At 57.2% G+C, this 57,671-nt stretch carries 54 protein-coding genes and 3 pseudogenes; 33 read left to right on the top strand and 24 right to left on the bottom strand.

Annotation, left to right across the window (positions count from 1 at the left end; all coding sequences use genetic code 11):
• Positions 1-331 precede the first annotated feature (331 nt).
• Positions 332-523 (top strand): CsbD family protein, encoded by a 192-nt coding sequence (locus tag JNB91_RS23470; protein ID WP_220327903.1) that lies wholly within the window; start codon positions 332-334, stop codon positions 521-523.
• Positions 524-592: 69 nt separating this feature from the next.
• On the top strand, positions 593-850 hold the full coding sequence (locus JNB91_RS23465; RefSeq protein WP_220327902.1) for a DUF3253 domain-containing protein: 258 nt from the start codon (positions 593-595) through the stop codon (positions 848-850).
• Positions 851-924: 74 nt separating this feature from the next.
• Here the strand turns inward: JNB91_RS23465 and JNB91_RS23460 are convergent, their stop codons facing one another.
• Positions 925-1,575 carry a DUF2461 family protein gene (locus JNB91_RS23460; RefSeq protein WP_220327901.1) on the bottom strand — a complete coding sequence of 217 codons (651 nt, stop codon included), beginning with the start codon at positions 1,573-1,575 and terminating at the stop codon, positions 925-927.
• A 357-nt stretch (positions 1,576-1,932) separates the two neighbouring features.
• Between JNB91_RS23460 and JNB91_RS23455 the strand changes: the two genes are divergently transcribed.
• The 5 genes from JNB91_RS23455 to JNB91_RS23435 all read left to right on the top strand — a co-directional run bounded on the left by JNB91_RS23455 (position 1,933) and on the right by JNB91_RS23435 (position 4,792).
• Positions 1,933-2,826, top strand: a complete 894-nt coding sequence (locus tag JNB91_RS23455) for an SDR family oxidoreductase (protein ID WP_220327900.1) — start codon at positions 1,933-1,935, stop codon at positions 2,824-2,826.
• Between the two features lie 272 nt (positions 2,827-3,098).
• Complete coding sequence (locus tag JNB91_RS23450) at positions 3,099-3,356, top strand: DUF982 domain-containing protein (protein WP_220327899.1); 258 nt, start codon at positions 3,099-3,101, stop codon at positions 3,354-3,356.
• A gap of 192 nt (positions 3,357-3,548) precedes the next feature.
• Positions 3,549-3,950 carry a DUF2177 family protein gene (locus JNB91_RS23445; RefSeq protein WP_220327898.1) on the top strand — a complete coding sequence of 134 codons (402 nt, stop codon included), beginning with the start codon at positions 3,549-3,551 and terminating at the stop codon, positions 3,948-3,950.
• Positions 3,951-3,956: 6 nt separating this feature from the next.
• Positions 3,957-4,454, top strand: a complete 498-nt coding sequence (locus JNB91_RS23440) for a hydrolase (RefSeq protein WP_220327897.1) — start codon at positions 3,957-3,959, stop codon at positions 4,452-4,454.
• A 110-nt stretch (positions 4,455-4,564) separates the two neighbouring features.
• Complete coding sequence (locus JNB91_RS23435) at positions 4,565-4,792, top strand: hypothetical protein (protein WP_220327896.1); 228 nt, start codon at positions 4,565-4,567, stop codon at positions 4,790-4,792.
• Positions 4,793-4,828: 36 nt separating this feature from the next.
• On the opposite strand, the gene JNB91_RS23430 is transcribed toward JNB91_RS23435, so the two are convergent.
• Complete coding sequence (locus JNB91_RS23430) at positions 4,829-5,038, bottom strand: hypervirulence associated TUDOR domain-containing protein (protein ID WP_220327895.1); 210 nt, start codon at positions 5,036-5,038, stop codon at positions 4,829-4,831.
• A 10-nt stretch (positions 5,039-5,048) separates the two neighbouring features.
• Positions 5,049-5,291 (bottom strand): DUF2934 domain-containing protein, encoded by a 243-nt coding sequence (locus JNB91_RS23425; RefSeq protein ID WP_223218343.1) that lies wholly within the window; start codon positions 5,289-5,291, stop codon positions 5,049-5,051.
• A gap of 261 nt (positions 5,292-5,552) precedes the next feature.
• Here JNB91_RS23425 and JNB91_RS23420 point away from each other — a divergent pair, with 261 nt between their 5' ends.
• On the top strand, positions 5,553-6,017 hold the full coding sequence (locus JNB91_RS23420; protein WP_220327893.1) for a pyridoxamine 5'-phosphate oxidase family protein: 465 nt from the start codon (positions 5,553-5,555) through the stop codon (positions 6,015-6,017).
• Between the two features lie 1,039 nt (positions 6,018-7,056).
• On the opposite strand, the pseudogene JNB91_RS23415 reads toward JNB91_RS23420, so the two are convergent.
• From JNB91_RS23415 to JNB91_RS23385, 5 genes and pseudogenes are all read right to left on the bottom strand, one after another.
• Positions 7,057-8,637: pseudogene (locus JNB91_RS23415) on the bottom strand (TRAP transporter permease).
• Between the two features lie 6 nt (positions 8,638-8,643).
• Positions 8,644-8,931, bottom strand: a complete 288-nt coding sequence (locus JNB91_RS23405) for a hypothetical protein (protein ID WP_220327892.1) — start codon at positions 8,929-8,931, stop codon at positions 8,644-8,646.
• Positions 8,932-9,901: 970 nt separating this feature from the next.
• Positions 9,902-10,369 carry an MgtC/SapB family protein gene (locus tag JNB91_RS23400; protein WP_220327891.1) on the bottom strand — a complete coding sequence of 156 codons (468 nt, stop codon included), beginning with the start codon at positions 10,367-10,369 and terminating at the stop codon, positions 9,902-9,904.
• A 304-nt stretch (positions 10,370-10,673) separates the two neighbouring features.
• Positions 10,674-11,075 (bottom strand): TIGR02588 family protein, encoded by a 402-nt coding sequence (locus tag JNB91_RS31730; protein ID WP_220327889.1) that lies wholly within the window; start codon positions 11,073-11,075, stop codon positions 10,674-10,676.
• 9 nt (positions 11,076-11,084) lie between these two features.
• Positions 11,085-11,966 carry a TIGR02587 family membrane protein gene (locus tag JNB91_RS23385; RefSeq protein ID WP_220327888.1) on the bottom strand — a complete coding sequence of 294 codons (882 nt, stop codon included), beginning with the start codon at positions 11,964-11,966 and terminating at the stop codon, positions 11,085-11,087.
• A 260-nt stretch (positions 11,967-12,226) separates the two neighbouring features.
• Between JNB91_RS23385 and JNB91_RS23380 the strand changes: the two genes are divergently transcribed.
• The gene (locus tag JNB91_RS23380) at positions 12,227-12,457 is read left to right on the top strand and encodes a hypothetical protein (RefSeq protein ID WP_220327887.1); all 231 of its coding nucleotides are present in this window, start codon (positions 12,227-12,229) and stop codon (positions 12,455-12,457) included.
• Between the two features lie 257 nt (positions 12,458-12,714).
• Complete coding sequence (locus tag JNB91_RS23375; RefSeq protein WP_220327886.1) at positions 12,715-12,951, top strand: DUF6894 family protein; 237 nt, start codon at positions 12,715-12,717, stop codon at positions 12,949-12,951.
• Positions 12,952-13,017: 66 nt separating this feature from the next.
• Here the strand turns inward: JNB91_RS23375 and JNB91_RS30855 are convergent, their stop codons facing one another.
• The gene (locus tag JNB91_RS30855; RefSeq protein WP_223218342.1) at positions 13,018-13,377 is read right to left on the bottom strand and encodes an FAD-dependent oxidoreductase; all 360 of its coding nucleotides are present in this window, start codon (positions 13,375-13,377) and stop codon (positions 13,018-13,020) included.
• Positions 13,295-13,504, bottom strand: coding sequence for a hypothetical protein (locus JNB91_RS31235; RefSeq protein ID WP_262928025.1), 210 nt, complete (start codon positions 13,502-13,504; stop codon positions 13,295-13,297). Before JNB91_RS31235 ends, JNB91_RS30855 begins: the two co-directional genes overlap by 83 nt.
• Positions 13,505-13,990: 486 nt before the next feature.
• Between JNB91_RS31235 and JNB91_RS23365 the strand changes: the two genes are divergently transcribed.
• The 3 genes from JNB91_RS23365 (at position 13,991) to JNB91_RS23355 (ending at position 17,752) form a co-directional block, all read left to right on the top strand.
• A complete protein-coding gene (locus JNB91_RS23365) occupies positions 13,991-14,431 on the top strand; it encodes a hypothetical protein (protein WP_220327885.1) in 441 nt (146 codons plus the stop codon).
• Between the two features lie 310 nt (positions 14,432-14,741).
• On the top strand, positions 14,742-15,641 hold the full coding sequence (locus JNB91_RS23360) for a hypothetical protein (RefSeq protein WP_220327884.1): 900 nt from the start codon (positions 14,742-14,744) through the stop codon (positions 15,639-15,641).
• Positions 15,642-15,925: 284 nt separating this feature from the next.
• A complete protein-coding gene (locus tag JNB91_RS23355; protein WP_430736358.1) occupies positions 15,926-17,752 on the top strand; it encodes an ABC transporter ATP-binding protein/permease in 1,827 nt (608 codons plus the stop codon).
• A 25-nt stretch (positions 17,753-17,777) separates the two neighbouring features.
• Here JNB91_RS23355 and JNB91_RS23350 read toward each other — a convergent pair whose 3' ends face one another.
• Together JNB91_RS23350 and JNB91_RS23345 are read right to left on the bottom strand one after the other, a co-directional pair.
• The gene (locus tag JNB91_RS23350; protein WP_220327882.1) at positions 17,778-18,158 is read right to left on the bottom strand and encodes a DUF4174 domain-containing protein; all 381 of its coding nucleotides are present in this window, start codon (positions 18,156-18,158) and stop codon (positions 17,778-17,780) included.
• A gap of 243 nt (positions 18,159-18,401) precedes the next feature.
• Complete coding sequence (locus tag JNB91_RS23345) at positions 18,402-19,508, bottom strand: Fic family protein (RefSeq protein WP_220327881.1); 1,107 nt, start codon at positions 19,506-19,508, stop codon at positions 18,402-18,404.
• A 490-nt stretch (positions 19,509-19,998) separates the two neighbouring features.
• Here JNB91_RS23345 and JNB91_RS23340 point away from each other — a divergent pair, with 490 nt between their 5' ends.
• On the top strand, positions 19,999-22,557 hold the full coding sequence (locus JNB91_RS23340; RefSeq protein ID WP_220327880.1) for an HWE histidine kinase domain-containing protein: 2,559 nt from the start codon (positions 19,999-20,001) through the stop codon (positions 22,555-22,557).
• Between the two features lie 61 nt (positions 22,558-22,618).
• On the opposite strand, the gene JNB91_RS23335 is transcribed toward JNB91_RS23340, so the two are convergent.
• Positions 22,619-23,050, bottom strand: coding sequence for a response regulator (locus JNB91_RS23335; RefSeq protein ID WP_220327879.1), 432 nt, complete (start codon positions 23,048-23,050; stop codon positions 22,619-22,621).
• A gap of 3 nt (positions 23,051-23,053) precedes the next feature.
• The gene (locus tag JNB91_RS23330) at positions 23,054-24,454 is read right to left on the bottom strand and encodes a sensor histidine kinase (RefSeq protein WP_220327878.1); all 1,401 of its coding nucleotides are present in this window, start codon (positions 24,452-24,454) and stop codon (positions 23,054-23,056) included.
• A gap of 245 nt (positions 24,455-24,699) precedes the next feature.
• On the opposite strand from JNB91_RS23330, the gene JNB91_RS23325 reads away from it, so the two are divergent.
• Together JNB91_RS23325 and JNB91_RS23320 are read left to right on the top strand one after the other, a co-directional pair.
• Entirely contained in the window at positions 24,700-24,903 is a 204-nt protein-coding gene (locus tag JNB91_RS23325; RefSeq protein WP_220327877.1) for a cold-shock protein, read from the top strand.
• Positions 24,904-25,286: 383 nt separating this feature from the next.
• Positions 25,287-26,501, top strand: coding sequence for a GGDEF domain-containing protein (locus JNB91_RS23320; RefSeq protein WP_220327876.1), 1,215 nt, complete (start codon positions 25,287-25,289; stop codon positions 26,499-26,501).
• A gap of 72 nt (positions 26,502-26,573) precedes the next feature.
• Here the strand turns inward: JNB91_RS23320 and JNB91_RS23315 are convergent.
• The 5 genes and pseudogenes from JNB91_RS23315 to JNB91_RS23295 form a co-directional block, all read right to left on the bottom strand.
• Positions 26,574-26,868: pseudogene (locus JNB91_RS23315) on the bottom strand (type II toxin-antitoxin system RelE/ParE family toxin).
• Positions 26,865-27,173, bottom strand: a complete 309-nt coding sequence (locus JNB91_RS23310; RefSeq protein WP_220327875.1) for a type II toxin-antitoxin system RelB/DinJ family antitoxin — start codon at positions 27,171-27,173, stop codon at positions 26,865-26,867. The pseudogene JNB91_RS23315 and the gene JNB91_RS23310 overlap by 4 nt, the downstream one beginning before the upstream one ends.
• A gap of 272 nt (positions 27,174-27,445) precedes the next feature.
• Positions 27,446-27,634, bottom strand: a complete 189-nt coding sequence (locus JNB91_RS31725) for a helix-turn-helix domain-containing protein (RefSeq protein ID WP_223218351.1) — start codon at positions 27,632-27,634, stop codon at positions 27,446-27,448.
• A 428-nt stretch (positions 27,635-28,062) separates the two neighbouring features.
• Positions 28,063-29,334, bottom strand: a complete 1,272-nt coding sequence (locus tag JNB91_RS23300; RefSeq protein WP_220327873.1) for a sensor domain-containing diguanylate cyclase — start codon at positions 29,332-29,334, stop codon at positions 28,063-28,065.
• A 616-nt stretch (positions 29,335-29,950) separates the two neighbouring features.
• Positions 29,951-30,172, bottom strand: coding sequence for a hypothetical protein (locus JNB91_RS23295; protein ID WP_220327872.1), 222 nt, complete (start codon positions 30,170-30,172; stop codon positions 29,951-29,953).
• 14 nt (positions 30,173-30,186) lie between these two features.
• Between JNB91_RS23295 and JNB91_RS23290 the strand changes: the two are divergent.
• The 11 genes and pseudogenes from JNB91_RS23290 to cysG all read left to right on the top strand — a co-directional run.
• Positions 30,187-30,369: pseudogene (locus tag JNB91_RS23290) on the top strand (cold-shock protein); the annotation flags it as partial.
• A 282-nt stretch (positions 30,370-30,651) separates the two neighbouring features.
• Positions 30,652-30,957, top strand: a complete 306-nt coding sequence (locus JNB91_RS23285; protein WP_220327870.1) for a hypothetical protein — start codon at positions 30,652-30,654, stop codon at positions 30,955-30,957.
• A 2-nt stretch (positions 30,958-30,959) separates the two neighbouring features.
• Positions 30,960-31,547 carry an ANTAR domain-containing response regulator gene (locus tag JNB91_RS23280; protein WP_220327957.1) on the top strand — a complete coding sequence of 196 codons (588 nt, stop codon included), beginning with the start codon at positions 30,960-30,962 and terminating at the stop codon, positions 31,545-31,547.
• A 33-nt stretch (positions 31,548-31,580) separates the two neighbouring features.
• Positions 31,581-32,849, top strand: a complete 1,269-nt coding sequence (locus JNB91_RS23275) for a CmpA/NrtA family ABC transporter substrate-binding protein (RefSeq protein WP_220327869.1) — start codon at positions 31,581-31,583, stop codon at positions 32,847-32,849.
• A gap of 347 nt (positions 32,850-33,196) precedes the next feature.
• On the top strand, positions 33,197-34,495 hold the full coding sequence (locus tag JNB91_RS23270) for a CmpA/NrtA family ABC transporter substrate-binding protein (protein ID WP_220327868.1): 1,299 nt from the start codon (positions 33,197-33,199) through the stop codon (positions 34,493-34,495).
• A 61-nt stretch (positions 34,496-34,556) separates the two neighbouring features.
• On the top strand, positions 34,557-35,468 hold the full coding sequence (gene ntrB / locus JNB91_RS23265; protein WP_220327867.1) for a nitrate ABC transporter permease: 912 nt from the start codon (positions 34,557-34,559) through the stop codon (positions 35,466-35,468).
• Between the two features lie 12 nt (positions 35,469-35,480).
• Complete coding sequence (locus JNB91_RS23260; RefSeq protein ID WP_220327866.1) at positions 35,481-36,278, top strand: ABC transporter ATP-binding protein; 798 nt, start codon at positions 35,481-35,483, stop codon at positions 36,276-36,278.
• Positions 36,279-36,284: 6 nt separating this feature from the next.
• Entirely contained in the window at positions 36,285-38,735 is a 2,451-nt protein-coding gene (nirB, locus tag JNB91_RS23255) for a nitrite reductase large subunit NirB (protein ID WP_220327865.1), read from the top strand.
• A gap of 10 nt (positions 38,736-38,745) precedes the next feature.
• A complete protein-coding gene (gene nirD / locus JNB91_RS23250) occupies positions 38,746-39,078 on the top strand; it encodes a nitrite reductase small subunit NirD (RefSeq protein WP_220327956.1) in 333 nt (110 codons plus the stop codon).
• A gap of 7 nt (positions 39,079-39,085) precedes the next feature.
• Entirely contained in the window at positions 39,086-41,740 is a 2,655-nt protein-coding gene (locus tag JNB91_RS23245; RefSeq protein ID WP_220327864.1) for a nitrate reductase, read from the top strand.
• Positions 41,712-43,208, top strand: coding sequence for a siroheme synthase CysG (cysG, locus tag JNB91_RS23240; RefSeq protein WP_220327863.1), 1,497 nt, complete (start codon positions 41,712-41,714; stop codon positions 43,206-43,208). Before JNB91_RS23245 ends, cysG begins: the two co-directional genes overlap by 29 nt.
• Before the next feature lie 267 nt (positions 43,209-43,475).
• Here cysG and JNB91_RS23235 read toward each other — a convergent pair whose 3' ends face one another.
• From JNB91_RS23235 to JNB91_RS23220, 4 genes are all read right to left on the bottom strand, one after another.
• Positions 43,476-44,462, bottom strand: a complete 987-nt coding sequence (locus JNB91_RS23235; protein ID WP_223218339.1) for an SMP-30/gluconolactonase/LRE family protein — start codon at positions 44,460-44,462, stop codon at positions 43,476-43,478.
• Positions 44,463-44,545: 83 nt separating this feature from the next.
• Positions 44,546-45,928, bottom strand: coding sequence for a tripartite tricarboxylate transporter permease (locus JNB91_RS23230; protein ID WP_220327861.1), 1,383 nt, complete (start codon positions 45,926-45,928; stop codon positions 44,546-44,548).
• 1 nt (position 45,929) lies between these two features.
• On the bottom strand, positions 45,930-46,388 hold the full coding sequence (locus JNB91_RS23225) for a hypothetical protein (RefSeq protein WP_220327860.1): 459 nt from the start codon (positions 46,386-46,388) through the stop codon (positions 45,930-45,932).
• A 99-nt stretch (positions 46,389-46,487) separates the two neighbouring features.
• Positions 46,488-47,780: a hydroxymethylglutaryl-CoA reductase, degradative gene (locus tag JNB91_RS23220; RefSeq protein ID WP_223218338.1), complete on the bottom strand. Its 1,293-nt coding sequence runs from the start codon at positions 47,778-47,780 to the stop codon at positions 46,488-46,490.
• 94 nt (positions 47,781-47,874) lie between these two features.
• Here JNB91_RS23220 and JNB91_RS23215 point away from each other — a divergent pair, with 94 nt between their 5' ends.
• From JNB91_RS23215 to JNB91_RS23190, 6 genes are all read left to right on the top strand, one after another.
• A complete protein-coding gene (locus tag JNB91_RS23215) occupies positions 47,875-49,305 on the top strand; it encodes an aminotransferase-like domain-containing protein (RefSeq protein ID WP_220327858.1) in 1,431 nt (476 codons plus the stop codon).
• Positions 49,286-50,191, top strand: coding sequence for a hydroxymethylglutaryl-CoA lyase (locus tag JNB91_RS23210; RefSeq protein WP_223218337.1), 906 nt, complete (start codon positions 49,286-49,288; stop codon positions 50,189-50,191). Before JNB91_RS23215 ends, JNB91_RS23210 begins: the two co-directional genes overlap by 20 nt.
• Before the next feature lie 332 nt (positions 50,192-50,523).
• The gene (locus JNB91_RS23205) at positions 50,524-53,256 is read left to right on the top strand and encodes an ABC transporter transmembrane domain-containing protein (RefSeq protein ID WP_220327857.1); all 2,733 of its coding nucleotides are present in this window, start codon (positions 50,524-50,526) and stop codon (positions 53,254-53,256) included.
• Between the two features lie 43 nt (positions 53,257-53,299).
• Positions 53,300-53,755 (top strand): Crp/Fnr family transcriptional regulator, encoded by a 456-nt coding sequence (locus JNB91_RS23200; protein WP_223218336.1) that lies wholly within the window; start codon positions 53,300-53,302, stop codon positions 53,753-53,755.
• 164 nt (positions 53,756-53,919) lie between these two features.
• Positions 53,920-54,498 carry an ankyrin repeat domain-containing protein gene (locus tag JNB91_RS23195; protein ID WP_223218350.1) on the top strand — a complete coding sequence of 193 codons (579 nt, stop codon included), beginning with the start codon at positions 53,920-53,922 and terminating at the stop codon, positions 54,496-54,498.
• Between the two features lie 50 nt (positions 54,499-54,548).
• Positions 54,549-55,028, top strand: a complete 480-nt coding sequence (locus tag JNB91_RS23190) for a YHS domain-containing (seleno)protein (RefSeq protein ID WP_430736357.1) — start codon at positions 54,549-54,551, stop codon at positions 55,026-55,028.
• Between the two features lie 11 nt (positions 55,029-55,039).
• On the opposite strand, the gene JNB91_RS23185 is transcribed toward JNB91_RS23190, so the two are convergent.
• A complete protein-coding gene (locus JNB91_RS23185) occupies positions 55,040-57,262 on the bottom strand; it encodes an adenylate/guanylate cyclase domain-containing protein (RefSeq protein WP_220327854.1) in 2,223 nt (740 codons plus the stop codon).
• Positions 57,263-57,671 lie beyond the last annotated feature (409 nt).

Raw genomic sequence — 57,671 nt, 5'->3', positions numbered from 1 at the left:
AACATGTTTAATAAAATCCGAATGAATTCGGCTTGGGACAGAAAAGCGACGTGGCCACCGCCACAGCTATCAGCAATTGTCGTGAGCAAATAGCTTTCCGATTTCAGGGTGATGCCCGTCGCAAGCGTCGGGGCCGGTCACTGCCAGCCCCGACTTCCTTCGACATTGGGTAGCATGGCCAGAACCGATCGCCGGGGCGAAGGTTCCGTCGAGGTGACGCAAGAGGATCTACCGGCGAGGTTGCTCAATGACCTGACGACACGATGGAACGGGACTGAGTCCTGAGCAGTTTGACCCTTGAACCATAACTGTTCCCGAAAAGGAGTACTTCATGGGCAGCATGTCCGACAAGGTAGCAGGCAAGACCAACGAACTCGCCGGCAAGGCACGTCAGGCCGCCGGTGATGCGACCGACAATCACGAAATGAAGGCCAAGGGAGCTGCGCAGGAAGCCAAGGGCGATGCACAGCAGTTCAAAGGCAAGGCTCACGACGCCGCCAAGGACCTTACAGACCGCGCCTGAGCAAGGCGCGCAAACAAAACAGCCCGCTGTTCTGCGCGCTTTTTGTGTCCTGGAGCTTTGGCGCCGCCAATGATCAAGCAAACTCAATCGACTATCCTAGCTTTTGTTGCAAGTCGCCCTGGCGGCACAACATGCCCGAGCGAAATAGCGCGCAGCCTTGCAAAGGATCAGAACATCCCGCTCCAATGGCGTGATTTCATGCCAGTCGTCCACGAAGCGGTCGATGAATTGCTGGCAAGCGGCGAAATAATCGTCACATGGAAGTCTGTCGTCATGATCGAGCGAGCGGGTCCTTACCAAATAAGCGCTTGCAATCAGATGGATTGATGGTTGATGCCGACAACAGATAGCTAATGAACGAATCGCTTCAGATGGATGAGCATGCCTGTTAACGCCACTGGTTAGCCAGCTTCCGGAAGCCGAGTCGTGGCACGATTAATATAGTCAACCAAGGCGCGGGCAGCTGCAAAGGATTTTATCGTTTCCTCCAACAGACTGGGAGACATCAACATCTCGTCTGAGATACCGCGACATGCGCCAAAGTTTCTGAGGTTGAAGAAATCAAGCGCATCATGATTTTTCACGTAACCCTTGCTACCGTCGTCATGCCCGCCCGTCAGACCATTCGGGAAGTATTTCTGAAACAGCGGACCCTCAACGATACCTCTCCATTTACCGGTATGGCTCGCGATCGTCTGCCGTAAAATTCGAGCAAGACGTGGGGGCGGAAGCAATGCTCCCCCTCCGCTATAAGAACGCGAGGGCGAAATCTGCATGAAATATGTCGCGGCAGCATTTTTCGACAAAGACACGCGCACAGCGAGCAACCCCACACCCTTCGAAATCGGCGCTCTTGCCAAACATTTTCGCGGGTCGGGGTTAGCTTCGACGATACGAGGATCTATCGATCCAGCGCTTGCGATCAGTCGGGATGTGAACTCCATGAGATCGAAGCGAGCGCGATCGATTTGGGCTTTGTTGTCGGTCAGCCACTCCGCATCATGGTCGCTGGAAGCTTCCGATAGAAATTTTATCGTCGACTGATCGATCATATGTCGTTCCCATTGCCCAGCAGATAAGCATTACGCTTCGAGCGCGATCATTAGAACGTAAAGGGAACGAGAATATGTCCGGCTCAAACGATCAAAAGCCCGTAACAGATAATAGTGCGCTCAGCACGGACGCGGCGGAAACGAAAGGTTTCTAGTTCAAATCCGCCGAAGGCTGGACCTAGGTGGCGGTCGTGGCGGTCAGAGACATGTGTCGCGGCGACGCATCCCTCGAGGCCTAGGTGCGGATGGACCACGCAAGGCCGGAGAAGTGGAACGAGCATCCCAGTCGCTCGTTGATCAACCTGAACCGTTTCCACCGCGCACGGCGAATGGGAAACGGCAGCAGGAGGAGTCCAAATGACCGATCGCCTAACCATGCAGGATCCCCGCAACCAGTACCCAAAGCCCCCCTTCCCAGAACAGCCGCAGCCGGTCCCCGGCATTGCAGGCGAGATGGATCCAAGGGCGGACCATGGCGAGACGAGTTACAAAGGCTCCCGCAAGCTCGTCGGCAGGAAGGCGCTGATCACAGGCGGCGACAGCGGGATCGGCCGAGCAGCGGCGATCGCGTATGCCCGCGAAGGTGCCGACGTCGCCATCTCCTATCTTAAGAGCGAGGAGGGTGACGCTCGCGAGGTCATCGATCTCATCGAGGCCGAGGGGCGAAAGGCGGTGGCATTGCCAGGCGATATCACGGATGAGAACTGGTGCAGGAAACTGGTCGAAGAAGCCGTATCCGCGCTGGGTGGCCTGGATATCCTCGTCATCAACGCCGGACGTCAGCAGTTCCGTGAAGACATCTCCAAGGTCACCTCCGAAGATTTTGACAAGACCCTTAAGACGAACCTTTATGCGATGCACTGGATCACGCAAGCGGCGGTTGACCATCTGCCTGCAGGCGCCTCCGTGATCACCACGGCCTCCGTGCAGGGCTACGATCCATCGGCCATCCTTCTCGATTACGCGACAACGAAGGCCGGAATCGTCGCTTATACGAAGGCGCTCGCGGCGCAACTGATCAAAAAGGGCATCCGTGCGAACGTCGTCGCCCCCGGCCCGTTCTGGACTGTGCTTCAGTCTTCCGGTGGCCAGCCACAAGAGAAGGTTACGAAGTTCGGCGAACAGAGCAAGTTCGGACGGCCGGGCCAGCCTGTCGAGATCGCTCCGATCTATGTTCTGCTTGCCAGCCAAGAAGCTAGCTACATCACTGGCGAAGTCTACGGCGTGACCGGTGGAGCCGGGATCGCCTGAGGCTAAAGCGGAGGCGGCGGATGGCCGTCTCCCTCACCGCTTGGCAAGGCGGCAGTATCGCTTTAATTTTTTTGACGGCCCTGGTGCATAAGATCAGGCGACAGTCTTCCGCGCTGCTCAGACAGCTTGGGCTTGTTCAAGCGGCCGCTGAGCATCAAGTAATCATGGCCTAATTGCTCTCTTTCATATCATTTGCCTAATATTCGCGCTTAGACGGGAACTTACCCGGTAGAGCGACGTTTCTTGCGGCGAATCTATAGGGAGTTCAACACATGTCTGGTCCAAACGCACGATGGAATGAACCTGTCGAGCTCACCTCCCCGTCGGGCTCGCTGAAGGTAAGCGGTCCTTTCGAGGCACTCGCGCACATGACGGAGAACTGGCCGGCTCAGCAAGGGCTTGATTTCGTCCGCGCCCGCAGTGCTTGCCGCGGCGCAATTGCGGGTCACAGAACTGTCGATGAGGCGCGTATCGCCTTCGAGGCGGCGGCCAACGAGGCCCGCAAGCAGTTCGATCTCCGCCGACATTAGTCGGCAAAAGAGCATCGGGCCATATAGCTCAATGCCTTACCGTAGCCCAGACTACGTCGAGCATCTAAAGTGTTTCAAGCTAGGGGGTGTCTCATCGAGGCACCTCTCGAGGTTGATCTGCTCTCTATTGCAACACGTTGCAACACTACGATGTTCCTGATCTACAGAGTTCCAGCTGAGGACGCCCGCTCCATGAAGATATTCGGCATCGCCTACGCCGGCACGCTCATCTCATTCTTGCTGGTCGATGCCATCTGGCTCGGGCTTATCGCCAAAAACTTCTACCGAAACCAACTCGGCGACATGATGCTTCCATCTCCAAATTTCGCGGTCGCAACAGTGTTCTATCTCTTCTTTGCCGCGGCGATTGTCGTACTTGCTGTCCGACCCGCTTTGGATTCCGGCTCGGTCTGGACCGCTGTCGGCTACGGCGCCGTCCTAGGTCTGGCCGCCTACGGCACCTATGACATGACGAACCTCTCGACGCTTAAAGGGTGGCCGATCGCTCTGACCCTCGTCGACCTTTTATGGGGTACGGTGTTGACGGCTGCTGCAAGCGCCTGCGGGTATGCAGCGGCTCGATCCTTCGGGTAGACCGTCATGATCTACTTCACGGGCGACACGCATTTCGGCGATACGCGCGTCCTGCGCATCGACCGACGCCCGTTCTCCGACATGGCCGAGCACGACACAGCACTCATCTCCAACTGGAACGATGTTGTGGGAGGGGATGACGACGTTTGGCATCTTGGAGATTTCATGTCAGTCAGGGCTGGACCCTGCGCCGAGCTCCTCGCCAAACTGAACGGGCGCAAACATCTTATCATTGGCAATAACGATCCGGAGGAGACGACCGGCTCAAATGGCTGGGCAAGCGTCCAGCATTATGCAGAACTCCGTGAAGCCGGACATCATCTCATCCTGTGTCACTACGCCTTCCGGACATGGAATCAGATGGGAAAAGGATCGATAAATCTTCACGGCCACTCGCACGGAAGATTGAAACCAATTCCAAGGCAATTCGACGTTGGCGTCGATGCGCAGGGGCCGCGCCCGGTATCACTGGCGCAGGTGCTGTTATCGCGGCGCAAATCATAGCGTCGCGAGTGAACCAAGCCGGCCGGCAAATTGACAGCTGCTGGCAAGTCGCGACCTCCCATGTCATGAAGCGGCGTATGCGAGATAAACTGCGAGACATTGGAAGATGAATGGATAGATTTGCAGAAACGGAAAACGCACTTGTCGCGCGACTACGCGTCCTCAAGGCAACTCCGGACATGTCGATTAACCTTCTCGACGTCCATTCACCCTTGGAAGCGGCCGGCTTCTCTCAAGACGAGGTGACCGCCGTCCTCAACGCTCTTGAGCAGGACAAGATCTTAACCGTCGTTCCGGGCGGGAGGCTGCTTATTTTGAAGGAACTTCCGCAGGTCTGAAGTCACGCTCCGCCTCCGAGGCATTCCCTTAACCGCCTAAGCCTTCTTTAGCGATCCAGGTTTATGAGCCGCTCGCTTTCCGGATTTCTCGCTTTCGACGATCATTTGTGGATCTTCCTCGGATGCCTTGACCTTGTGGCCCTTGATATGCGTGTCCGAGGTTTGCTTTCTGATGACCTTGCCCGTCGTCGTTCCCTGGCTTGTCTCCCACGAGACCTTATCGCCCTTTTTCAGATTGTCGTTCATTGAGCTCTCCTTAGTCCGGGCTGACTGTAGATGGCGGCCTGATGTTCGGCGCCTCAACGGGTTTCGGGTCTTGCTTCGCGAACTCTTCATCGGCTTCCTGGTTGACCTTTGTCACGTCATCGGATGCCTGCTCTGCCAGCTCGTGCTGTTTCTGCGCACGTCTCCAATGGTCCTCGTGCGCTCCCTCTGGGCGACCTTCGTCCTCCCAGATTTTGTAGGCCCGCTCTCGTTGCTGCTGTTCCTTTTCATTCATGACGGTCTCCCTTTGTTGCGGAGAGATAACTTCCGTGCGCCGCTGTTGTTTCCGAAGAGCAGGGAGGAAATCAAGCATACCGCCTGGCCGCCGTCTTATCCGCCCGATGGAGGCGGTTTTTAGCCGTGGCCGAGGCCAAGTTTTACACCGTGACGGACGGGTAAGGACGCCCGCGGCCCTTTCGGCCACGGACCCTCATCGGCGACGAGGAACGAACGCGCTTCCAGAAGGTTTGGGCCAGACCAGTTCTAGGAGGATCCAATGGCTTCGATGACGATGGAAGAGCTTTCGAAAAAGCTGAGCAAAATCGACTTTTGCATGTTCAACACAAATGGTCCCGAAAGCATTGTCAGCAGACCGATGAGCAACAATGGGGACGTGGAATATGACGGCGACTCATGGTTCTTCTCGTACGTCGACACAAAGAAGGTCGCAGATATCAACCGTGACACCGGGGTCACGCTGAGCTTCACCGCTCCACCGAGCATGCTTGGCAAGCCGGGCATTTTCATTGCCGTAAATGGACAAGCGGAGCTGATCCGTGACAAAGCCCAATTTCAAGAGCATTGGACAAAGGATCTTGACCGGTGGTTCCCAGAGGGGACCGACACCCCCGGCATCGTCCTGATCAAGGTCTCGGCTCAAGCAATCGAATACTGGGACGGTGAAGAAAACGGGCGACTGCAACTGGCGATCGTCGATGCGGTCGCGGCGGGTGCAGTATGAGAGGCAGAACGTAAGCGGCGTTTGAGCCCTCCGCGACATTTCAAAATACCTGGCAGAACTACACGAGGCCATAGATATTGCCAGTCGACCGCTGGAGCGACTGAAGGATGCCCAGTCGGAAGGTATCAAGGTCAACTAGGGTGAGACATGCTCAGCTGCGCACCCTAGCTGTCGAAGCCTAGCGGTTACAAAACTCTGTCCTGGCAGCCTTAGATTCGCCTCGTCGAGTGAAGGGGGCCGGAATGCCCGAAAAGCCAGCGTGAAGCTGTTGAGGATCGCTGCACTATTCCTGCTGACGGCATGATTGTCGCGATGCTTGATCTATAAGCCAGTTGGTAAGTTTGCCGCCATCGCGATCCTTTCTTCATGCGGACCAGCACGAAGCCGCCTTTTTGAGGCGGTCGCCGTCTTCACATCGCCTTTCTTAAGGACGCATCGGGAGACATCTGGCTCCCAGCAACCGCGGTTCCGGTCGATTTCAAGGGCAAGAAATGCGATCTCTCTCAAAACCATGTGCGAATATTGAGAACATTGCTCGGTCGCTATCACCTGACAGATCCTAAAAGGACCATCTGATCGAGCATACATCTAAAGCGCTGGCGGATAATCCTGACGTCTTTTTCGATAAGCCCGTCGAAAAGCCTCGCGCCGCGCTATCGAACAACCTGAAACGCCCCCTTAGCGCAAGCGTCAACTGCAAGATGTTCGAAAATCGGTTGGTTTCAGCCCTTCACCCCATCATCGAGCGAAACCGCCAGAATAATAATGATTAGAAGTCAAAACCCAACATGATCAACTCGCTAACTAGAGTGGCTCCTGCGCGTCCGAGCGAGACGCGTGGGAGTACTCCGTAAATATCCGTGAATTCGCGGCGTTTCAGCACTCCCTAGAAAAAGGGGTGTGCGGCTGTTCCGCCGAAATTGAATATACTAGTTGCCGTAACACTCAACCTGCCCATTTCCGTGGCATGGTTCAGAGCGAGATCACCTTACCGATAGACACACGAGGCAAGTCAACCCTGCCGTATGAACCTGCTGAGCTAAAGGAACGCGGCAGACAGGATCGGGAACACTGCGATCAGGAAGAGGCCAATGAGCAGCGCGCCGATATAAGGCCAGATTGCCTTCATCGCCTCATCCGGCGCAACGCCCCCGATCTTGCAGGCGATATAGAAGCCGATGCCGATGCCGATCGGCGGGGCAATCAAACCGATATTCATCGCAGTGACGACAACCATGGAGTAGTGTACGTCGTTGATGCCAAGGGTTTTCGCGATTGGGAACATGATCGGTGCCATCAGCACGATTGCCGGAAGACCTTCCAGCACGCAGCCGAGCACCATAAAGATCAGAACGGTCACGCCCATGAATGTGAGCCAGCCGCCGGGAAGACCCGTAACCGCCTGCGTCAGCTTGAAGGCAAAGCCCATCTGGGTGAGCGCCCACGCCATCGCCGAGGCGCAACCGAGGATGATCAGGATTGCACCGGACAAGGCCGCAGTCTCGACCAGCATGCCGTAGAGTTTCTTGAGACTGATGCCACCGTAAAGTGTCGCGCCGATAATCAGTGCATATAGCACAGCAATGGTTGAGACTTCCGTGGCCGTTGCCACGCCACCGCCGACAGCACTACGGATCAGGAACGGCAAAAGCAGTGCTGGCGCCGCTATGACGACCGCCTTCCAGACCGTTTTGACTGAGGCTCGCCTGACGCCTTCCATCGATTCATGCCTTGACTTCCATCGGGCGAGAACGGCCAGCACCAGCAGCAGAACCATGGCGATCGCAAAGCCGGAGGTGAACAGGCCGGCAATCGAGACACCTGCTGTCGAACCGAGCACGATCAACACGATTGAGGGAGGAACCGTTTCCGCCATCGCGGCGCCGGTTGCCAGCAGAGCGATCATTTCCGGCGGCTTGTGGCCGCGCCGCTTCATCTCCGGAAACAGCGCCGGCGCGACCGTCGCCATATCGGAGACCTTGGATCCGGAAATGCCCGAGACGAGAAACATTGAGCCGAGCAGGACATAGGACATAGGACATAGGACATAGGACATGCCCGCCTTCACATGGCCGAGCAATGAGGCAAGCACTTCAACGATCGCTTTGCCCATGCCGGTCGCATCCAGCACGCAACCAAGCAGGACAAAGATCGGAACAGAAAGAAGGATGATGCTGGACATGCCCTCATCCATGCGCCCGATGATGACGAAGGTCGGCATGGAAGTGGTAAAAGTCAGGAAGGACAGCGCACCGAGACCGAAACAGAAAGCGATCGGCACGCCCATGGCCAATAACAGGCCCACGCCGAAGACGAGGAAGATGACGATATTCCAGTTGCCGAAATAGGCGAACACCGGCTCGAGCGCAAAAAGCGCGCCCCCAGCCACCTCGACGTCCAGCCGCTTGTCGTCGGGGTTGAGTGATGGTCCGCGGGTAACGGCCCATGATTTTAAGACGCCATCAACTTCGAGGCGGCGATCTTAATGGAGCCGTGTCGCATCATGCTTCTGAATGACAAACCGGAGCCGGTTGGACGGCCTGATCTCAACCTCTCCGGATGGTTCTCGGGTTTTCTTGAAATCGCGCTTGGCTTGATAGGCAGGAACCTTGCTGGACATCACAGGTCACCGGCCAGTACCGTTGTCTTCGACCGACTGCATATTCGATTTCATCACAAATCGGTCGACAAGCGCTCTTACCGTCTCTTCTTGTCCCAAGTCATCGATTACGGGGATCGGATCGGATGCAATCGCTTCCAGGACTTCACGCCCGGCTCCCGCTTGGGACGCATCGAGAAGGGCTTCACGCGTCTCCCTCTCGGATTTTAGCTTGAGATAAAGCGCGTGGATTATCTGATCTCGGACGTGGAGATCGGTCTTGCTGTGTTCGGGCTTTTTCGGCGGTGTTCTCATATCTCAACAAGACGCTGGCAGACGGCCGGTTCCATTCGATCAGTAAAATCCAGCCACTACACCTCTAGTCCCGTGTGGGCAGGAAATTTCATAGCTGTTCACGCGGACGTAACAGGTTTGGTGAAATTCGAATCAGTTTTGCAGCGGCACCAAGGCTTTGTACGAGGGTTGGAATGAGCACCTCAGGGACTAAACACCTAAGAGCTGACTCTCACTCACGCGGATCTTTGTTCCGTCGGCGGGTCGGTGGCGGGAGCCACTCCATCGGCACCGCCTGCAGACTAGAGCGGAACATTTGCCCATCCGTCAGGTTACTCCTCCTCAATGGGAGGAATGAAAATGATTGATCGGAAGGTCGTTGAAAGTTCGACGAATGCGCGTCAGGGAAACACAGGAAGGCCTGTGCTGATCGTGCTAATTGCTGGCCTTTGCCTCGCAGCTATCGCTTGGGTCGGCGCTGAGTTTTGGGGTGAGGCGACCGATGCTCCCGCCGAACAGACTGCTACACCGCCCGCCGGTGACAACACTCCAAAATCCGCAGCAAGCCCGAGCGAGACCACGACGACGCCAACCTCGGTTGATCGGACGCCGCATGCCGACAGTGGCACTGGCGGATCATCGCAAAGCAACGCACCCTCCGGAAATACCTCAAAGCCATGAGGGGGACAGTGAGCATTGACGCCTGCAATAATCCAAGACGAGAAAAGGTTAGACAGACTATGTAGTGACGTGTTTGCGAGGCGGGCAAAGGCGCTGTGTGCTTGCAGACCCCTTAAAGGGCTTATTGCCTGTTACGTTTGCGTTGACGGATCGTCAATTCATGCGCGATGAAGATAGTGACGTGCATGCTGTGACTGCATGGACGAAATATCCGCTAAAAGGAATACCTGAGTATCATCACTGAGTGACTCCCACACCAAGCCCGGCTCCCAATCCAGGCTTTGCTTCGTTCATTCCGAGGGTGCAATATTTAGCTCTGATCTGTCCTGCCGCCTTCGCTTTCGGAGGACTTGAAATTCGCCATGATTCGTAATGTGGCAAATGTCGCGACGGATAGAACAATAGCAGTATCGAAGGCACCAAGCCCGACAGCGGCACCAATTGCGCCGGTAGCCCATAAACTCGCAGCAGTCGCCGTTCCTCGGGTACTCGATTTTCCGACCAGGATCGCGCCACCGCCGATAAAGCCGACACCATTGATAAGTCCTTCCACCACGCGCGCGGTTGCCTCAGCGTTACCGACCGTCACCGTTTCAGCCGCTTGAATAAATCCGCAGGCTGCGATCGCCACTAGGGGAAATGTTCGCAAACCTGCGCTTCTCTCGTTGCGCTCTCGATCCCAACCAATAGGTAGAGCGAGCAGATAAGCAAAAACGAGGGCTGCCAGATGAGGCAAAAAGTCGAGTTCTAGCCTGAGGCTCGGCACCAAATCGATCATTACAATCCATCCCCATAACAGAGCGACCGACTTCGCGGATCGCCAATGTTGCAAACGTCCGATCAATCAGAAAGTTACACAAAATTGGCTCGGCTATAGTCGGTATGCCGCCCCATGCTGGATAAGGTCAGCGACGAATTCACCATATCGAAAATAAATCTTCATCTGCGAGCCTCTGTCTCAGGGATGACCGAAGAGAAGTTCAGATCGACGGCTAAAGAAGTCAAAAGCGCGTGCCCGGTATCTAAGGCGCTGGCGACCGTCCCTATCGGGTTGGACATCACATTCATATAGGAAGTGTAATTTATGGCTCCGTATAGCTTACGGCACGGACCCTTAGACTGCGGTCGGCGGGATCTCGCGAAAATACAATAGCTCCCGAGGATTTCGACTCGGCCGGGACGTAATCGAACGATACATCAATCGTCTCCATGACTTCGTCACGGTCGACAATCTCTCCACGGACTACAACTGCCGCAGCCGTCGCAGCCGAACTATTGGCTATATCAAAGGTTACTCGATAACCATCTGTAACGGGTGACCTGCTCGTTATGACAACAGTTAGGGCCGGCGGCTGATGACTGTCCGTGACCGCCTCCCAGAAAATAAGACCAACCATGAAGAGCACGAGGACACATGAGGCAAACCCTGTCACCCATTCGACCCAGTGAGCCTCCCTGCGCTCTATGCTTGACTGCGAAGGCATGTGTTTCCTCTAAAGTATGAGCCGTGCCGCTGCGGCTCCTATGGCACCGGGAAAACTCAGGACGACTGATGACATCAACATCTGGCTGAACGCCTGGTCATCAAGTCGGCCGAACAGCCACAGAACGAAAACGCTGACAGCCATGGCCACCACATAGCCAGGCAGCGTAAATCGGACCAGAACATGCCACCAAGGCGTGTTCGCCGGCAATTCGTGCGACCCTTTGAAAGACACGGCATAAACAAAGGCGTGCATGATTGCGATCGATGCCACTATCGTAAATAAAGCATGCCAGGCAGTCATCTTATAGGAGATGAGGATCACTTCCTCCGTCGGAGCTACGTTGAGGTTGAGAAATAGCGCGCCGACGGACATCAGGAAGAGCTCGTGGCCGTAGCTGCCCGATATCTCGTCGTCAACAGCGCCCTCACCATCACCACGGTTATCCTCTTTATCCTCATCCGAACTGGATTGGCCAGCAAGCTGCGATCGTCCCAGCAGTGCACCGATGCTCGCGGCCACGGCCTGGATAGCTATCTTTCCTGTTAATTCCGACATCGGCATGGAGGGCTTGAGATCGCCAAATAGGGTCAGGATGAGAGCACTCATCAGGATGCCCAGACCATAAGCGATCAGTGCGTCGCGAGTGGCCTGCGCCAACGTGTAGGTCTTCTCGAACCCAACGCTATGTGCCAGCGCGATCAAGAGAGGAATATTCACGAGAACGAGAACCAAAAGTCGCTCGCGCTGCATGTAGAAGCCGAGCTGCCAGAGTTCCATCGTCATCAGCATGGGCAACCCAAAAAGCAGGGCTCCCGCCGCTCCTCGGCCTATTCCGATGAGGAACCTTTGGGAACCCTCATCGAAGATGCCCGTAACAGGACCTTCCACCTTCCCCTCCCGATCAAGCCGCCGACGTCGGCAAATTCGCCAGCAGATGGCTGAATTGCGATTGACCGAAGGCCTTCCGGCACCGCTAACGGTCGATATCGACAAAATGTTCCCGCCGTATTCGAGCTGCCGATGCACGGCGCGATCCGCTGGGGAATATCCTCATTCGCTCGGTAGCTTTAGCTTTGGTCTGGACAGGATAATCGGGAACCAAAACCGCATCGAGCCATTATCACGCTCGTTACAGCCGGAGCGATTTTATGAAGATAACAGAGTGGCTTGAGGACTCGATCCACTTTCACGGCGTTATTGCCACTCAAGCTGACGACGAAATAGATTTTGCGATGTTAGCGGGGGCTCTCAGAGCTGAAGCGCAATATGCAGGATTTTCTGTAGAAGCGCTGGAAGCCGCCTGCGGCGGCGATATCCCAGCGCATCTCATGGCGCATGCGCATGTTGTCAATTTGGATGGAAGATGGGGAAGAATATGAGCACAGGCGGTAAAGCTCGATCAAGCATGTATGTTTTTGTTAGCATAATCTTCGTTGTAGGGCTTCTGCTAGCTGGCTACTACGTGTTCGGCAAAACTCCCGGAGAGACTGAAGCCACCCCGGCATCAGAGGTAGTGAATCCAAAGTCGTGACACTCATCGTGCGTTCTGCAGCTAACGCGCCAATCCGATGAACGGCGAACCAAGTATGGAACGTTCACCACTTTCCATAGTTAAGGCAGCCGCAACGGAGGTTTCATGCAGAAATATTTCTTCCATATCAGGCAGGATGGCGTGCTCACCGAGGATCCGGATGGATCGGAATTTGCGACGTTGAATGAAGCACATGACTACGCCGTCAGTTCCGCGCGAGAAATTCTTGCCAACAAGGTCAAAAATGGGAAGATCATCGACGGTGACCGCCTTGAAGTCGTCAGACCGGATGGATCATTAGCGCTGACTGTTCCGCTCAAGTCCGCGCTGAAATTCGATTAGTCAGCATGCTGAAGACGTCGATGCGATTGCCGCTAGCGCATCGTCGCACGTAGCAACCGTTCCACGCTATACAGGAAAGAGATCCCAGTCGACGTCCTGATGACCGAGAACGGCGGCGGATATAAGATCTGCCGCGATCTTTGCAAACGTTATTCCGTTCCCTCCAAATCCCATCGATACAAAGACCCGCCGCATCCCTGGGGCAAGCCCGATCATCGGGAGGCCGTCAGGTGTTACACCGAACGCGGCCGACCAAGAAAATTCAGGTTTACCGAGCGAAATCCCGGTCAGGTCAGCCAGCTTTTCGGCAAGAACTTCTGTCTTGTGTTGGATCTTTGTCGGATCAAGGTAGGCAGCTTCGCTCGACGGCCGTTGCCGATCTGCGCCAAACCCGCGAAGCCTTGTCGTGACCGATCGTCCGCGCAAGATGATGAAGCGGAATATCGATCTCGTGCTGAATCATGGCAGTGCTCGCGGCGCTGCTGCCGCGAACAGGATGGCGGCGGTCGATCGTCAGGACGCGCAATCCTTTTCCGCAGAGTGAGTGGGCCATGAGGGCACCGCTGATTCCGGCACCCACTACTATGACATCGAAATGATCGGATGATGGGAGCTTTTTGGTGACGATAGATGTCCGCGGTTTGGCGAGCCATAGGGGTTGTGCGTGTCGAAGCGGCTGCTGATGCCTGAGCGCCCCTGCGGGGTCGCGCTCGCCGCTCCCCGATTTTGAGCGGATCTGCGATGGTACCATTATGGACTAGCTTTCGCATTGCGACCGTAAACGGTTGCACGATGACGTTCCAGGTAACACGCTGCCTTCGATCGGGCCTTTCGGCTGATACGATTTAGCCTGGATGAACCAAACAGCCCATCTTCGTCGATCCTAACGTTCAAATGAATTTCTCCCATCTCTTGTATTAAAGATAGGAGCAGCGTGTTCCGCTGGAAGAGCGATGAACGTACGCAGTGGTCGGCCCCAGACATTTAGTGGAACACCAGATATGCCGAGAGTGTTGTCGTCTAAATCGGAGGAACGACAATGCCCCAGTTGAAAGACTTACATCCAGAGCTTGCCGGAAGTTCTACAAGCGGCACGACATTCGGCCGATCCATGGAGAGCGAGAGCCAGATCGCTGACTCTGCATCGCCGAAGTTCGATGGAGAGACGCTCAACATCTACCGGCTTGAGCCGATAGCCTCTGCACGTGATCCTGCGTGGGAAAACAAACCGGGACACGGTGTTGTGGTTGTCGCGGCACGGACAGCTGGAGACGCGCGAATAGTGGCCGCGGAAAGAGAACTGGATTTCATGGAAATCGACGCCGCTCCGGCCGACGATGTCTCGACCCGGACCGCAAGCGCGTTCAGGGATGAGAAGCTCTATACAGTTGTCGAGGTTGAACACGGGCGGGGCGACCTGGTTCGTGGGGTACTTGAAGGCGATATCAGGATGGATGTTATCAAGCCTCTTCGCATGTAGCGCGGAGGTCCATGACGGCGGATACTGCCTTAGGCTGATAAAGCAAGATCGCCCACAATTACCGACCTATCGCGTGGACGACGGAGACCCCGTGACCCCACTGTGACGGTTGCTCTTTCGAGTAGAAAATCCCGAAGACCGTACAAAGCGATATGACGAGGAACCGGGAAGTTTCAGGAACGTTCAGGCGATACCAACAACGTGTCGTTTATCGGAGGTTATCATGGGTCGCGGTATTCTTCTTTGGCTTCTCGGCGTGCCTTTGCCGATCGTCATCCTTCTTGTTCTGTTTATGCGCTAGGAGAATGACATGCCTCTCTATCAATCTGGCGTATCAGATGTCGGAGTGGAATCTTCGACACCGGCTTTGAGTTGGGGTCCCGTAATAGGTGGCGCGGTCGCAGCAGGAGCCACTGCGCTCATTTTGCTTCTGTTGGGGGCCGGTGTTGGTCTGACGATGGTGTCGCCATGGGCGGGCGAAAGCGCTTCATTCACCACAGTAAGTATCACCGCAGCAATCTGGTTTGTCGTAGTGCAGTGGCTGGCTTCCGCCCTCGGCGGTTATCTGACGGGACGGCTGCGCACGAAATGGGCCGGCGTGCATTCCGACGAGGTGTTTTTCCGTGACACCGCGCACGGCTTTTTAAGCTGGGCGCTTGCAACAGTGGTCGTCGCAGGGTTGGCCGGGTCTGCATTCACAAGCCTTGTCGGTGGTAGCGTTCAAGCCTTGGCATCTGCTACCTCGTCCGCGGCGATCGTAGGCGCTACATCCGCCAGCGTCGACAAGTCGGGTCCGGACGTGGCGACGGGGTATTTCACGGATGCCCTACTTCGTCGGCAGGATCTGCGCAATCGCGCCCAGACTGACGATGCTGCTGCAGTCGCGGAGGTTTCCCGTATCCTCCTCAATTCCGCGACAGCTGGTTCGATGCCGGACGAAGACAAGACCTACCTGTCGGCAGTCGTGTCGTCTCGCACCGGGCTCACACCCGAGGAAGCGACAGCGCGCGTCGATTCTGTGCTGCAGCGTATCGATCAGGCAAAAGTCGAAACGCAGGAAGCAGCAGACAAGGCCCGCAGATCAGCCTCCACAGCAGCGATGCTGGGAGCACTCTCGCTCTTGGTAGGCGCCTTCATCGCTTCTGCGGCCGCTGCACTTGGAGGAAGACAGCGGGACGACGAAGAAGCGGCATTTATCGCTAAATTCTGACAAGCTCTACGCGTCGGCGATGACGATCTAGCCGACTCAAATTCGCAGACCTTCCTACAGTTGCCCCGCACATATTCGGCAAAAAACTCCAGTGCCGTGAGGCGCGCGCCGGAGATGGGTGTCGAACTTCCGGAATATGCTGAGACATGCTCATGAGTGATGGCAAAATCGACCCGGAAACTGACGAACTCGCGACATCACGGGGTGCCCAAGCCCCTCTGGAGGCGGACGAAGAGCGATCTGAGGCCGAGCCGGTACCCGAGGCCATCGAACCCGATCGTGCGATGTCACCCGAGGAAGCCGAGCAAGCTCGTAAATCTTATCTGTTAAAGCGCTTCTGGATCAGTGCGCGCGGATATTGGAGCCGTCGTGGTGACCGCCTGGCATGGCCGGTTTCCATTGGTCTCCTCGCACTCATTGGTCTGAACGTCGGCTTCCAATATGGGATCAACGTGTGGAACCGGGAAATTTTCGACGCGATCGAGCAGCGCGATGCCGCGTCCGTCTATTATCTCGGAGCCCTGTTCCCGCCGCTGGTGCTAGGCAGCGTAGCCTTGGTTACCATTCAGGTATTCGTCCGGATGCTGATCCAGCGACGTTGGCGTTCCTGGCTGACAAAAGCATTGATCGCACGCTGGCTTGCCAATGGTAGATATTACCAGTTGAACCTGATCGGCGGCGACCATCAGAACCCGGAAGCACGAATATCCGAAGACATGCGGATCGCAACCGAGTCTCCTGTGGATTTCGTCTCAGGTGTCATTTCAGCCTTTCTCTCCGCCTCGACCTTCATCGTCGTGCTCTGGACGATTGGCGGCGCCTTGACGCTGCCTATCGGCGGATCATATGTTACGATACCGGGGTTCCTCGTCGTTGCAGCGGTTATCTACGCACTCGTGACGTCAGGCTCAATCGCTTACATAGCCCGCAACTTCGTGCAGGTCTCCGAGGTCAAGAACCAGGTCGAGGCCGAGTTTCGCTATACACTCACCCGGGTCAGGGAAAATGGCGAAAGCATTGCTCTGCTTGGAGGTGAAGAGGAAGAACGGAACGATCTCGACAGAACATTCCAGAAGGTGCGTGAACAATGGCGCCAGCTTGCTCATCAGTATATGCGCACCACGCTCGTCTCGCACGGATCGATGCTGATCGCACCCGTGGTACCCGTCTTGCTATGCGCGCCAAAATTTCTCGATGGAAGTATGTCACTTGGTGAAGTCATGCAGGCTGCATCGGCATTTACCATCGTCCAAACGGCCTTTGGCTGGCTGGTCGATAACTATCCCCGTCTTGCGGACTGGAATGCGTGTGCTCGCCGCGTCGCGTCGCTGATGATGTCGCTGGATGGCCTCGAACGCGCCGAAACCAGCGACAGCCTTGGCCGTATCTCCAGAGGAGAGGCTGGTGACAATACCATGCTCAGTCTTCGTGATCTGTCCGTGTCCCTCGGCGACGGTAGAGCCGTGGTGAAGGAGACCGAAGTTGAGATCGAGCCGGGCGAGCGGGTGCTGGTAGCCGGGGAGTCCGGCTCTGGCAAAAGCACGTTGGTGCGGGCGATCGCGGGGCTGTGGCCCTGGGGCGAGGGAAGCGTCAATTTCCGCGCCGACGCTCGATTGTTCATGCTTCCGCAGAAGCCGTATATTCCAACAGGATCGCTTCGCCGTGCGGTCGCCTATCCGCAAGAAGCGGATCGCTGGAGCACCGAGGACATCGGTTCAGCACTGGAGAAGGTCGGGCTCGGGCATCTCAAGGACAAGATTGGCGATGAAGCCCCTTGGGACCATACTCTGTCCGGCGGCGAGAAGCAGCGGCTGGCGTTTGCCCGGCTGCTGCTGAATGCTCCGGACATCGTTGTGCTGGATGAGGCAACGTCTGCGCTGGATGACAAGAGCCAGGACAAGATCATGGAGACGGTCATCGATGAGCTGCCGGATGTCACGATACTGAGTGTTGGTCACAGAGCGGAACTTGAGGCATTTCACAGCCGAAAGATTACTCTCGAAAAGCGGGACGGCGGCGCAAGGCTTGTCAGCGACGTGGACCTCATTCCGAAGAAAGGGAAGCGGATGTCGATTTCCCGGATCTGGCGGAAGTCGCAGGGTCGCTACTAATCCCAGCACAAACGCGAGCCTGACCTTATAAAGATGGCCCCCTCGTTGCGTTTTCCGCTTCATGGAGCGGCAAGTCTTCGATGGTCTTAATAATATCTACGAAGGACACTGGGATCGGCGATACCCATTTTACCCAATCGTTTTGATCAACGAGAGAGGCCGTAAAGCGGTCGAAGGTCAGTCTAAAAGTCTTGGCAACATCGGCCGGGCTCGCCAGGCAACGGTAGGTCATATCAAGGGCGGTGACCTTGTCTCGCGAGACCTCGAAAACCAGAACTGCCCGTTCTGTGAACTTCTGCGCATGGGCCTTGAATTCATCCAGTTGTTGACGACGCAAGCCGGCATCGTCTCCCGCGACGAGCAAAATCCATTCAGGTTTGCAATTGGATTCAAACAGAGCAGACATTTGGCGAACCTTCGCAGCGAGATTTGACGAACGAACAAGCTACACCGCAGCCCTTCAGAACCGACGGCAACAAGGAATGTTCCTTGCACGCTGGACGCGCGGTCGCTCATCTACATCGACCTATCTCCGGCGCGCACGCGATGCCACCAAGGTGAACCATTGACAAAAAATCTGATGTGAGAGGAATCGAGAAGCCGTTCACCTAGATAATGGCTTTGATGAAGTTCATTAACAGGCATCAATTTATCTCAGCAATGACAGCGAGTAGCGTGTATGTCGACGTTCACCGGTACGCGTGAGCGCACCGATCTCCACGAGTTGCTGGAGGTCGCGTGTTGCTGTCGCGCGGGATGTGTTTGTGATCGAGATGTAGTTTTCTGCACTTAGGCCGCCCTTGAAGCCCGCTGTGCCTTCCTTGAAGATGCGCGCGATCACCTTTTCTTGCCGCTCGTTCAGTTTGGCTCGAAACCGGTCGTAGAATTTTGCTTTCTGAATGAAGAAATCTATGCGCTCAAGCGTTGCCCGTTGAGCATCCAGTATCGTCTCCGAAAAGAAAAAGATCCAATCGGTGATATCAAGCGTGCGCTGGTGGCGCTCAAGCTCGCAATAGTAGGCCTTCCGGTTCTTCTCAATCATGAAGGAGAGTGAAATGAGGCTTGGTTGCCCAATGTTCTGCGCCAGGGATTTCTCAGCAAGCGCGCGCCCAATTCGACCATTACCATCCTCGAATGGATGAATGCTTTCAAAATAAAGATGACCCACTGCTGCACGCGTTAGAGCTTGAAGCGGTGTTTGGCCATCCGGCCCGGATCGATTGAACCATTTGATGAAGGTCTCCATCTCAGCTTTAACCTGGCGAGAAGGGGGAGCCTCGAAATGGATTGTGGGCTTATCCAATCGACCTGACACGATCTGCATCGCGTCTTCATGCTTGCGGTAATCACCAATCGTCTCAATGTATCGATTTCCCGCCATCAGCATCGAATGCCAATGAAACAATTCTTCACGATCCAACGGCTTATGCCAGTTTCGATAGACATCTGCCATCATCTCCGCGATCCCGCGTTCTTGGGGGCGGATCTGCCTATCGTCAGTGTTGAGGCCGAACTGCCGGCGGAGCGAGGATTGAACACTTGCGCGATCCAGAAACTCCCCCTCGATCTCTGAGGTCTTGACCGCTTCGTCGCTCAGCAATTCAATGCGAAGTTGATTGCTGTCATCCTCATTGAAATGCCGGACGGCACCAATAACCTCGCCGGCGGTCCGCAGGAATTTCTGTTCCAACGGTATCACGCTTGCTGCATCATACCTGAAATTTGGCCATTCGGCATGCTGCCAGTTCCATTTCATGAGCTATAGCCAGCCTTTCTATAACTCACTATTATTGCCATAGATGAGTTATTGCAAGTCCGTCTATCGCTCAGCACCACATCTTCAATCAAGTCTGGGAAGCCGCATAAGGCTGGATGAAATGTTCGGCTCGGATGTTAGCCACGACCTACATCCGAGATGACCTCATCGTCTCCCTCTTGAAAGGATGTGAACCGGAGATCCGCGTCTCAGGATAAGCTAAGGTGTTGAAAGTACTTGCCAAAGCTCTCGGTGAGCGTCACCCTCCCTAAATTTACGTCACAGAATGATGTGATGGAGTTCTTTGGCAGTCGACAGGATCAAGATCCGACTGCGGTCCCGTTGCAAAGACGGTACGGTGGTGAAGAGTGGATTTGCCAGACGAGCGCCATATATGAGCGGTAGGGTATCTGTGCGGACGAGAAAACCAAAGCTTGGCTCACAAGCATATGATTACCTTTCATATTTACTCTTCGTTGCTGAAGGCCCTATGAACCGTCCGACTGTCGACCTCACCAATTGTGACCGCGAACCCATCCATCTCCTCGGTGCCATCCAACCCGTAGGTTTCCTACTGGCACTCACACTCGACTGGATCGTGGCGCGCGCATCCGCAAACATCAGCGAGTTTCTTCCTGGGGTACATGAGGGCCTGATCGGGCGGCCTCTCAATGAAATATTTCTATCCGAGACGATCCATAGCCTCCGCAACCGTCTGGCGACCATTCGCGGTGCAAATGCGGTGGACAAGATCTTCGATACAAAGCTGACCGACAATGGCCCGCTATTCGACATCGCCATGCACACATCCGGAGGGCAGATCGTCATCGAGGCTCAGCCGTCGGCGGACCGGCATGGCGACACCACAAGCATGGTGCGGTCGATGATCTCGCGCCTGGAGTTTATGGAAGAGCCGGAGGCATTCTATCGAGAGGGGGCCCGGCAGGTTCGGGCCCTGACCGGGTTCGACCGGGTGATGGTCTACAGGTTCGCAGAGGACGGTTCAGGCGAGGTCGTTGCTGAAACTTGCAAGCCAGGCATCGGATCCTTCAAGGGGCTTCACTACCCGGCAAGCGACATTCCGGTTCAGGCTCGCGAACTCTACAAGCGCAACCTGCTCCGCGTGATCGCCGATGTCGACGCCGTTCCGGTCGCTATCGAGCCGGCACGCGACGAGAAGGGACAGTTGCTCGACCTGTCCTATTCGATCTTGCGATCCGTCTCACCGATACACATCGAATACCTGAAGAACATGGGCGTTCGCGCCTCCATGTCGATCTCCATCCTCGTTGACGGCGAGCTCTGGGGTCTATTCGCCTGTCATCATTATTCTGCCAAATCACCGACCTTCGAGATCAGGTCGGTGTGCGAGTTGTTCTCGCAGATGTATTCGCTCCGCCTGGAGAGCCGTGAGCGTAAGGAAGTGATGGATTACGAGCGACGTGCGCGCGACATCTCCGATCAGCTTCTTGGCGCGGTCGCGACCAACGAGATGCTCCTCAATGATCCGGAATGGCTTGCCGGCATTCTGACCGATGTCATTCCGGCCGAGGGCGTCGGGGTCTGGATCAACGGCAACTACGCCTTCTGGGGCACGACGCCGTCCACCGATCAGTTTGCCCGCATCGTACGCGCCCTGAACAGTGCTGCAGCGACCCGCGTCTTCGCCACCGACGAGATCGCTTCACTCGTGCCGGAGGCGGCCGAATACACCGACAGCGCGGCCGGTATGCTCGCCATCCCGATCTCGCGCTCGCCGCGCGATTACGTCATTATGTTCCGTCGCGAGCTCGTTCGGTCTGTGAGGTGGGCAGGAGATCCACATAAGCCGATCGAATACGGGCCTAATGGTCCGCGCCTTACCCCGCGAGAAAGCTTTGCCGAATGGCAACAGCTCGTTAAGGGGCACAGCCTTCCCTTCACCGCGCCTGAAAAGCGCGTTGCGGAAACGCTCCGGGCTACGCTGATCGAAGTGGTTCTTCGCTTGGCCAGTGAAGCAAGCGCCCAGCGCGATGCGGCGAACCGGAAGCAGGAAGTTCTCATCGCCGAACTCAACCACCGGGTCCGCAACATCCTCGGCGTAATCCGCGGATTGATCCGGCAGGCCAAGCCTTCATCTGATAAGATCGAGGACTTCGTTGACCTCGTGGACGGCCGCATCCATGCATTAGCGCGAGCCCATAATCAGATCACGGATGATCATTGGGGACCGGCTCCAATCGGAGCCCTGATCGATGCGGAAGCACGTGCATTCCTGGATGATGCCAACAGCGGCATCCACGTGAAAGGCGAGCCTGTTCTCCTGAATCCGCAAGCCTATTCCACTATGGCCCTCGTAGTGCATGAACTGGTGACAAACTCGACCAAATACGGCAGCTTGTCGGGTGGCGGCCATGTCGACGTCTCTTGGTCGCGTTCCGAGGATGGCGGACTGAAGTTCGAATGGCAGGAGCGCGACGGACCGCCCGTACAGCCACCGACACGAAAAGGCTTTGGTACCACGATCATCGGTCGTTCGGTTCCTTACGACCTTGGCGGTCAGGCGAAGATCGACTATGCCCCAACGGGCGTTAAGGCCACTTTCCAAATTCCTGCACGTCATGTTTCCGATAAAGCTGGGCCGCAATCGCCCCCGCCTCTCAGGCACACCCGTCATTCGCCGGCCCACCCGACGAGAAAGGTCGAGGACAAGTTTCTCGCCGGGCAGAAGATATTGCTGGTCGAGGACAGTCTTATTATCGCACTCGACGCAGAGGACATTCTGGCCCGTCTTGGAGCAGAGGTGATGACGGCCTCCTCTGTCGAAGGCGGCTTGGAAATCATCGATGCGGATCCGCCCACTCTCGCAGTTCTGGACATCAATCTTGGCGACCAGACGAGCTTTACGGTGGCCGACCGTCTTGGTGAACTCGGCACGCCATTCATCTTCGCAACAGGCTATGGTGAGCAGGCAATACTGCCGGATGAGCATCAGCACCGGACGGTGGTGCAAAAACCATACACCTTGGAAGGGATAGCCCGAATTCTGGAAGAGCTGGTCAGGCCATGACACTTGGGAAAGTCGCGAACCGAGCCGGATTTTCCGACTTCTCTCGCGATGCGGTTGCCGGTCAGGCAAAGCCCATCATTGATGCCGCGTTCCGCGGCAAACCGAAGCGCTCGTGATAACGACTGCTTAACCCACACAAACCGATGACTTCCTGATGATCATACGGTTTGGGGAAGAACACCGTCCTGGTAGGGATTTCAGTATCATCCAACCGGAAATGCCCGGACGTGATGACGATCTCGATCGGCGGCCAGCGATCACGGATTGCTGCCGCCAGTTTGAGGCCACCCATTGACCCTGGCATATCGACGTCGGTGAACACGATGGTGATACCGGTTCTCGCTTCCAGCAATGCGATAGCCTCATCGGCATCGCGCGCTTCAACGGGTTCAAAACCGGCATCCTCAACCATATCCATCGCCATCATCCGCAAAAGCGGCTCGTCCTCAACGACAAGGACAGCCTTTCGATTTGGTTGGTTAAACAGTCCCATCCATTATTCCGTATGCTGTATTTGGTGAAGCCCGGCCGTCATTTCAGCCTTGAAGCCCGCCGGCTCATAACTCACGGTAACGCCACCCGTTCCAATCAGGCCCATACGAATGAGTTTGGAGCCAAAACCACTTCCAGACGGCGGCTGAACCGGAGGGCCTCCACTTTCCTCCCACCTCAACGTGAATATCTCCCCATCGGCGCCTTCGCCTACGCTCCATGTCAGCGCGATCTCTCCAACGTCGTTGGACAGGGCTCCGTATTTCAGGGCATTGGTGGCGAGCTCATGCAGGACGAGTGAAAGTGACAGCGCGCCCTTCGGCCCGATGGCGATATCCGGACCACTGGCATGAAGCCGATCGCTCGCAACAAGACGTTGCAGCGTCGCAGCGATCAGTGATCCGATCGGCGCCGTGTGCCAGTACTGGTCGAACAGGATGTCGTGGGCGGAGCTCAGCGCCTGAACGCGCTTCTCCAGCGCTTCGACCGGCGCGCGTTCCGTGACCGGCTTCAGCGTTTGCTTCGCGATCGCCTGAACCATCGCAAGTGTGTTCTTGAGCCGATGGCTCATCTCGCGATTGATCACGCTCTGCTGCTGCTCGGCCAGCTTTCGCTCGGTGATGTCGGTTGCGGCGCCAAACCATTCAATGGTTTCGCCCTGTTCATCAAAAACCGGAACGGCACGGGACAATGTCCAACCGACATTGCCATCGGCCTGCCGAACGCGATGCTCGAACTCGAACACATCTTTTTCTGCAATCGCCTGATTGATGGCAGTCTGTATCGATGGGACATCTTCAGCGAGAAGATATGCATCCTGCCACTGCACGCTCGGTTCATCGGTGTTGGCCAGGAAGCTGCGGCCATCAAGCCGTCGCATCTCCTTCCAATCGGCGCTCATCTGATAGATGACGTCGCTGGTCGCCGTGGTGAATGCTCGAAAACGAACCTCGCTTTGTCGCAAGCGCTCGGCGCCCAGGACCGTGTCGGTGGTTTCGACCACGGTGTCGATCATGCCGGCGATATTGCCTTGGTCATCTCGCAAAGGGCTGTAGCAGAATGTGAAATAAGCCTGTTCGTCATAGCCATGACGATTGATGACAAGCGGGAAGTCCTCGATGAAGGTCGGCCTTCCCTGGTACGCTTCCGTCGCGATCGGCCCGATCTGCTCCCAGGCCTCCGACCAGATATCTGCGAATGACCGACCGATTGCGAGCGGCTTTTCACCAAGGATCGGCAGGAAGGCGTCATTGTGGATGGTGATCAGATCTGGTCCCCAGATCACCGCCTGCGGAAAGCTGGAGGAAATAGCCATATCGACAATGGTCTTCAGAGAGATTGGCCAGTTTTCCATTGGACCGAGGGATGTCTTCGACCAGTCGAATTCGGCGACGACCTGCTGCATTGGTGCAGGCGACAGAATTTTACTATGAACTTCCAATCGACAGCCCTGATCCCAATGAACATCCGTGCGTCCGGCACCCGCCCGATAGACACTGTCAAATAGCGCGGGATCCGACCCATTCAATGAAGCACGAGACGTGAACCAGAAAATTCTAGATCAGCAGGCCGAGAGGTTTACGGGTAGCCTTGATGGCACTCGCACCACCCCCTAAATCAAAAGGCTCTCCGCCAACCAACGAGGACATTATGGCAACTGGTACGGTCAAATTTTTCGCGCAGGACAAGGGCTTTGGATTTATTACGCCGGACAATGGCGGCCCGGACGTATTCGTCCACATTTCGGCTGTCGGCTTCGGAGCCTCCCTGACGGATGGCCGGAAGGTCAGCTACGATGTCGGCCAGGACCGCAAGACTGGCAAGTCCAAAGCAGAGAACGTCACGGTTCTCTAAAAAGAGCGGCGGCCCCGCTCGACTGGCGGGGGCGTATTCCGCAGAACAGAAGCAGATGCCTCAGTGGCTTTGAACGGTTACGAACCTAAGCCCTTTCTATTTCAATTTTCACTTAGCGCTTGATCGTCTTGCCGAGAATTTGTTCCACTCTCAAGGTGGTTCAGCGCCTATATTCGGTCATGCCTACAGACGTTGTGATCCGCTGCAGCTACCGTCGCATTCGATCAGCCGGCAAGCCGCTTTCGCGGAACGCACCCCTAGATTTAAAGCCGGCAGTCGACAGCACGCTTAAGGTCACGCCAACCATATCGGCGATATTAGAGGCGACTTAAAGAATTTTATAAAAACCACCCTGTAGGCTTTGACGCAAGGCAGGCAGAGCAATGCAGATCGATTTACAAACCCTTTGGTACTTAACCGTCGGAACGCTGCTGGTGTCAGCGTCGCTTCTCCTTTGGGAAAGGGAGGCACATCCAGGTCGCGCACGTGTGCTCGGTGTTCTGGTCGCCGCACTCTTCGCGTTCGTTCTCGGGTGCGTGCTTGAAATGAACCGCAGCCATTTTCCGGTCGCGCTCGGCATGGGGGCGGTCAACATCCTAATGATGTTGGGCTACCTTCTGGTCCTTAACGCCGTCGCCGGCCTCGACGGTCACCGGTATCTCTGGTCGTCGGTGGCAGCGTTGTGCTTCATAGCCATCGCCTGGGCGATCGCTGGCACGCACTTCCCGGCCGCCTTCTGGAACCATGTCTCTTCTATCCCCATCGCGCTGACTTGCGGCCTGACAGCATGGATACTTCTGCGCAGCCGCACAATCCAGAGATTGCGCTCGGGTCCGATCGCCATTTTTATCTCGGCCGTCCATGCCGTGTTCTACCTTGGCCGGGCATTTATTGCCCCTCTTCTACTCGAGTGGTACGGGCAAGATATTATCTCCATCATCGGGAAGGCGACGATGTACGAGGCCGTCTTGTACTCGGTAGCGATGCCGATGTCCTTTCTGATGATTATTCGAGAGGAGGAAAAGCTCCACCTGCTCCGCATGTCACAAACCGATCAGTTGACCGGGCTTGCAAACCGTCACGCCTTTTTTGAGCAGGCAGCTCGGATCCTCCGGGAGCGGCATGGTGATCCCGTCTCCCTGCTCGCCTTCGACCTCGACCACTTCAAGGCGATCAACGACCGTCATGGACATCCAACCGGAGATAAGGTTTTGCAGTTGTTCGCCGAAACCGCCCGCGAAGAGGCGGGGCCTGACGCGCTAATTGTCCGGCTGGGTGGTGAGGAATTCGCTGCGCTTCTGCCTCGGTGCGACCATTCCCAGGCTCTCAATCGCGGCTCGGCGATCGCAAGCCGGTTCGCCGAAGCAGCCGCCCGGGCAGAGGGCTTAAACACCCAGGCCACCGTCAGTATCGGCCTTGCGGCACCAGACTGCCACGACCTCGCCGGGATGCTTGCAAGCGCCGACAGCGCGCTGTACCGGGCGAAAGCCCTTGGGCGGAATCGCGTTGAGACCGCACGGCCAAACGAATTGCTGCTGCACCCCACAGCCGATCCATTGCATCATCAGTTGCGGGTAGTGGCGATGAAGGTGTCCTGAGGCGATGTAGCGTTTTTGGACGAGAGCGCCCTTGATAGGGAATGAACCGTCGGCCCCGCACGAAGTCAGTCTTCAGGCCAGCGGCAGATGTTCTGGCCATTCTTGCGCGCCATGGAGTACGCGAAGAATTCGAACCGTGGTCTCGTTATTGGTGTAAGCGGCAACGTAAGGCGTCCCGTTGATGACGAGCTCGCGTGTACCGGCAATTCTACCCACGCGCCCACTGGCAGGAAAATCGAGCAAGCGACGTGCGACAGCCGGCTATCCGTTCATCGATCAGGACGGCAGCTGCGGGATTATCTGCCTCGATGTATGTGAAGATGGCGTCGCGATCCGATAGCGCAAAAGCAGACCAAGTAAGTTTCACGAATCTTGCATACCAGCTTTAAGGCGGGCCGCCGCTCGACGTCTGGCAAAGTGCGCCTCGGCCTCGTCGTCCGATAAATCCGGTCGAGCATCGTTTAACGCTTCGAGCACCTTGGTCCGAAACCAGGCGTCATGCGCCTCACTGCCTGATAGAAGTTCAAGAGGCAGACCGCCCTCGTTAGCAGTCCGGGTCAGCATAATGCGAACCGCATCAGATACCGTGAGGCCCATGCCTTCAAGGACCGCAGAAGCACGATCCCGAACTTCGGAATCAATACGTGTTTGTACAAGAGCGTTTGCGGGCATGGCTATCTCCACATCTAAGGGGAATGTAATGCAATTGAATGCCGCATTCCCGCTAAAGTTCCACGTCGTCAATCCCCGTCCAGGCTCTCTGAGCTCTTGATGGGCCTGGGACCGATGACCCGCGATCGTGTTTGCTATAACTCTGTGTTGTCAGTTTCCTCGGCGTAAGCATTTCTAACGAAACCGGATTTACTCTGAGCGCATCCGATTACTTATCATGTCGATCTCTCGTTGCGAAACAGAGAACGAGGCAAGTCAGTTAGCGCAACTTGCTATCTTCGCACGCCTAAAGGGGTCTCGCCACAGGCAAGCCTGAAGGCCTTGGTAAAGTGAGATGCACTCGAGTAACCGACATCGAACGCAATATCGACCACGGCACACATCGTGTTTTGTAGAAGATCTCGAGCACGCTCCAGATCAAGATCCGACTGCGGTTGTCTTGCAACCGAAAAAGCAGGCATATTATGGGACACGAACAATCATCCCCAGTGACCCAATGAACCAGCACCGACAATGGGACCACCGTCCTTGTCGAAATCTTGTGCCCCTCAGGCGGCGATGATTGGCGGATGGAGGTGACGAGCCTAGAAGACCAGCTTACCGACTGGAATGAACCCTTCGCATCCGCTCATGAGGCATGGGACGAGTTTATCCACGTCGTCAACACAGAAGGGATCGCAGTTTTCCTGTAGCGCTTCCGTTTTCGAATAGGTGATCCGGAATTCCTGGCTTGGGTCGAGCTCTGGATCAGTGGCGGATACGAGTCCGATTCGAGTTCTCGGTACAACGACCTCACAGCACGCCGAGCACAACAACCATTCCGTTCCGCTCACGACGCCAAGACGACTGACAGTCCCGGGACAGATCCAGATGTCTGTCAAAGCACTGATCAGGATGCCGACTGAAACTTGACAGCGTCCTTACCGGCCGCCTTCGCATCGTAAAGAAGTGCGTCGGCCTCTCTCATTAGCTGTGTCAGATCACGCTTTTCGCCTGTCCAGACCCCGCCGATGCTGGTGCGGACATCGGCGATTTCATCGCCGATCGAGATGGAGTCACTCATCCGCGCGAGTATCCGCTGCGCCGCGGCCTCCCCTGTGGCTCGATCACCCGCAACAACAATGATGAATTCGTCCCCACCCGTGCGCGCCACGAGATCATGCGCTCTCACGGCTGAAGTCAGGCGCTCAGCGGTGGATTGAAGAACGATATCTCCTATTGCGTGGCCATGAGCATCATTCACCTCCTTGAAGCCATCAAGATCTAGAGCGAGCACGGCGAACCCGTCGGCAGACTGCAAAGCAGCGAAATTGATAGACAATCCGCGACGGTTCAGCAGCCCGGTTAAAGCGTCGGTGCGTGCCGTCTCCTCCAGCATCTCGATCCGACGTCGATCATCGGTAAAGTCGATTGCCATTCCGACAATCTTGACCGGCTGCCCATTGCTGTCGCGCAAAAGTCGTCGATCACAGCGCATCCAGCGTTCTCCGTGAACGGTGTCGAGACGATATTCGGCGACATTCTGATCGAGCTGACCGGCAATCAGCGGCGTGAGATCAGCCTCCGCGCCGTCGTTCACGTTGACCCTGTTGACATAGCGCTCAAGGTCGAGCCGCGCGGCCGTCGGGCCACCGATGAACTGAGCTAGCCGATCCGAGGTCTCAAACTTTCCTGTCAGGATGTCCATCTGCCAGAAGCCGCCGCGGACAGCTTCAAGCGCCAGTTCGAGCTGCGCTGCACGCTCGGCGAGCTGACGCTCATGCTCCTTGTGGCGAGTGATGTCTTCGATCTGCGATATGAAGCGAACGACCTTGCCCTCGGCATCGCGCATCGCAGCGACATGGATCAGCACGTGAACGACTTCTTCGAAAGGTCGCAGGTAACGCTTCTCAATCGTATAACCGTCCCGCTTTCCCTGCAGCACTTGCTGGAACAAGATCAGGTCCGCCTCGATATCGTCTGGATGCGTGAAGTCCCTGAAATGAGTGCCCAGGACTTTCTCGGTCGGAAGCCCAACCAACTTGGCGAAAGCCGCGTTGCCGCGAATGATGCGTCCCTCAAGATCGACCAGGGCGATCCCGATCGGAGCATTCTCGAAGGCGAAGTCGAAAAGCGCCAAGCGGGTTTCAGGGTTGTCTGCCGTGTAGGGTTCCGCTGCCATCTTTCCTCCGAAGACAAGAGCTTCTCCGCGAAAGGTGTGTTTTAGACGTTAATAATCAAGGTGCGAGGGCAAGTTGCCGGCGGCGATCTAGCTTACTCCTTGATGTCAGAGACCCTCGAAATTATCTCGGGGATTAACCGAATATTAGAGGGATCTGATATCGATCGACTTTCGCAACCGGTGAGCTCAGGGAGGGAGACATGCATGGTAGCCGGAAGAATCTATCCACGAGCGACACAAGGATACTGAGAACGCTACTCGGCCGCTACGCGGCGCGTTACCACCTGACTGGCCCGGAAAAGGACGACCTTATCGAGCGAACATTCCAGGCTTTGGCGAGCAACCCCGAAATATTCCTCGAGATTCCTGTCGAGAAAGCCGCGGCGGAGACGATGCACAGGCTCTTTAGCGGTGGCTAAATTTGCTGCGGAATGGATGGCGAGCGTCGTGCTCGTGCAAAGTGCCTGACACCGGCTGGCTTTCAGTAGGCCGATCGCCGCCGTTCATAGCTCAACAGCGAGACCGAAAGCGACGGTGAGAACGCTCCTTTGTGACAAAGCAGTTCGCTCGGCTGCAGGCTGAATTTGAGGAAGTGCAGCGGTTCAGCCTCCCGCTATCACGCTACCCGCGCGCTAGTCCCAAGCCCATTTTCCGTCTTGCTCGAAACGAGCAACTCGATCATGCGAGCGATCGGATAGGGTTTCGGGATGAACAAACTCCCGTCCGGTAGTGAGCAGTCCGCTCCTTCTCCGTCGCCTGAAGTAACGATTACCGGAAGCGATCCCATGGACCGATAGACGAATTCGGCAAGGTCGAGACCACTGAACGCTCCCGGCATGTCTATACCGTTAATATTTTCGGCAGGACAAGGGCTTCGGATTGATCATGCCGGACAATGGCGGCCCGGACGTACTCGTCCAAATCTCGGCTGTCGGCTTCGGAGCCTCCCTGACGGATGGCCAGAAGGTCAGCTATGATGTCGGCCAGGACCGCAAGACTGGCAAGTCCAAAGCAGAGAACGTCACTGTTCTCTAAAGAGTTCGGCGGGCCCCGCTCGACTGGCGGGGCCACACGCCGCACAAAGTAAATGCATTGGTTTTGGCTTTGGCTGGATCAGAACCGCCGCCCCCCTAATCTGCTGATGCCGCCGCGGTTAGCTGTAAGTGCCTGAACTACAGTCACTACCATCAAAGACCTGGGAAACCGTCCAAAGAACTGTCCGCTGTCAGATAGCGGTGATCCTCGGCGCCTCTCGGTCTATCGATTAGCGTGTGGCACGCGGATTGCTTCGCCTCTCTCGGTAGACAGGAGGATATATTGGGGCATCTGCTATTTGTTTGCGTTGCAATCGGATTGACCTGGGCAGGTTTTGTCTCGATGTTTGCGTACAGACCGGACATGACGAAATCCCATCTAGTGCAAGTGACCGCAGCCACGAGCATCTTTCTCGGCTCGCTCGGACTGGCGCTAACTACACACGGTTTACTCATGGGTGCATTGTTGGCGGCTGGCGGTATTACGATTGCCGCATTTGTTGGCAGAAGACTTTCCCTGCCGTGGTCGCTTGCATTTGCAGCATGCAGTTTCGCCGCTTATCTTCATGTGGCTGGCAACGGACCATGAAGATATCGCACTCCGAGCTGACTATCCTGGTTATCGACGAAAATGCCATCCGCGCTTCGATCATCGAAGAAGGCTTGCGAGAGGCAGGACACTCGAACGTCACGGTGATCAATGAAGTCAATGGTGTCGCGAGGATCATCGAGACCACAAAACCGGATGTTATCGTCATCGACATCGAGAACCCCAACAGGGACATGATGGAGCACCTCTTCCAGCTGACGCGCACTGTCAGCCGGCCGATCGCCATGTTCGTCGATCGCTCCGATACGGCGCAGATCGAGGCCGCCATGGAAGCAGGCGTTTCTGCCTATGTTGTCGATGGTCTGAAAAAGGAACGTGTCAAATCCATCCTCGACATGGCCGTCAGCCGCTTCAATGCCTTCAGCCGGCTGCAACGGGAACTGGCCGAGGCAAAGTCAGCGCTTGAAGAACGCAAGGTCATCGAGCGCGCCAAGGGTATATTGATGAAAATGCGCGGACTTTCTGAAGAGGATGCGTTTGCACTCCTGCGCCAAACCGCGATGAACGAAAAGAAAAAGATGTCAGAAATCGCACAGAGCGTCGTCACCGCCGCTGGTCTTCTGATGTAATCGAGAAAGTCCGGAGACGCCGGAGTGAACATGATGAGCAAAATCGGCCAGCCCAATACCAAGCTCCCAATGCCTTCGATCAGTGCGGGAGACGGCCAGAAGGTCGTACGCGCGGGCTTTATCCCACTCGTCGATGCCTCGGTCTTGATCGCCGCTGCCGAATTCGGATTTGCCGCGCGAGAGGGACTGACGCTCGACCTCGTCAAGGACGTTTCCTGGGCAAACGTCCGCGATCGCCTGGCTTTCCGGCAATTCGACATCGCACACATGCTCTCGCCCATGCCCATTGCATCAATGCTTGGGCTAGGCTCCAACCCGTCGCCAACCATTACCCCCTTCTCGCTCGGCCGTGGCGGCAACGCGATCACGCTTTCGACGCGGCTATTCGAGCGAATGCGCGATATCGACGGGGTTTCCGAAAAGGCCAGCGCGCTGGAAAATGCCCAGTCGCTGGCCAAGGTGCTGCGAGACATGAAGGCGCGCGGCGAGGCACTGCCAATGTTCGGCGTCACTTATCCGTTTTCCTCGCACAATTACGAATTTCGCTATTGGCTCGCCGCTGGTGGCATTAATCCAGATCGGGATGTGAAGCTGGTCGTCGTCCCTCCGCCACTGACGTCCGATGCTCTGGCCGCCGGGGCCATCGATGGATTCTGCGTCGGCGCGCCCTGGAACATGATCGCCTCGGAACGCGGTGTCGGACGCATCGTCGCGGCCAAACAGGATATTTGGCCATCGGCGCCCGAAAAGGTCATCGGAATGCGCCCGGAATGGGCTGATAGCCATACCGACACTGTGTCCCGCCTGATCGTCGCGCTAGATGCCGCGGCGCGTTGGTGCGACCTGCCCGAAAATCACGACGCTCTTGCGGAAGCATTGGCGGATCCGCGCTTCATCGCGGCTCCGGTCCACATCATCCGCCACGTGCTTGCCGGGGAATTCAGTCTCGACGCCAAAGGGAACCGCCGGATCATACCGGACTATTTCAAGTTTCACCGGGAATTCGCCAACTATCCCAAGCCTGGCCACGCGCTCTGGATCTACAGCCAAATGATCCGTTGGGGTCAGGCTGAATTGAGCGAGCAAGGGCTGAAAAGTGCTGCTAGCGCTTACAGACCGAATCTTTATCGCGCAGCACTCGGCACGGGACCCGATCACGCAGACCTTGGAAGCGAAGGTATGAATGTCTCCGATCGTTTCATGGACGGGCACGTCTTCGATCCGACAAAAATCGGCGAGTATGTCGCGAAATTCGCCGTCAGGACGTCGCCTCCCGAGAGACTGAATAGCCACGAGACCTGACCTCAGCCAGCAGATTTGCCCAAGCCTTGATCGTCTACAATTCGGCAATCGCTCAAAATTGTCGCAGACGATCGGCAAGCCAACAAAGCGCCCATTGCCTGCTGCCGTAAATTTGCGCAGCTAAATTAGCCACTTAGTTTATCCACCTGAATTTGGCATGCCGGTTGCATCTTAGGTTTGCCCCGGTCAACGGCGACCGGCGCTCATGAACGCGCGATAAGCGTTCTTCAAAGACATCGACGTCGCAAGGTTTTGCTGCCCAGGATTGCTCCTATCCTGATGGCGCGATTTCCGAGCGGCGTTTTTTTATGTCCAAATTTCAAGCCACCAGCAGAGGGAACCTGCGCATGATCAAGTTTTCGACGTCCGGCATTTCACGCCGCAGCATGCTCAAGATCACAGCGACCACCGCCCTTGTCGGCGCGATCAAGACAGCCTTTCCCTCCGGCGCCTTCGCCGCAGCATCTGGGCCAGAAGTGAATGGCGTAAAGCTCGGCTATATCGCACTGACGGACGCGGCACCGCTGATCGTCGCCAAGGAAATGGGGCTCTTCGACAAATACGGCCTGACCGAAGTCGAAGTCGCCAAGCAGGCCTCCTGGGGTGCAACGCGCGACAACCTTGTGCTGGGCGGTGCGTCGAACGGCATCGACGGCGCCCATATCCTCTCGCCGCTGCCCTATCTCATGCATACCGGCAAGGTGACCCAAAACAGCAAGCCCGTACCGATGGCGATCCTTGCCCGCCTCAACCTCGACAGCCAAGGGCTTTCGGTTGCCAAGGAATACGCCTCGACTGGCGTACAGCTCGACGCCTCCAAGCTGAAGGAGGCTTTCGCAAGAAAGAAGGCGGCAGGCGGGGAGATCAAGGCCGCAATGACCTTCCCCGGCGGCACCCATGATCTCTGGATCCGCTACTGGCTGGCGGCCGGCGGCATCGACCCCAACAAGGACGTCTCGACCATCGTCGTGCCGCCGCCGCAGATGGTGGCGAACATGAAGGTCGGCAACATGGATGTCTTCTGTGTCGGCGAGCCGTGGAACGAGCAGCTTGTCAATCAGGGCATCGGCTTCACGGCAGCCACGACGGGCGAACTCTGGAAAGGCCATCCTGAAAAGGCACTGGGGCTGCGTGCGGACTGGGTGGAGAAGAACCCCAATGCAACTAAAGCTTTGCTGATGGCCGTCATGGAGGCACAGCAGTGGTGCGAAAGCATGGACAACAAGGCGCAGATGGCTGACATCCTCGGCAAGCGCCAGTGGTTCAACGTACCCCCGAAGGACGTGCTCGGCCGCCTCAAGGGCGACATCAACTACGGCAACGGCCGCGACGTGAAGGGCACGGACCTCTTCATGAAATTCTGGCAGGACCATGCATCCTATCCGTTCAAGAGCCATGACAGCTGGTTCGTCACCGAAAACATCCGCTGGGGCATGTTCGCGCCGGGCACCGACATCAAGAAACTTGTCGACCAGGTGAACCGCGAGGACCTGTGGCGCGAGGCCGCCAAGGAACTCGGCGTTGCCGTTTCTGACATCCCGGCATTGTCGTCACGAGGCACGGAAACCTTCTTCGATGGCAAGGTCTTCGATCCGGAGAATCCTTCTGCCTATCTCGACAGCCTATCGATCAAGGCTGTGTCCTGATCCCGTTCTCGGCGCGTGGAGCCACGCGCTGTCCCTTCTCTTTCTCACAAGGAGCGCGCGAATGTCCGCCCTGGCAACACAAGACAATCTCTCCGTGGCCGGAACCGCGAAGCCGAAAGCCGCGGATGCAACCGAGACCAAAGTCGTGCCGTTCTCCGGCAGACGGGTATCGAAGATGAATTTTTCACGGACTGCGATGGCCGCGGTACGCAATGTCGTGCCGCCGCTTGTCGTCCTCGTGCTGATCATGCTCGTCTGGCAGGTTCTCTGTTCGGCGCCGGATGCCTCCCTCCCCTCACCCTTGCGTGTATGGGATGAGAGTTATGATCTGATCGTCGACCCGTTCTTCAATTTCGGCTCGCAGGACATCGGCCTGGGCTGGCGCGTACTCGTCTCGCTGCAGCGGGTGGCCTACGGTTTCGGCCTCGCAGCGATCACCGGTGTCATCGTCGGCGCGATCATCGGCCAGTCCGTCTGGGCCATGCGCGGCCTCGATCCGATCTTCCAGGTTCTGCGCACGGTGCCGCCGCTCGCCTGGCTACCGCTATCGCTCGCGGCATTCCAGGATTCCAACCCTTCTGCGATTTTCGTGATCTTCATCACCTCGATCTGGCCAGTCATCATCAACACGGCCGTCGGCGTTCGCAACATCCCGCAAGACTATCGTAACGTCGCCCAGGTGCTGCGGCTCAACCAGTTGGAGTTTTTCTTCAAGATCATGCTGCCATCGGCGGCACCTTACATCTTCACCGGCCTGCGCATCGGCGTCGGCCTGTCATGGCTGGCCATCGTAGCGGCCGAGATGCTGACAGGCGGCGTCGGCATCGGCTTCTTCATCTGGGATGCCTGGAACTCGTCCCGCCTGCCCGACATCATCGTCGCGCTTGTCTATATCGGCGTCGTCGGCTTCGCGCTCGACAAACTGGTGGCGGCAGCCGGCAAACTGATCACCCGTGGCGCATCTGCAAGCTGAGGAGACATGTTCATGAACGCCTATCTCAAGCTCGATCATATCGACAAGCATTTCGACCGGGGCGGCGTTCGCGCCGAGGTTCTGAACGATATCAACCTGACGATCTCCAAGGGCGAGTTCGTGTCGATCATCGGCCATTCCGGCTGCGGCAAGTCAACGCTGCTGAACCTGATTGCCGGATTGACGCCTGTCTCAACCGGAGCCGTGCTTCTGGAAAACCGGGAGGTCAATGCGCCGGGGCCGGAACGGGCCGTGGTGTTCCAGAACCATTCGCTGCTGCCCTGGCTTTCGGTCTACGAAAACGTCAACCTCGCCGTCGCCAAGGTCTTCGGCTCAGCAAAGACCAGGTCCGAACGCCACGACTGGGTCATGGCCAATCTCGATCTCGTGCAGATGGCGCACGCCAAGGACAAACGTCCGGCCGAAATCTCGGGTGGCATGAAACAGCGTGTCGGCATCGCCCGCGCGCTTGCCATGGAGCCGAAGATCCTCCTGCTCGACGAACCCTTCGGTGCTCTCGATGCGCTCACCCGTGCGCACCTGCAGGACGCCGTCATGGAAATCCATGCAAGGCTCGGAAATACGATGGTGATGATCACCCACGATGTCGACGAAGCGGTGCTCCTGTCGGACCGCATCGTGATGATGACCAATGGCCCTGCCGCCCGTATCGGCGAGGTGCTGGACGTGGCGATGCCGCGTCCCCGCGATCGCATCGCGCTTGCCTCCGACCGGACCTACCTGAAGTGCCGCGAGGCTGTCCTCAAATTCCTCTACGAGCGTCACCGCTTCGTTGAAGCTGCGGAGTAACGATCCATGACCGAAAAACTCGTTATCATCGGCAATGGCATGGCGCCCGGCCGCATGCTGGAACACCTGTTCGAACAAGCGCCCGATCGCTACAGCGTCACGATCTTTAACGCCGAGCCACGGGTCAACTACGACCGCATCATGCTGTCGCCGGTCCTATCCGGCGAAAAGACGTACGAGCAGATCGTCATCCATGGCGACGGCTGGTACATCGATCATGGCATCACGCTCCACAAGGGCCAACGGGTCGTCGCGATCGACAGGGCAACCAAGACTGTCACCTCCGACCACGGCGTGACCGAAAGCTACGACAAGCTGGTGATCGCCACCGGCTCCGTCCCCTTCATCATTCCGGTCCCCGGCAATAATCTGCCTGGAGTTGTCAGCTATCGCGATCTCGACGACGTCGATGCCATGCTGCTTGCCGCGCAGTCACGCGAAAAGGCAGTCGTTATCGGCGGCGGACTTCTCGGCCTCGAAGCCGCAGCAGGTCTTGCCTTGCGCGGCATGGATGTGACCGTTCTGCACGTCAATCCGACTCTGATGGAACGCCAGCTTGACCCGGCAGCCGGTTACCTGCTCCAGACCGAACTTGAGCGGCGTGGCATAAAGATCATCTGTAAGGCCAACACCAAGGCTATTATCGGCGACGACAAGGTCGAGGGCGTGGAACTCGACAACGGGACGATCATTCCGGCAACGCTCGTCGTGATGGCGGTCGGCATTCGGCCGAGTGCGAGACTTGGCCGGGATGCCGGACTCGCGGTCAATCGCGGCATCGTCGTTGATGCCGGCATGCAGACATCCGATGGTGACATCTATTCCATCGGCGAATGCGCCGAAGTCGATGGCATGGTCTATGGCCTTGTCGCCCCGCTCTATGAAATGGCCCGCGTCGCGGCGGCGCATCTGGCCGGCGACGCCAGACCAGCCTTTGTGCATTCCGACACGCCCACCAAACTGAAGGTCACGGGTATCGACCTCTATTCGCTCGGGGATTTTGCCGATGGCGAAGACAGGCAGGAAATCGTCCTGCGCGATGCCACCGCCGGCGTCTACAAGCGGCTGGTGCTGAAGGACAATCGCATCATCGGCACGGTTCTTTATGGTGAGACCTCCGATGGTGCATGGTTCAACGACCTCAAGAAAAAGGCCGTCGACATTTCCGACATGCGCGACACGCTGATTTTTGGTCAGGCCTATCAGGGAGGGTCACCGCTGGACCCTATGGCGGCCGTTGCAGCCTTGCCGGATGATGCGGAAATCTGCGGCTGCAACGGCGTCTGCAAGGGCAAGATCACCTCGACGATTACTGCCAAGGGCCTCACCTCTCTCGATGAGGTTCGTGCCCACACCAAGGCTTCCGCCTCCTGCGGAACCTGTACAGGGCTCGTCGAACAGTTGATGAGCCTGACACTGGGCGATGCCTATAACCCCAAGGCGGTGCAGCCGATGTGCCCCTGCACCGAGCTTGGCCACGACGACGTGCGCCGCCTGATCAAGGCAAAGGGGCTGAAGACCATTCCGGCCGTCATGCAGGAACTCGAATGGAAGACCTCCTGCGGCTGCGCCAAGTGTCGTCCGGCGCTCAACTACTACCTCGTCTGCGACTGGCCGGACGATTATGCCGACGACTATCAGTCGCGCTTCATCAACGAGCGTGTTCACGCCAACATCCAGAAGGACGGCACCTATTCCGTCGTGCCGCGCATGTGGGGCGGCGTCACCAACGCGCAGGAGCTGCGGGCGATTGCCGACGTGGTCGATAAGTTCGAAATTCCGATGGTGAAGGTGACCGGAGGCCAGCGCATCGACCTTCTCGGCATCGAGAAGGAAGACCTGCCGTCCGTATGGGCCGATCTCGGGAAGGCCGGTTTCATCTCCGGTCAGGCCTATGCCAAGGGCCTGCGCACGGTGAAGACCTGCGTCGGTTCAGACTGGTGCCGCTTCGGCACGCAGGATTCGACCGGGCTCGGTATCCGCATCGAAAAGTTCATGTGGGGATCTTGGACACCGGCGAAACTGAAACTGGCCGTGTCCGGATGCCCTCGCAACTGCGCCGAGGCGACCTGCAAGGATATCGGCGTGATCTGCGTCGACTCGGGTTTCGAGATTCATTTCGCCGGCGCAGCAGGCCTCGATATCAAGGGAACCGAAGTGCTGGGCCTCGTCAGGACGGAGGATGAAGCTCTCGAGCATATCGTGGCGCTGACCCAGATGTACCGCGAGCAGGGCCGTTATCTCGAGCGTATCTACAAGTGGGCGAAGCGCGTCGGTTTGGACGAAATCCGCCGCCAGATCATGGAGGATCGTGACAAGCGCCAAGCCTATTACGAACGCTTCGTGTTCTCCCAAAAATTCGCTCAGGTCGATCCCTGGTCGGAGCGCGTCTCCGGCAAGGACAAGCACGAGTTCCGGCCCATGGCCTCGGTCGATTTTTCTCAGGCAGCGGAGTGAGACGATGGAGATGAACTGGCACCCGATCGGCGACATCACCGACATCCCGCTTCTCGGTGCGCGTTGCGTCAAGACGCCCTACCTGAAGATCGCCGTCTTCCGCACTGATGAACACGAGGTCTACGCGATCGAGAACCGCTGCCCGCACAAGGGCGGCCCGCTTTCGGAAGGCATCGTTCACGGCACCTCGGTCACCTGCCCACTGCACAACTGGGTCATCTCGCTCGAAACCGGAAAGGCACTGGGTGCCGACGAGGGCGAGGTGCGCACCATTCCGGTGAAGGTCGAGGACGGCAAGCTGTTCATCGCGCTGGAAAGCCTGATGCTCGCGGCTGCGGAATAGGTCGCCCATGTCCACAGAAACCAGGACGACCTGTCCCTATTGCGGGGTCGGCTGCGGCGTCATCGCCACGGTGACTCATGACGGCGACATCTCGGTAAAGGGCGATCCGGAACACCCGGCCAATTTGGGCCGGCTCTGCTCCAAGGGATCTGCTCTGGCCGAGACGATCGATCTCGACGGACGTGTGCTGTTTCCGGAAATCGGCGGGCAACGGGCGACGTGGGACACGGCGCTCGATCTCGTGGCGCGGAAATTCTCCGAAGCGATTTCTGAGCAAGGACCGGATTCCGTCGCCTTCTATGTTTCCGGACAATTGCTGACGGAGGACTATTACGTCGCCAACAAGCTGATGAAGGGCTTCATCGGCTCCGGCAATATCGACACCAATTCCCGGCTCTGCATGTCGTCCTCCGTTGCAGGGCATCGTCGCGCCTTCGGCTCCGACACCGTGCCGGGTATCTACAACGACCTGGAACTGGCGGAACTCGTTATCCTGACCGGTTCCAATCTCGCCTGGTGTCACCCCGTAATCTACCAGCGTCTTGCAGCGGCAAAGACCGCAAGGCCCGGGATGAAAATCGTCGTCATCGATCCGCGACGCACCATGACCTGCGATATTGCCGATCTGCATCTCGCGATCCGCCCAGATGGCGACGTGGCGTTGTTCCTAGGGCTGCTTGCGCATCTCGCCAAAGGCCCGGCTATCGACCAGACCTATATCGGTGCTCATACGGCAGGTTTCGCCGAGGCATTTGCCGCTGCATCAGCCGTCACTTTCGAGGACCTGCTCGACCGCACCGGACTGCCGGCCATGCAGATCCGCGAGTTTTTCCGGCTATTCGAAATGACGGAAAAGACGGTCACTTGCTACAGCCAGGGCATCAATCAGTCTTCTTCCGGCACCGACAAGGTCAACGCGATCATCAACTGCCATCTGGCGACCGGTCGCATCGGCCGTCCGGGCATGGGACCCTTCTCGTTAACCGGCCAGCCGAATGCCATGGGTGGGCGCGAAGTCGGCGGGCTTGCGAACATGCTCGCCGCCCATATGGCAATCGAGAGCACCGAGGATCGTGACCGGGTCCAACGCTTCTGGTCCTCACCGACGATCGCCACCAGACCCGGCCTGAAGGCTGTCGACATGTTCAAGGCCGTGGCCGACGGGCGCATCAAAGCGCTTTGGATCATGGCAACCAATCCGGTCGTATCCATGCCGGATGCGCATGCGGTCGAGGCTGCCATCAGGGACTGCCCCTTCGTCGTGGTCTCTGATATTCTGCACGATACGGATACGGCGCGTCACGCCGACGTCCTCCTCCCCTCACTCGGCTGGGGCGAGAAGGACGGAACGGTTACCAATTCCGAGCGTAGGATCTCCCGTCAGCGTCGTTTCCTGAAGTCTCCCGGCAATGCAAGACCCGACTGGTGGCAACTGGCAGGGGTCGCCCAACGCATGGGTCACTCCGGTTTCGATTATCGGTCCCAGGCAGAGATCTTTGCGGAACATGCAGCACTCTCATCCTTCGAGAATGAAGGCCTCCGCGATTTCGACATCGGCGCCCACGCCGCCATCAGTCAGGATGGTTACGATAGGCTTGCACCATTCCAATGGCCGCAACTCGCTGGAAAAGGCAATAACGAGACACGTTTCTTCGCGAATGGCGGCTTTTACCACGCTGACGGCAAGGCAAGGTTCGTTGCCGTCAACCCGTCTACGACGGACCGCACCAGCGCCAGCTATCCGCTTACTCTCAACACAGGCCGAATCCGTGACCACTGGCACACGATGACCCGCACCGGCAAAAGCGCGAGGCTCTCCGGCCACATCGCCGAGCCTTTCGCCGAAATCCATCCACGCGATGCGATCGATCTCGGAATTCGCGGCGCCGGCCTGGTGGAATTGCAAAGTCCACGTGGGACTGCGATCGTCCGCGCGCTGGTCACCGAACGTCAGGCTCGCGGCAATGTCTTCGTGCCCATGCACTGGAACGACCAATATGCCTCGAAGGCGCGCATCGATGCGCTGATCCCGCCGGTGGTCGATCCGTTCTCCGGCCAACCGGCTTCGAAAAATGTCGCCATTGCCGCCCGCCCCTTCCCGGCCGCCCTTTATGGCTTCGCTGTCTCGGCGGAAAAGCCATCGGTCACGGGCGCCGAATATTGGGCTTTGGCCAAAGCCGAAGGCGGCTGGAGGACTGAACTCGGATTCATCCAAGCCATCGAAGATTGGACAGACTGGTGCCGGGCCACGTTCGGCCTTAGCGCCGGCATAGAGCCGCTTGGTTATTCCGACGGGCAATCCGGCGATCTGCGACTGGCATTCTTTCGCGACGGCCGGCTTCTCGCAGCACTCTTCATCGCCAGACAGCCGGTCGCGGTAGCCCGCAACTGGGCGATCGCGCAGTTATCCGCGGACCATGGCGACATGCGCCGCCGGTTTTCGATCGTGGCTGGGAGGCCGGGTATGGACCAGCCTGATCCCGGCGCAACCGTCTGCTCCTGCTTCTTTGTCGGAACGAACCAGATCATCGAGGCTGTTCGCGGCGGTTGCCACAGCGTCAAGGCCGTTGGCGCACATACGAATGCCGGCACCAATTGCGGCTCCTGCCGCGCAGAAATCAGGGGGATCATCGATGGATGTCTTGCAGCAGCAGCGGAGTGACAGGACCGCGCGGATGGCGCCACTCGCCAAGCTTCCCGTTTTCTGGGCGCTCGAAGGAAAGGTCGTGATCGTGGCAGGCGGCTCGGATGCCGCCGCCTGGAAGGCGGAACTGCTGGCCGCCTGTGGCGCGACGGTCCATGTCCATGCCGAGCATCTTTGCGAGACGTTCGAAAAGCTGATCACCCGAGGCGCCGAACACCCCCAAGGCGGCTTTGTCCATCATGCCCATCTCTGGAATGATAGCATTTTTTCCGGCTCCACCATCGCCATCGCGGATTGCGAGGATGAAGAGGAAGCGAAAGCCTTTTTCGATGCGGCACGCGCTGCCGGTGTTCCGGTCAACGTCATCGACAAGCCGGCATTCTGCCAGTTCCAGTTCGGGTCGATCGTCAACCGCTCGCCGGTGGTTGTCTCCATCTCCACAGATGGCGCGGCCCCGATCCTGGCGCAGGCGATCCGGCGCCGGATCGAGACACTTCTACCGCTCTCGCTAAAAAGCTGGGCGAACCTTGCCCAATCATTGCGCGAGGCGATCAACGAAATGCTCCAACCGGGTGGCCAGCGTCGCGCTTTTTGGGAGCGTTTCATCGACCGCGCCTTTCGTGACAGGCCGGACGCAATGTCGGAGACAGAGCTACTAGGTGACGCCCGCCGGATTGCCTCTACTCCGTCGCGCATCGGTCATGTCACCCTTGTCGGCGCTGGCCCAGGAGATTCGGAACTCCTCACCCTCAAAGCCGTGCGCGCACTTCAGGCAGCCGATGTCATCCTGTTCGACGATCTCGTCTCCAACGAAGTGCTCGAACTTGCTCGCCGCGAAGCCAAACGGATGCTGGTCGGGAAGCGCGGCGGCCGAGAGAGTTGCCGGCAGGAGGACATCAACGACATGATGGTGAGATTTGCCAGGGCAGGCAAACGCGTTGTTCGACTGAAGTCGGGAGATCCTATGTTTTTCGGTCGCGCGGGCGAGGAAATTGCGAGCCTGAGAGAGCACGGCATTGCCGTCGACGTCGTGCCGGGCATTACGGCGGCAAGTGCCATGGCATCGCGTCTCGGCGTCTCGCTCACCCATCGCGACCACGCACAGGGCGTCCGTTTTATCACAGGTCACTCGCGTAAGGGCAGTCTACCGGAGAACCTTGATTGGACTTCACTTGCCGACAGAAACATGACCACGATCTATTACATGGCGGGACGTACTGCCGGCGAAATTGCTGAGAGACTGGTCAATGCGGGAATGACGGCGGATATGCCTGCCGCGATCGTCAGCAGCTTGACGCGGCCTAATGAGCAGCACTGGCACGGAGCGCTTCGCGATCTTGAGCGGGCAGTGGATGTGATTGGGTTGGACGAGCCAATATTGATCGGCGTCGGTGCGGTTTTCGGCAATCAAGCTGCAGTCGCCCGAAGATGTCAGTCCACGTTCAGAGTTGCCGGGAGATCGCGTGTGGCTTCCGACTATATATGACAATCCCGATCGTCAGCTAAGCTCTTGATAGGAGCTGAACCGACAACCCCGCTATCTTAATCAACCCAGTTCGCCACCCAGGAGTGGCTCGGGCGAATGGACACAGCTGACCGCAGGAGCAATCGTGAACCTAACGGTCACGGGTCAAGCGGGGATGCCTGGTTTCTGCGATCGGTCATGCCCGAGCGGTTTTAGCCCATTCGCCCATTGCGGTGGTGCGCAATTCGCAACTCAGCTGATTTGCGAGTTGGTGGGAGATCCGCCGGCCTAATGTGGGAATGGTGGTGCCGCCTCGGCCACAGCTTTGGCAACAAAAATGGTCGAACCCTGACCTTTGTCCCAATCATTCGTAAAAATCAGCAACTCATCCGTCCCGGGGCGGATGACCATCGAAGTGGAGCGCAGATTGTGCCCGTCATCTCGACCGGGCAGTAGGTATTGCCCGATAGCAAGACCAAGCGGGTTGAACACCATGATCCGCCCCTGACCATATATTGCGACATAGACATTCCCATCGGCATCGACGCGCACAGAATCTGGCCCGCCGCCGATGAAATTGTAGACGACAGATGATCCGAACGGTGCGACTGTGGTCGCATCCGCGAGGGAAATGCGATGTAGCTGGCCCCCTGCCAACTCTGTGACCCAAAGCGTCTTGCCATCGGGGCTAAGGCCAATGCCGTTGGCAATCCGCAGGTTCGGTACGACGACAACTGGCTTACCTCCGTCGGGTGCAACATAGTAGACGCCGCCGGAGGGTGTGCTGGAGCCACCCTTAAAGTCAGTGAAGTAGAAGCCGCCTCCCTTGTCGAAGACGAGGTCGTCCGGCAGAAAGCCGTCATCTCTCGAAACGATCGTCTGTACATCGGAGCCGTCGGGCGCCATGGAGACGACTGATCCGCGCGATTTGAAATCCCCGAGTTCTGCCATGTAGACACGACCCTCTTGGTGGACTGCCAGTCCCGCTGGGCGAAGCGTCTCGTTGGGTACGAAGCTCGAAAGTTGCTTTTCCGCAGTGAGGCGGAATACCGTTCCGCCGAAGACTTCGCAGAACAGCAAATCGCCTCTTGCATCGAATGTCGGGCATTCGAGCTGTATGCCCTTCTCGGAAACTTTGAAATATTCCCTGGCTTCGACCGATGGAAGTTCGGACTCCGCGACCGGCAATGGTACCACACCTTGCAGTGATCGGGGGATGTCCAGCGTCGGAAGCGTGGCATTCCCGTCAGCATGGGCTGCTGCACCGATGATCATCAGTGCAGCAGCCAGAGTTGAAACGTGCATAAGTCGGTTCATGGTTTTCTCCTCCCGTAGGTCAGTCGAACGACTGGATCAGATCATCCGATCAGCTTCAGGATCGCCGGAACACTGAGGATCGCGGCGTAGTAGCCCATGAACTGCACGCCGGTGTTCATGCCAAGCACGCGGTATAGCAGGCCTCCAACGAGACCGACTGTGACGATCACCAGCAGCGCGAGCAAGCCACCCTCCCAGAGGCCGATGACCAGGATGAGGCCGACAAAGGTCGCGATGATTGCCTCGTGGCTGATGTACTTGGCGACGAAGGCCGCTGCGCTGCGGGCGTGATTCATCGCGAACGGGTAGGCAATCGCCGCGGCGATGACGACGGAGATCAGTCCCCAAACCAGGAATTCGGAGACCGACATCATCGTGTGCAGGTTGTTGACGACGCCGGTTCCGGTATCGACCGTGAAGCGCGGCGGAGCGTTAAACAGCGGCGCCGCCGGACCAGCCGCGACAGGGCTCAGCGGTAGACCGAAGGCAATGAGCGGGATGAGCGCTTCTGCAATGTAAGTCGATTCGGTCACGCCGTTCCGGACCGCGAGCACCGAGGTAAGGCGATGGTACGCATGCTTGATGCGCGCGCCGACAATCTCGCCGGCAATGACGGTGACGGCCACAGGACTGAACACGAAGGTGGCGCTGGTGACGGTGGCGGCAGCTGCGGTCGTTACGACCTGACTACGGTCGAGCACCCGGAACGGGTTGGGGAAATATCCGCCCCAGCTCTTGACGTCCGGTGCAAGTGTCGTCTCCCGCGGCTTGCTGCGGTCCATGCGCTTGCGCTCAAGCGGCGACACCGCGGAGAAAAGTTCCGCAACCAAAGGACCGACGGCGATGCCGAGAAAGTAGCTGACGCCCAGCTTCACGTTATGCGTGGCCGTGAAGCCCTGCAATGCAACGATCATCAGCGTGAACGGAATGAGCGCCAGGACGGATGCCCAGCGACCGGCCGAAAAATAGGCGATGATGAGAGCGGCGCCGATGAAGAGCCATGGAGCAGAGGCTGTGATATAGGTTCCGAAAGGAGCAAGGATGACGGCGAACAACACCGCCAACGGCACGGCTATAAATGCCGATATGACGGAGCCTGCCAACATCTTGCGTAGCGCTACATGTGGTGCGCCAAGATTGCGCAGAGCTGTTGCCTGCTGAAGAAGTGGTAATGCGAGCGTGTCACCGGGGATCCCTAACAGTGCTGTTGGCACCGCATGCGTCATGTGCTTGGAAACGGCGGCACACATCCAGAAGGTGAAGACGGCCACGGGTGGCGCACCCAATAGGACGACGAGTAGCGTGACCGGAGCGATCGTCGTTGTTTCGTCCGTCCCAGAGATCAGGCCGATGGCGGAAAACAGGATTGCTCCGAGAAGGCCGAGAGAAACGGCCATGATGATTTCATAAAGCATACCGTCCATGTCACTCCCCCCGTGTCCCGGCGCCGCGCCGATCCTGATAGTTCTTGAACAGGTCGTAGAGCCCGACCTCGCGCATTTCCTGCGCAACCTCGGCGGGAAGGCCTTCCACGCGACCGATCGGGCCCCCTTCCTGCTCAAGCTGCTCCAAGATGTCGGACTGCCAGTCCGTGCCCGTCTGAACCTGCTCCACCACCACACGTTTCGGTGAAAACATCCGCGAGCAGACTGCTCCGCTGACAACCGAACCAACGATGCCGGCAAGCATTGCAAGCGCCTTGCCTACGGCCGGCGTGGCAGCCATCGGCGCAATCGTCGCGAGCGTGGCGTAGTAGACCGCAACGCTCAATATGGCGCCAATGATCATGGCCTTGCCGAGCTGCGGGCGAGACACGACGTCTCCCCACACCTCGGCAAGCTGACCGTGCGGGCCGGCGGCGCGCACCAAATTCTGTTCTGTCATCAATAACCTCCCCAGATGTCGGCCTATCGGCCGGAAAAATTGCCAGCAATGCTGGGCAGCCGGGCAAACTCCTCCCTTGCCCGGCTTGCAATGTCAGTCCTATTTGCGCAGTTCGGCCAGGATTTCCTCTGCCCGGGCCGAGCGAACGTCATGGTCGGCAGCCAGTCGGCGTGCAACGACGTCGATCTCAACACCGGCGGCACCGGCACCGATTGCGATGTTGCGCGCATGCAGCGCCATGTGGCCGCGCTGGATACCTTCGGTCGCAAGCGCCCGCAGAGCCGCCATGTTCTGAGCAAGCCCCACCGCGACTGTGACTTCCGCGAGCTCCACGGCGGAGGCGACGTTGAGGATCTGCAAGGCAGCCTGCGCCGAAGGATGCGTCTTCGTTGCACCGCCTACCAGGCCGAGCGCCATCGGCATCTCGATCGTACCGACCAACGTTCCCTTGGCGCTGATTTCCCACGTCGTCAGTGAGGTGTAGCGACCAGAGCGCGCGGCATAGGCATGAGCACCAGCCTCGATCGCCCGCCAATCGTTGCCTGTCGCGACGACGACAGGGTCGACCCCATTCATGATACCCTTGTTATGCGTCGCTGCCCGGTAGGGATCGACGGCGGCGAATTCGTATGCGTCGACGATCCCCTCCATCATCCGACGGCCCGAAAAATCCTTCGTCACCAGGGCTTCTTCCGTCAGCTCGAGACGAGCTCTTGCAAGCCTCAGGTCCGCAAGATTCGACAGAATGCGAAGCCGAACCTCGCCTCCGGTGATCCGCTCGACAATCGGTGCAATGGCTTCCGCCATCGTGTTCACGGTATTGGCGCCCATTGCGTCACGGACATCGACCAGAAGATGCAATACGACCATCGGCCCGCGGGATGTCGACGTGAAGACATGTACCTCGATGTCGCGGCAGCCGCCGCCAAACTTCACGAGGACCGGATCCTTGGAGTTGGCGAAAGCGATGATCTCATCGCGCGCGGCAAGGATAGCCAGGCGCGCACCGTTCGGATCCGAGAGGCCAACAATCTGGACCTGGGCGCGCATGATTGGAGCGGTCGACGAGGTCTGGAAACCGCCACAGCCGCGGACGATACGTGCCATATAGGAAGCTGCAGCAACCACTGAGGGTTCTTCGACCGCCATGGGCACCAGATATTCCTGGCCATTGACGAGAAAATTCGTCGCCACGCCGAGAGGAAGCTGGAATGTCCCGATAACATTCTCGATCATTCCATTGGCACGCTCGACGGACAGGGCGTCCTGTGCCGACAAAACGGCGCGTGCGCTCTCATCCATTTCAGTTGCCGCGGCAACCTGTCCGAGCCGCTCGGCAGGCGAGAGGTTTCGCATATTTTCGATACGCGATGTTGCGGTCTTTTTCGTCAATGGCTCACTCCCAAACCAAAACATAATCTTGCGTGTGCGGCAAACTGTCCTAGAATGCTTGCGTCGAGCAAGGGACAGTTGGCAGAATTATTGCATGTACTGTCCCAGCCGAAAGGTGGGACGATTGGTTAAGGTAGTCGATAACATCGTTGCGGTCGTGAGCGGGCAGATCGCCAGTGGACTTTATAAAGCTGGCCAGAAATTGCCTTCCGTTCGGGGAGGAGCCGATCAATTCGGGGTTTCCAAAAACACGATGGCGGAAGCCTATGACCGGCTCGTTGCCCGCGGACTCGCAACTGCGCGACAGGGTTCCGGCTACTACGTTTCGGAGAATCGTCCGGCGCCGGTCGCGCGTATAAGGCCCGACGTTACGGAAGCGACCGGCATCATGTCGCTATTGCGGGAACAGCTCGACCAGAATTATCAGACACGCCCGGGCGATGGTCGGCCCCCCGCCAGTTGGACCGAGGATGCCGACATGCGCCGCATCCTGCGCACGAGCCGCAACGCGAGTGCGGAAGTGGATTTCGGCTACGGCAGTTCCTGGGGGCTCGGGGCGCTTCGGGAATGGCTTCGGGTCTCGCTCGCTGAGCGATCCATCGCGACCGAACCGGATGGCGTAATGCTGACAAGCGGCGTCAATCACGGACTGGATTTGATCATTCGGCATTTCATTGAGCCCGGCGACACGGTATTCGTCGACAGCCCTGGATATTATCCTCTTTACGCCAAGCTTCGGCTGGCCAAGGCAAACGTGGTTTCCATCAGGCGGCTGCATGACGGCCCTGATCTTGACGAGCTTCGCCAGAAGCTCGCTCACCATCGGCCAAAATTGTTTTTTACCCAGAGCCAGGCGCACAACCCGACCGGAGGCACCCTGACGCCCGCCCATGCCTTCGCCCTTCTGCAACTGGCGGAAGTCCACGATTTCCGCCTGGTTGAGGACGATATCTTCGCTGACCTGATCGCTGCGACCTTGCCTCGGCTCGCAGCTTTCGGTCAGCAACAACGAGTTCTCTATGTTGGATCTTTCTCGAAAACGTTGTCGGCAAGTCTGCGGTGTGGCTATGTCGCAGGCGCCCCCGAGACGATCCGCAGTCTGGTTGACCTGAAGATGATTACGATGGTTGCCACGTCCCTACATGTCGAGCGGGTCGTTCTTGAGATGATCGAGAGTGGTCAGTATCTCAAGAACTTAAGGCGCCTGCGCGGATGGATCGAGGATGGCGCAAAGGCGACCGCGCAAGCTCTCACAGCCGTTGGTTTGGAACTCTCACTTCCGAAAGTGCAGGGCTTCTACATCTGGGTGCCGCTTCCGGCGGCGTTGGATGAAGGCGCTTTCTGTCTACGGGCAGCAAAGGCCAACATCTTCATCGCACCGGCAAGTGTCTTTTACGCCGATCGTGAGACAGCCATGCCGCCGGCTATGCGGGTCAACGTAGCCTACGGCGCAGATCCGCGCTTCGGCGCTTTTCTGAAAGACGAAATTTCAATGCTGACGGGTGATGGAGGAGACGATGGGTAAGGTTCGACTGGTCGAAGTGGGGCCGCGTGACGGACTGCAGAATGAGGTCCGCCCGCTCAGTGTCGCTGATCGCGTGGAGATGATCGACGGCCTAATCGAGGCGGGTCTGACCACAATCGAAGCCGGCAGTTTCGTTTCGCCGAAATGGGTGCCGCAGATGGCTGGATCTGCCGAAGTTTTGGCATCGCTTGGACGCCGCGAAGGGGTCAACCTGCCGATGCTCGTTCCGAATTTCAAGGGTTTCGAAGCTGCCCGCGATGCCGGAGCCCGGGAAATCGCAATTTTCGCTTCGGCTTCCGAGAGCTTTTCGCAAAAGAACATCAATTGCTCGATCGATGAGAGCTTCGAACGTTTTGTGCCGGTTCTAGAGGGCGCACAAGAAGCCGGAATGCGCGTTCGCGGCTACGTGTCGTGCGTACTTGGTTGCCCCTACGAAGGCCAGGTCGCGCTGAGTTCCGTAGTCAGCGTTGCCAGCCGTCTACATGCGATGGGCTGCTATGAAATCTCGCTTGGAGACACAATCGGTATCGGGACGCCTAAAGCTGCGGCTACTATGGTACGGGCCGTCGCTGGGGAAATACCCGTTTCGGCGATAGCGCTACACGAGCACAATACTTACGGACAAGCTCTCGCCAATATCTTAGCCTGTCTCGAAGAAGGAGTGGCTGTGTTCGACAGCTCGGTGGGCGGACTCGGCGGATGCCCTTATGCGAAGGGTGCAACGGGTAATGTCGCTACAGAGGAACTCGTCTTTATGCTCGAGGGGATAGGGATCCCGACTGGCATCGATCTTTCGAGGCTTGCGCGTGTTGCGGTTGAAACTGCTGAAAAACTTGGGCGTGAACCAGTCTCGCCGATTTCAAAAATTCTAGGCGGTCAGCACTAATACCTCTATGCTGCACCGCCATGGCCGGCAACGGAGCAACTCATATCGTGGAGCGCCCGAGGTTTGATCGACGTCTCATAGACCTTACAGTTGGGCGATAAAGAAATGCGATCCGCTTGTCGGCATCAAGCATGCGCTGGTGTCGCTCTAGCTCAAAACAGTTTCCGGTTTCGTTCGACCTTGGCGTACGATTTCGGACTGCTCTTGTTCCGGCCCCAATTACTCCAGTTTGCGAGTTCATCTCATCGGGGCTATGCTGCGTTTCCCGGTCGGTAGCCTGTATCTATTTGTCCCTCGGTTGTAACCACCATAGTTTCGAACAGGTGGATGCGATGGAAAGGAGCCTGCTCCGCTACATCTGGAGGCATACCTGTAGGCAACAGCTTTGGATCCTGCTTGTCGTAGCGGCATCCATGGTGCCATTTTTTTTGGCCTTCGACCTGCCGAAGCAGATCATCAATGGTCCAATTCAAGGTAACGGCTTTGAAGCACCGGATGAGCGGCAGCCGTTTTTCCGGATTACCTATGACCTTCCAGTGATCGAGCGCGGGGAATTTTTCACAGGCATAGATCTCGATCGTCAGCAGACGCTAATGGCGCTGAGTGCGATATTCCTGCTTCTGGTGCTGATAAACGGGCTCTTTAAGTTTTACATCAATACCTACAAGGGCAGGCTCGGCGAACGGATGTTGCGTCGTATCCGGTTCGAACTCGTCGACAGGGTACTGCGCTTTCCTCCCAATCATTTTAAACGGCTCAAATCCGCCGAAATCACCAGCATCGTCAAGGATGAGGTGGAGCCACTGGGCGGTTTTACAGGCGACGCATTCGTCCTACCTGCTCTTCTTGGTGGTCAGGCGCTGACGACGCTCTGTTTCATCATCGTTCAGAATGTGTGGCTTGGTATGATCACCGCCGGCATCGTGGGCATACAGCTAAGCATCATACCGCGGATGCGCCGAAGGGTGCTGGAGCTCGGGCGCTTGCGCCAATTGACTGCCCGCGAGTTTTCGGGCCGTGTCAGCGAAATCGTCGACGGCATCGGAGCAGTCCACAGCAACGACACTTCCAATCTCGAACGCGCCGACATCGCTTGGCGCCTCGGGCGGATCTTCTCGATCCGATACGACCTCTATCAGTGGAAGTTTTTGGTAAAGTTCGTCAACAATCTGTTCGCTCAGGTCACGCCGTTCATTTTCTATGCCTTCGGCGGCTATTTCGTTTTGATTGGAAAGCTCGACCTTGGCCAGCTCGTTGCCGTTATCGCCGCTTACAAGGATCTTCCAAGCCCATTGAAGGATCTTATTGACTGGGATCAGGCACGGCAGGACGTGCAGATAAAATACGCGACAGTATGCGACCAATTCAGCGTCGAACCGCTTATAGCGCAATCGGTTCAAGCTCTTGCAGGTGGTCCGGCTTCAAGACTGGAGAGCTCCATCATCATCAGCAACCTCACACTCGTCGACGATAGTGGAGCGAAGTTGCTGGATGAGGTTTCGACCGAGATCAAGCCCGATGAGACGATCGCACTCGTTGGTGCCGCCGGCAACGGAGCAGAAGCATTTGCAGAAGCCCTCGCTCGTCTCATCTGGCCTGAATTTGGCAGCATCTCGATTGGTGGCCAGGACCTGCTCGATATGCCGGAATCGATCACAGGACGGCGTATCGCCTATGCTTCAGGCGAGCCGTTTTTGCTGCATGGCAGTTTGATGGACAATCTGCTTTATGGGCTGAAAAATGCTCCCAGGCCAGATGCGGCGGCGAAAGACGAGCAGCTTATTGAAACAGAGCGTTATGCCATCGAGGCACGCTTGGCAGGAAATGTCGATTTCTTGCCGCATCGGAATTGGATCGACTACCAGGCTGCGGGAGCCGATGGACTGGATGATCTTCTCCATAAGGCTCTGCCGACACTCGAAGACTTGCAGATATCGAACGATATTTTCGGGCTTGGATTGCGCTCCACGATCGATACGAAAGAACAGCCGACTATTGGCGAGAGGATCATCGAACTCCGCGGCTCGCTGCGCAAGCGTCTGGTAGACAAGCAACTTGACGATATGCTCATACCGCTCGACTTCGATCGCTACAACATACAGGCGAGCGTCGGAGAGAACCTACTCTTCGGAACCTGGAGCCAGGGGACGTCCTCTGACTTGGCCATGATCACACATCCCTGTTTCCAGCACGTTTTACATTCGACCGGCCTCGACCGTAGCCTCTATGGCATGGGCTTTGAGATCGCTGAAACAACCATTGAACTCTTCCGCGACGTGGCACCCCAGCATTCCTTCTTTCGCAGGCTGACATTTATGGCAGCGGAAGAAATTCCGTTCTATCAGGCAAGGCTGTCACGATGCCGCGGGCTTCGCTTTGAGCACATTCCCCGTGAAGATCGCGCATCGATTATCGCTCTGAGCCTGGCTTATATCGAACCCATTCACCGCTTCGGCATTCTCACCGAGCCGCTGATGAATCAGCTTGTGGCCGCGCGGAAACTCTTTCATACCGACATTTCCGATGACATAGCAAAACTGATTGACGTGCATGATCCCGAGCGGGTTACTGCATCGGCGACGTTACTCGACAATGTGCTTTTCGGACGCATCGCCTCTCAGGTGGCCGACGCCGACGCCCATATTCAGGCCATTGTAACGGAGCTGTTTCGCGCGGCGGGCCTTTATGAGAATGTCTTGTCGCTCGGTCTACAATTTGACGTTGGCGCTGGAGGAAAACGCCTTTCTCTTGCACAGCGGCAAAAACTCAATCTTGCTCGTGCGTTGATGAAACGCTCGGACTTCACTATATTCAACAGGCCTTTGTCGGCACTCGACCAGCGGGTTGACGAAGAGATTACGCGGGGCATCGTCCAACGGCGAAACGACGCGGAGCATGCCTCTACTATTCTCTGGGTCCTTTCCGATCCGCGTGTGGCGCAAATTTTCGATCGGGTCCTATTTTTTCAGCGCGGATCGCTGATGGGCAATGGGAGCTATTTTGAACTAGCGCAGTCAAATGCTGCGTTTCGAGATTTCCTGGAGTTACCCTCCGACCATCTATGAACATCGAGATGCTAGAGAAAGATATCGTGCCGGAGAGACTAAATTGCTCAGCGATGAAGTCCAGACTTTGAGGGAAGTACCCATTTTTTCAAGTGTCGAGCCGGCTAAGCTGAAGCTGCTCGCTTTTGCTTGCGACCGCATGACCTACCGGAAAGGCCAGGATCTCTTCCGTCAAGGTGATCAAGGCGATGCCGCCTTTGTGTTGCTGTCTGGCACGGCAGACGTAATCGTATCATCTGCCTCCGGAGATGTGATCGTCGCGGAAGTTGGCCGCAATGCGGTTGTTGGCGAGATGTCTGCCCTTTGTAATGTTCCACGCACGGCAACTGTACGTGCGACGTCGAAACTGGAAGCACTGCGCATTTCCAATGATCACTTTCTAGCGTTGACTGGCGAGTTTCCCACCGTTGCTTCGGAGATCATGCGCACGCTTGTGACGCGGTTGAGCAAAACAACTACCGAGCTCGTCAATGCGCGCCTGCCGCCCGCACCAGACTGACCGATAGCGAAGATCGCTCGCCACCTTCTGGAGGCATCGGTTGCTTGAAAAGCTGATAACTGCTATATTTCGCTTTCTTGATTTATTGAATGCGGCGTGCAGCGGGGAGTGCGCCTGAAGCTCTCCCGGCCAAGGAGGGTTGTGCCGTGGTCTTCGCTAAATCGATGTTTCTACTGGTTGGTCTATCGGCCAATCTGGCGGTCGCAGGTCAGCTGCACGAGGCTGCACGGAATGGGAACCTGGCGCTTCTGACGAAGGCTCTCGACGCGGGAGACAATGTATCGGATGCAGATGAGGCCGGAGATTCGCCTCTCATCCTGGCGTCGCTAAGTGGAAATGCCGACGCCGTAGGTTTGATACTCGCCCGCGGTGCGGATATCGCCGGTCGCAACAAAAGCGGTCTTACTGCACTGCACGCCGCCGCCTATGCCGGAAACCTCGACGTAGTGAAACGTCTTGTTGCTGAGGGGGCTGCCATCAACGACACCCAAAATTTCTACCACATGTCCGCCCTTCACGCAGCGGCAGAAGAAGGTCATGCGGATGTCGCCGCGTTTTTGGTTGCCAACAAGGGGAATGTCGAGGCGGTGGAGAGGAATGGCTATACGCCGCTTACGCAAGCCGGGTGGCGCGGATATTGGGATGTCGGCGAGTTGCTAATGAAGGCGGGCGCGACATGCCAGAAGGCTGAACTCGTCGGTGAACCACTCTACCGGGAGTGCATGAAACGGAAGTCGCCCTGAGATGACTTGAGAGCGACATCGGGAGGGACCTCATGTCTACGAACTGGAAAATGCGTCATCTTTGCCTGGCTACGTTGGCAGCTTTTGCCTCGCTGGCGCAAACCGCAGCTGGCGAAGAGTTTGTGAATACGGGCTATTTTGGCAATGTGGCGATCAAGGGATATGATCCGGTTGCCTATTTCGTCGATGGCAAGGCAGTCGAAGGGAACGTCCAATATTCTCATCGCTGGTTGGGAGCGATCTGGTATTTTGCCAGTGCCGAGCACCGGGATCTTTTCGTCAAGGAACCTTCCCGCTATGCCCCTCAATACGGTGGATACTGTGCGGATGGTGTCTCGTTCGGGACGGTAACGACCAATGTCGATCCGCGCGCTTGGCGCATCATAGATGGCAAACTCTATATCAGTTATGATCCCGGCGCGGCCGAAGGCATGGAGACAAACAAGTCAAAGGTGCCGGAATCGCGAAAACACTGGGCCGATGTCCAGCAGACGCTCATATCCGAGAAGATCCAGAAACAGTGGCAATGACGTCGTTGTAATCAGCGCGCTTTTTCCTCGAGCGAAAAATACTGCAGCGATCGCGGAGTGATGTGGACATACGCGAAATTGGCCATCCCCGTGTTCACGTTACGATATACGGTGCCGCACACTAGGCGATCCAGAAAATAGCCCTCGAATTTCTCGCATAATTTATCGCCCTTGATTTCGGCAGTACCGGTAATGCTCGTGTTGGCGCTGCGGTAAGCCGTCTTTCCGTCCGAGCTGAAATACTGGAGGAATTCGGACCCGTTTCGATGCCTGCCAATCCATGTTTGATTGTCGATCAAGGCCCGCAAATCCGCCCCTGTTATACGATCCCGGTCATGCCCCTCGAAGCCGAATGGCCAATCCGGAATGCCGGCTGATTTGAGCGCGGTTAAATGATGGTCGAGATCTTCGTCTGCCCAATAGTCATAGAGATACCGATAATAGCTCAAATTGCTTTCCGGAAAGAGCCCAAGCAACCGTGTCGCCTCCTCTCGTGCACGCGTTTTGTCGCCAATATTTGCGTAGGCTGCAGCAAGATATTCTCGGGCCGGCTCAGTTCTCGGAAGGCTCATCAACGCGGCCTCGATTAGCGGGATCGCAGAACTATCCTGTCGCGCGGTATAAAATACGATCCCGGTGAGCAGCTTGAACCCAGGCGCTGGTGAGGGATCGAGCCGGAGCGCCGTCTCGATTGTGGAAACGGCCTCGTCAGGCGAGCCTGTATGCGCCTGAATGAGCGCAAGATTGGCAAGTGCTTCTGCGTCGTTGGGTTGGGCCGCTATCGCGTTGTTGGCCGACGCAAGCGCTTCGCCACCGTGGCCATCGACCCATTGCAGTAACGCGAGGACCGTATGCGCTCGGGAGTTTCCGGGGTCCAATTTCAGCGCCTGTCCCGCCGCGTCATAGGCAATCTTTCGCGCAACCGCGGCGGACCACAAAAAGTTATAGTCGTTACGCCAGACATCGACTGCGACCCGGGCTATCCCGGCATAGGCGTTTGCAAAGCGCGGATCGAGCTCGATTGCCTTTTGATAGAAGGACAATGTCCGCCGATACGTATCAACATCGCCATAAATGAACCCCTCATGTTGGGCCCGCATGTAATAGTCATAGGCCTCCAGATTGTCGGTGGGCAGACGGGCAAGCTGTTGCTGTTCGCCTTTGCTTAACTTGACCGAGAGCGCCGTTATGATCCGTCCGATCACATCATCCTGAACTGCGAACAAATCCGCATATTGGCGGTCGTATTTTTCGGCCCAGATTGACAGGCCTGTCATCGCCTCTATCAACTTGGCATTGATCCTCAGACGTGGTCCGTCGCGCTGCAACGTTCCCTCAAGTACATACCGGACCCCCAGCGCAGACGCTACTTCCTGGATCGTACGGGATTTTTCGCGGGCATCCGAGACGGAATGCTGCGCGACCACGAAGAGGCCGGAAACCTTTGAGAGCTCGGTTATGAGGTCATCGGTCAGACCTTCGGCCAAGTGATCGCGCGTCGTCTCCCGGCTCACATTGGTGAAGGGTAGAACCGCGACAGATGGCTTGTCCGGCAAAGGGTAGGCATATTGCCGCTTTGGCTGTGCATCAAACAAAGTGGGCTGCCCATGCCACCATGTCAGGCTGACCACTGCCAGCAGTCCCCCGATTATGGTGATGGCAACCGGTATGCGCCTGCGCAATAGAAACCTGGCTGCTGGAAATGGTCTTAGTTTCGGCCCCTCAGACAGAACACGGTACACCTTGATGGGCTCGGTGAGCCCCTTGAATTTTCGACGTCCCAAAGACTTGTATTCAACATTGATCTTGGATCTGACCTGATCGTAGGCGGAACCGGATATCACGATGCCGCCTGGCATTGACAACACCTCAATACGGTCGGCGATATTGACGCCTTGGCCGTGCACATCATCGCCCTCGACAAGAACATCCCCGAGGTTGATGCCAATGCGGAATTGCAGTTGCGCAGGCCCAACAGAAGAATGGCCCTGCCCCCTCTTCTGCCTCTGGACATCGATCGCGCAACGAAGAGCGTCAACGACGCTGTGAAATTCCACGAGGAGGCCGTCACCCATCATCTTCACGAGCCGGCCATTGTAATCGTCGATAGCGGGGACCCAAATATTGTCCGTGTCGGACCTGAATTTTGCGCGCGTCTCTTCTTCGTCGATTTCGCTGAGATGGCTGTAACCGACGACATCTGCGATCAGGATGGCGGCGAGACGACGTTCCATGCGTCCTCCCAATGTCCATAAAGATTACAACAAACGGAATCTCGGAACCACTGGCTATCTGTGCGGCAGCATATGCCCTATCGCTGACGGAACCATATGGTTGCCCCGCTTTCCTAAAAAGAAGCGCTGCCGCAAGTTAGCGTACCAGACTGGAATATAGCCAAAATCATAAAGGAGCGTATGGCGTCTCCAATCTCTGCCCAGTTCGTGCTGAGTACCGCCGCAATTCAATCTTCTTAAGTCCCATTTGATGTGCTTGTGTCATGGCCTAACCCATTTGGGTGTAATGGCCCCATAAATATCCGGACACGATCTCCCACTTAACAAGTGTGCGAGGTAATGTGCCCATTATGACCAGTCACAGTCCTAAGATAGAAGTCCTGTCCGGCCCTGAGCGCCGCCGTCGCTG

It is taken from the genome of Aliirhizobium wenxiniae (genome assembly GCF_019511445.1).
Lineage (GTDB): Bacteria > Pseudomonadota > Alphaproteobacteria > Rhizobiales > Rhizobiaceae > Neorhizobium > Neorhizobium wenxiniae_A.
Note: the sequence above shows the minus strand (reverse complement) of the source record. Positions and strands in the feature narration are given on the sequence as shown.

Coding starts and splice junctions, on each gene's coding strand:
- JNB91_RS23275 (WP_220327869.1), top strand. CDS start 31,581: ATGAGCAAAATCGGCCAGCCCAATACCAAGCTCCCAATGCCTTCGATC.
- JNB91_RS23225 (WP_220327860.1), bottom strand. CDS start 46,388: ATGACAGAACAGAATTTGGTGCGCGCCGCCGGCCCGCACGGTCAGCTT.
- JNB91_RS23445 (WP_220327898.1), top strand. CDS start 3,549: ATGAAGATATTCGGCATCGCCTACGCCGGCACGCTCATCTCATTCTTG.
- JNB91_RS23230 (WP_220327861.1), bottom strand. CDS start 45,928: ATGGACGGTATGCTTTATGAAATCATCATGGCCGTTTCTCTCGGCCTT.
- JNB91_RS23365 (WP_220327885.1), top strand. CDS start 13,991: ATGCCCCAGTTGAAAGACTTACATCCAGAGCTTGCCGGAAGTTCTACA.
- JNB91_RS23460 (WP_220327901.1), bottom strand. CDS start 1,575: ATGATCGATCAGTCGACGATAAAATTTCTATCGGAAGCTTCCAGCGAC.
- JNB91_RS23455 (WP_220327900.1), top strand. CDS start 1,933: ATGACCGATCGCCTAACCATGCAGGATCCCCGCAACCAGTACCCAAAG.
- JNB91_RS23420 (WP_220327893.1), top strand. CDS start 5,553: ATGGCTTCGATGACGATGGAAGAGCTTTCGAAAAAGCTGAGCAAAATC.
- JNB91_RS23260 (WP_220327866.1), top strand. CDS start 35,481: ATGAACGCCTATCTCAAGCTCGATCATATCGACAAGCATTTCGACCGG.
- JNB91_RS23340 (WP_220327880.1), top strand. CDS start 19,999: ATGAACCGTCCGACTGTCGACCTCACCAATTGTGACCGCGAACCCATC.
- JNB91_RS23185 (WP_220327854.1), bottom strand. CDS start 57,262: ATGGAACGTCGTCTCGCCGCCATCCTGATCGCAGATGTCGTCGGTTAC.
- JNB91_RS23430 (WP_220327895.1), bottom strand. CDS start 5,038: ATGAACGACAATCTGAAAAAGGGCGATAAGGTCTCGTGGGAGACAAGC.
- JNB91_RS23330 (WP_220327878.1), bottom strand. CDS start 24,454: ATGCAGCAGGTCGTCGCCGAATTCGACTGGTCGAAGACATCCCTCGGT.
- JNB91_RS23310 (WP_220327875.1), bottom strand. CDS start 27,173: ATGCCCGCAAACGCTCTTGTACAAACACGTATTGATTCCGAAGTTCGG.
- JNB91_RS23470 (WP_220327903.1), top strand. CDS start 332: ATGGGCAGCATGTCCGACAAGGTAGCAGGCAAGACCAACGAACTCGCC.
- JNB91_RS23375 (WP_220327886.1), top strand. CDS start 12,715: ATGCAGAAATATTTCTTCCATATCAGGCAGGATGGCGTGCTCACCGAG.
- nirD (WP_220327956.1), top strand. CDS start 38,746: ATGAACTGGCACCCGATCGGCGACATCACCGACATCCCGCTTCTCGGT.
- JNB91_RS23450 (WP_220327899.1), top strand. CDS start 3,099: ATGTCTGGTCCAAACGCACGATGGAATGAACCTGTCGAGCTCACCTCC.
- JNB91_RS23245 (WP_220327864.1), top strand. CDS start 39,086: ATGTCCACAGAAACCAGGACGACCTGTCCCTATTGCGGGGTCGGCTGC.
- JNB91_RS23190 (WP_430736357.1), top strand. CDS start 54,549: ATGCGTCATCTTTGCCTGGCTACGTTGGCAGCTTTTGCCTCGCTGGCG.
- JNB91_RS23300 (WP_220327873.1), bottom strand. CDS start 29,334: ATGGCAGCGGAACCCTACACGGCAGACAACCCTGAAACCCGCTTGGCG.
- JNB91_RS23295 (WP_220327872.1), bottom strand. CDS start 30,172: ATGCCGGGAGCGTTCAGTGGTCTCGACCTTGCCGAATTCGTCTATCGG.
- JNB91_RS23325 (WP_220327877.1), top strand. CDS start 24,700: ATGGCAACTGGTACGGTCAAATTTTTCGCGCAGGACAAGGGCTTTGGA.
- JNB91_RS23320 (WP_220327876.1), top strand. CDS start 25,287: ATGCAGATCGATTTACAAACCCTTTGGTACTTAACCGTCGGAACGCTG.
- JNB91_RS31730 (WP_220327889.1), bottom strand. CDS start 11,075: ATGCCTTCGCAGTCAAGCATAGAGCGCAGGGAGGCTCACTGGGTCGAA.
- JNB91_RS23235 (WP_223218339.1), bottom strand. CDS start 44,462: ATGATCATCGGTGCAGCAGCCCATGCTGACGGGAATGCCACGCTTCCG.
- cysG (WP_220327863.1), top strand. CDS start 41,712: ATGGATGTCTTGCAGCAGCAGCGGAGTGACAGGACCGCGCGGATGGCG.
- JNB91_RS23205 (WP_220327857.1), top strand. CDS start 50,524: ATGGAAAGGAGCCTGCTCCGCTACATCTGGAGGCATACCTGTAGGCAA.
- JNB91_RS31725 (WP_223218351.1), bottom strand. CDS start 27,634: ATGCCTGCTTTTTCGGTTGCAAGACAACCGCAGTCGGATCTTGATCTG.
- JNB91_RS23405 (WP_220327892.1), bottom strand. CDS start 8,931: ATGAGAACACCGCCGAAAAAGCCCGAACACAGCAAGACCGATCTCCAC.
- JNB91_RS23400 (WP_220327891.1), bottom strand. CDS start 10,369: ATGATCGATTTGGTGCCGAGCCTCAGGCTAGAACTCGACTTTTTGCCT.
- JNB91_RS23335 (WP_220327879.1), bottom strand. CDS start 23,050: ATGGGACTGTTTAACCAACCAAATCGAAAGGCTGTCCTTGTCGTTGAG.
- JNB91_RS23425 (WP_223218343.1), bottom strand. CDS start 5,291: ATGAATGAAAAGGAACAGCAGCAACGAGAGCGGGCCTACAAAATCTGG.
- JNB91_RS23380 (WP_220327887.1), top strand. CDS start 12,227: ATGAAGATAACAGAGTGGCTTGAGGACTCGATCCACTTTCACGGCGTT.
- JNB91_RS23465 (WP_220327902.1), top strand. CDS start 593: ATGATCAAGCAAACTCAATCGACTATCCTAGCTTTTGTTGCAAGTCGC.
- JNB91_RS23215 (WP_220327858.1), top strand. CDS start 47,875: ATGTACTGTCCCAGCCGAAAGGTGGGACGATTGGTTAAGGTAGTCGAT.
- nirB (WP_220327865.1), top strand. CDS start 36,285: ATGACCGAAAAACTCGTTATCATCGGCAATGGCATGGCGCCCGGCCGC.
- JNB91_RS23350 (WP_220327882.1), bottom strand. CDS start 18,158: ATGTCTGCTCTGTTTGAATCCAATTGCAAACCTGAATGGATTTTGCTC.
- JNB91_RS23195 (WP_223218350.1), top strand. CDS start 53,920: ATGTTTCTACTGGTTGGTCTATCGGCCAATCTGGCGGTCGCAGGTCAG.
- JNB91_RS23355 (WP_430736358.1), top strand. CDS start 15,926: ATGTCACCCGAGGAAGCCGAGCAAGCTCGTAAATCTTATCTGTTAAAG.
- JNB91_RS23270 (WP_220327868.1), top strand. CDS start 33,197: ATGATCAAGTTTTCGACGTCCGGCATTTCACGCCGCAGCATGCTCAAG.
- JNB91_RS31235 (WP_262928025.1), bottom strand. CDS start 13,504: ATGGCCCACTCACTCTGCGGAAAAGGATTGCGCGTCCTGACGATCGAC.
- JNB91_RS23435 (WP_220327896.1), top strand. CDS start 4,565: ATGGATAGATTTGCAGAAACGGAAAACGCACTTGTCGCGCGACTACGC.
- ntrB (WP_220327867.1), top strand. CDS start 34,557: ATGTCCGCCCTGGCAACACAAGACAATCTCTCCGTGGCCGGAACCGCG.
- JNB91_RS23440 (WP_220327897.1), top strand. CDS start 3,957: ATGATCTACTTCACGGGCGACACGCATTTCGGCGATACGCGCGTCCTG.
- JNB91_RS23210 (WP_223218337.1), top strand. CDS start 49,286: ATGGAGGAGACGATGGGTAAGGTTCGACTGGTCGAAGTGGGGCCGCGT.
- JNB91_RS23345 (WP_220327881.1), bottom strand. CDS start 19,508: ATGAAATGGAACTGGCAGCATGCCGAATGGCCAAATTTCAGGTATGAT.
- JNB91_RS23360 (WP_220327884.1), top strand. CDS start 14,742: ATGCCTCTCTATCAATCTGGCGTATCAGATGTCGGAGTGGAATCTTCG.